The 57,671-nt window shown below is 61.5% G+C and carries 48 protein-coding genes and 2 riboswitches (1 of these 50 only partly in view); of the genes, 33 read left to right on the top strand and 15 right to left on the bottom strand.

The features are described 5' to 3' along the window. Nucleotides 1-21: 21 nt before the first annotated feature. Nucleotides 22-1,344 (bottom strand): DEAD/DEAH box helicase, encoded by a 1,323-nt coding sequence (locus tag V7Z56_RS13805; RefSeq protein ID WP_334130093.1) that lies wholly within the window; start codon nt 1,342-1,344, stop codon nt 22-24. 252 nt (nt 1,345-1,596) lie between these two features. Next, entirely contained in the window at nt 1,597-2,676 is a 1,080-nt protein-coding gene (locus V7Z56_RS13810) for an NAD(P)H-dependent flavin oxidoreductase (protein WP_443023820.1), read from the bottom strand. A 187-nt stretch (nt 2,677-2,863) separates the two neighbouring features. Further along, nucleotides 2,864-3,055, top strand: a riboswitch (yybP-ykoY riboswitch). On the opposite strand from V7Z56_RS13810, the gene V7Z56_RS13815 reads away from it, so the two are divergent. Then, the gene (locus tag V7Z56_RS13815; RefSeq protein ID WP_334130095.1) at nt 3,056-3,622 is read left to right on the top strand and encodes a TMEM165/GDT1 family protein; all 567 of its coding nucleotides are present in this window, start codon (nt 3,056-3,058) and stop codon (nt 3,620-3,622) included. A gap of 20 nt (nt 3,623-3,642) precedes the next feature. Here V7Z56_RS13815 and V7Z56_RS13820 read toward each other — a convergent pair whose 3' ends face one another. Beyond that, nucleotides 3,643-4,590 carry a zinc ABC transporter substrate-binding protein gene (locus V7Z56_RS13820; RefSeq protein ID WP_334130096.1) on the bottom strand — a complete coding sequence of 316 codons (948 nt, stop codon included), beginning with the start codon at nt 4,588-4,590 and terminating at the stop codon, nt 3,643-3,645. A gap of 96 nt (nt 4,591-4,686) precedes the next feature. On the opposite strand from V7Z56_RS13820, the gene V7Z56_RS13825 reads away from it, so the two are divergent. The 7 genes from V7Z56_RS13825 to V7Z56_RS13855 all read left to right on the top strand — a co-directional run bounded on the left by V7Z56_RS13825 (nt 4,687) and on the right by V7Z56_RS13855 (nt 20,163). Continuing rightward, nucleotides 4,687-5,151 (top strand): Fur family transcriptional regulator, encoded by a 465-nt coding sequence (locus tag V7Z56_RS13825; protein WP_334130097.1) that lies wholly within the window; start codon nt 4,687-4,689, stop codon nt 5,149-5,151. 3 nt (nt 5,152-5,154) lie between these two features. After that, nucleotides 5,155-6,030: an ATP-binding cassette domain-containing protein gene (locus V7Z56_RS13830; RefSeq protein WP_334130098.1), complete on the top strand. Its 876-nt coding sequence runs from the start codon at nt 5,155-5,157 to the stop codon at nt 6,028-6,030. Further along, nucleotides 6,023-6,817 carry an iron chelate uptake ABC transporter family permease subunit gene (locus V7Z56_RS13835; protein ID WP_334130099.1) on the top strand — a complete coding sequence of 265 codons (795 nt, stop codon included), beginning with the start codon at nt 6,023-6,025 and terminating at the stop codon, nt 6,815-6,817. The genes V7Z56_RS13830 and V7Z56_RS13835 overlap by 8 nt, the downstream gene beginning before the upstream one ends. Nucleotides 6,818-6,910: 93 nt before the next feature. Continuing rightward, nucleotides 6,911-8,605: a thiamine pyrophosphate-binding protein gene (locus V7Z56_RS13840; protein WP_334130100.1), complete on the top strand. Its 1,695-nt coding sequence runs from the start codon at nt 6,911-6,913 to the stop codon at nt 8,603-8,605. Nucleotides 8,606-8,632: 27 nt separating this feature from the next. Continuing rightward, on the top strand, nt 8,633-9,262 hold the full coding sequence (locus V7Z56_RS13845) for a glutathione S-transferase family protein (RefSeq protein ID WP_334130101.1): 630 nt from the start codon (nt 8,633-8,635) through the stop codon (nt 9,260-9,262). 138 nt (nt 9,263-9,400) lie between these two features. Then, complete coding sequence (locus tag V7Z56_RS13850; protein ID WP_334130102.1) at nt 9,401-13,894, top strand: MupA/Atu3671 family FMN-dependent luciferase-like monooxygenase; 4,494 nt, start codon at nt 9,401-9,403, stop codon at nt 13,892-13,894. An 89-nt stretch (nt 13,895-13,983) separates the two neighbouring features. Further along, on the top strand, nt 13,984-20,163 hold the full coding sequence (locus V7Z56_RS13855; protein WP_334130103.1) for a type I polyketide synthase: 6,180 nt from the start codon (nt 13,984-13,986) through the stop codon (nt 20,161-20,163). Here V7Z56_RS13855 and V7Z56_RS13860 read toward each other — a convergent pair. From V7Z56_RS13860 to V7Z56_RS13870, 3 genes are all read right to left on the bottom strand, one after another. Beyond that, complete coding sequence (locus V7Z56_RS13860; protein ID WP_334130104.1) at nt 20,146-20,994, bottom strand: alpha/beta hydrolase; 849 nt, start codon at nt 20,992-20,994, stop codon at nt 20,146-20,148. The two genes, V7Z56_RS13855 and V7Z56_RS13860, sit on opposite strands and share 18 nt — an antisense overlap. Nucleotides 20,995-21,187: 193 nt before the next feature. Further along, entirely contained in the window at nt 21,188-22,273 is a 1,086-nt protein-coding gene (locus V7Z56_RS13865) for a TRAP transporter substrate-binding protein (RefSeq protein ID WP_334130105.1), read from the bottom strand. Next, on the bottom strand, nt 22,270-23,007 hold the full coding sequence (locus V7Z56_RS13870; RefSeq protein WP_334130106.1) for a hydroxyethylthiazole kinase: 738 nt from the start codon (nt 23,005-23,007) through the stop codon (nt 22,270-22,272). The genes V7Z56_RS13865 and V7Z56_RS13870 overlap by 4 nt, the downstream gene beginning before the upstream one ends. Nucleotides 23,008-23,055: 48 nt before the next feature. Next, nucleotides 23,056-23,156: riboswitch (TPP riboswitch) on the bottom strand. A 146-nt stretch (nt 23,157-23,302) separates the two neighbouring features. Between V7Z56_RS13870 and V7Z56_RS13875 the strand changes: the two genes are divergently transcribed. After that, the gene (locus V7Z56_RS13875) at nt 23,303-24,514 is read left to right on the top strand and encodes an MFS transporter (protein ID WP_334130107.1); all 1,212 of its coding nucleotides are present in this window, start codon (nt 23,303-23,305) and stop codon (nt 24,512-24,514) included. A 73-nt stretch (nt 24,515-24,587) separates the two neighbouring features. Beyond that, nucleotides 24,588-25,538: a hypothetical protein gene (locus V7Z56_RS13880; protein WP_334130108.1), complete on the top strand. Its 951-nt coding sequence runs from the start codon at nt 24,588-24,590 to the stop codon at nt 25,536-25,538. 41 nt (nt 25,539-25,579) lie between these two features. Here V7Z56_RS13880 and V7Z56_RS13885 read toward each other — a convergent pair whose 3' ends face one another. Beyond that, nucleotides 25,580-26,359, bottom strand: coding sequence for a VOC family protein (locus V7Z56_RS13885; RefSeq protein ID WP_334130109.1), 780 nt, complete (start codon nt 26,357-26,359; stop codon nt 25,580-25,582). A gap of 227 nt (nt 26,360-26,586) precedes the next feature. Here V7Z56_RS13885 and V7Z56_RS13890 point away from each other — a divergent pair, with 227 nt between their 5' ends. The 4 genes from V7Z56_RS13890 to V7Z56_RS13905 all read left to right on the top strand — a co-directional run bounded on the left by V7Z56_RS13890 (nt 26,587) and on the right by V7Z56_RS13905 (nt 31,185). Beyond that, a complete protein-coding gene (locus V7Z56_RS13890; protein ID WP_334130110.1) occupies nt 26,587-29,151 on the top strand; it encodes a CHASE2 domain-containing protein in 2,565 nt (854 codons plus the stop codon). A 241-nt stretch (nt 29,152-29,392) separates the two neighbouring features. After that, nucleotides 29,393-29,944: a DedA family protein gene (locus tag V7Z56_RS13895; RefSeq protein ID WP_334130145.1), complete on the top strand. Its 552-nt coding sequence runs from the start codon at nt 29,393-29,395 to the stop codon at nt 29,942-29,944. 124 nt (nt 29,945-30,068) lie between these two features. Then, nucleotides 30,069-30,527, top strand: a complete 459-nt coding sequence (locus V7Z56_RS13900) for a MarR family winged helix-turn-helix transcriptional regulator (protein WP_334130111.1) — start codon at nt 30,069-30,071, stop codon at nt 30,525-30,527. A gap of 10 nt (nt 30,528-30,537) precedes the next feature. Next, nucleotides 30,538-31,185 (top strand): hypothetical protein, encoded by a 648-nt coding sequence (locus V7Z56_RS13905; protein ID WP_334130112.1) that lies wholly within the window; start codon nt 30,538-30,540, stop codon nt 31,183-31,185. A 9-nt stretch (nt 31,186-31,194) separates the two neighbouring features. Here the strand turns inward: V7Z56_RS13905 and V7Z56_RS13910 are convergent, their stop codons facing one another. Genes V7Z56_RS13910 through V7Z56_RS13925 form a run of 4 tightly spaced genes read right to left on the bottom strand, consistent with a single transcriptional unit; the run spans nt 31,195 to nt 37,228 of the window. Further along, nucleotides 31,195-32,721 carry an AMP-binding protein gene (locus V7Z56_RS13910; protein WP_334130113.1) on the bottom strand — a complete coding sequence of 509 codons (1,527 nt, stop codon included), beginning with the start codon at nt 32,719-32,721 and terminating at the stop codon, nt 31,195-31,197. Nucleotides 32,722-32,735: 14 nt separating this feature from the next. Continuing rightward, the gene (locus tag V7Z56_RS13915) at nt 32,736-34,034 is read right to left on the bottom strand and encodes an AmpG family muropeptide MFS transporter (protein WP_334130114.1); all 1,299 of its coding nucleotides are present in this window, start codon (nt 34,032-34,034) and stop codon (nt 32,736-32,738) included. 53 nt (nt 34,035-34,087) lie between these two features. Continuing rightward, complete coding sequence (locus V7Z56_RS13920) at nt 34,088-34,552, bottom strand: cyclic nucleotide-binding domain-containing protein (RefSeq protein WP_334130115.1); 465 nt, start codon at nt 34,550-34,552, stop codon at nt 34,088-34,090. A gap of 21 nt (nt 34,553-34,573) precedes the next feature. Then, nucleotides 34,574-37,228, bottom strand: coding sequence for an ABC transporter transmembrane domain-containing protein (locus V7Z56_RS13925; protein WP_334130116.1), 2,655 nt, complete (start codon nt 37,226-37,228; stop codon nt 34,574-34,576). A gap of 191 nt (nt 37,229-37,419) precedes the next feature. Between V7Z56_RS13925 and V7Z56_RS13930 the strand changes: the two genes are divergently transcribed. The 10 genes from V7Z56_RS13930 (at nt 37,420) to V7Z56_RS13975 (ending at nt 49,039) form a co-directional block, all read left to right on the top strand. Next, nucleotides 37,420-38,703 (top strand): glycosyltransferase, encoded by a 1,284-nt coding sequence (locus tag V7Z56_RS13930; RefSeq protein WP_334130117.1) that lies wholly within the window; start codon nt 37,420-37,422, stop codon nt 38,701-38,703. Beyond that, on the top strand, nt 38,700-39,827 hold the full coding sequence (locus V7Z56_RS13935; protein ID WP_334130118.1) for a glycosyltransferase family 4 protein: 1,128 nt from the start codon (nt 38,700-38,702) through the stop codon (nt 39,825-39,827). Before V7Z56_RS13930 ends, V7Z56_RS13935 begins: the two co-directional genes overlap by 4 nt. Beyond that, complete coding sequence (locus V7Z56_RS13940) at nt 39,827-40,408, top strand: histidine phosphatase family protein (RefSeq protein WP_334130119.1); 582 nt, start codon at nt 39,827-39,829, stop codon at nt 40,406-40,408. Before V7Z56_RS13935 ends, V7Z56_RS13940 begins: the two co-directional genes overlap by 1 nt. Next, the gene (locus tag V7Z56_RS13945; protein ID WP_334130120.1) at nt 40,408-41,571 is read left to right on the top strand and encodes a glycosyltransferase family protein; all 1,164 of its coding nucleotides are present in this window, start codon (nt 40,408-40,410) and stop codon (nt 41,569-41,571) included. The genes V7Z56_RS13940 and V7Z56_RS13945 overlap by 1 nt, the downstream gene beginning before the upstream one ends. After that, a complete protein-coding gene (locus V7Z56_RS13950) occupies nt 41,564-42,373 on the top strand; it encodes a polysaccharide deacetylase family protein (protein WP_334130121.1) in 810 nt (269 codons plus the stop codon). Before V7Z56_RS13945 ends, V7Z56_RS13950 begins: the two co-directional genes overlap by 8 nt. Next, nucleotides 42,370-42,894: a hypothetical protein gene (locus tag V7Z56_RS13955; protein ID WP_334130122.1), complete on the top strand. Its 525-nt coding sequence runs from the start codon at nt 42,370-42,372 to the stop codon at nt 42,892-42,894. The genes V7Z56_RS13950 and V7Z56_RS13955 overlap by 4 nt, the downstream gene beginning before the upstream one ends. Continuing rightward, complete coding sequence (locus V7Z56_RS13960; protein WP_334130123.1) at nt 42,894-44,789, top strand: ABC transporter ATP-binding protein; 1,896 nt, start codon at nt 42,894-42,896, stop codon at nt 44,787-44,789. Before V7Z56_RS13955 ends, V7Z56_RS13960 begins: the two co-directional genes overlap by 1 nt. After that, nucleotides 44,786-46,678, top strand: coding sequence for an ABC transporter substrate-binding protein (locus tag V7Z56_RS13965; protein ID WP_334130124.1), 1,893 nt, complete (start codon nt 44,786-44,788; stop codon nt 46,676-46,678). The genes V7Z56_RS13960 and V7Z56_RS13965 overlap by 4 nt, the downstream gene beginning before the upstream one ends. Nucleotides 46,679-46,826: 148 nt before the next feature. Further along, nucleotides 46,827-47,855 (top strand): ABC transporter permease, encoded by a 1,029-nt coding sequence (locus V7Z56_RS13970; protein WP_443023817.1) that lies wholly within the window; start codon nt 46,827-46,829, stop codon nt 47,853-47,855. Continuing rightward, nucleotides 47,852-49,039, top strand: coding sequence for an ABC transporter permease (locus V7Z56_RS13975; RefSeq protein WP_334130126.1), 1,188 nt, complete (start codon nt 47,852-47,854; stop codon nt 49,037-49,039). Before V7Z56_RS13970 ends, V7Z56_RS13975 begins: the two co-directional genes overlap by 4 nt. Nucleotides 49,040-49,045: 6 nt before the next feature. Here V7Z56_RS13975 and V7Z56_RS13980 read toward each other — a convergent pair whose 3' ends face one another. After that, complete coding sequence (locus tag V7Z56_RS13980) at nt 49,046-49,885, bottom strand: class I SAM-dependent methyltransferase (RefSeq protein WP_334130127.1); 840 nt, start codon at nt 49,883-49,885, stop codon at nt 49,046-49,048. 106 nt (nt 49,886-49,991) lie between these two features. On the opposite strand from V7Z56_RS13980, the gene V7Z56_RS13985 reads away from it, so the two are divergent. Continuing rightward, nucleotides 49,992-50,747: an enoyl-CoA hydratase/isomerase family protein gene (locus tag V7Z56_RS13985; RefSeq protein WP_334130128.1), complete on the top strand. Its 756-nt coding sequence runs from the start codon at nt 49,992-49,994 to the stop codon at nt 50,745-50,747. 12 nt (nt 50,748-50,759) lie between these two features. Here the strand turns inward: V7Z56_RS13985 and hslU are convergent, their stop codons facing one another. Together hslU and hslV are read right to left on the bottom strand one after the other, a co-directional pair. After that, entirely contained in the window at nt 50,760-52,070 is a 1,311-nt protein-coding gene (hslU, locus tag V7Z56_RS13990; RefSeq protein WP_334130129.1) for an ATP-dependent protease ATPase subunit HslU, read from the bottom strand. Beyond that, on the bottom strand, nt 52,063-52,623 hold the full coding sequence (gene hslV / locus V7Z56_RS13995) for an ATP-dependent protease subunit HslV (RefSeq protein WP_334130130.1): 561 nt from the start codon (nt 52,621-52,623) through the stop codon (nt 52,063-52,065). The genes hslU and hslV overlap by 8 nt, the downstream gene beginning before the upstream one ends. Nucleotides 52,624-52,793: 170 nt before the next feature. Between hslV and V7Z56_RS14000 the strand changes: the two genes are divergently transcribed. The 8 genes from V7Z56_RS14000 (at nt 52,794) to V7Z56_RS14035 (ending at nt 57,211) form a co-directional block, all read left to right on the top strand. Continuing rightward, nucleotides 52,794-53,060 (top strand): hypothetical protein, encoded by a 267-nt coding sequence (locus tag V7Z56_RS14000; protein WP_334130131.1) that lies wholly within the window; start codon nt 52,794-52,796, stop codon nt 53,058-53,060. A 107-nt stretch (nt 53,061-53,167) separates the two neighbouring features. Beyond that, nucleotides 53,168-53,767 (top strand): imidazoleglycerol-phosphate dehydratase HisB, encoded by a 600-nt coding sequence (gene hisB / locus V7Z56_RS14005; RefSeq protein WP_334130132.1) that lies wholly within the window; start codon nt 53,168-53,170, stop codon nt 53,765-53,767. A gap of 41 nt (nt 53,768-53,808) precedes the next feature. Continuing rightward, on the top strand, nt 53,809-54,450 hold the full coding sequence (hisH, locus tag V7Z56_RS14010; RefSeq protein WP_334130133.1) for an imidazole glycerol phosphate synthase subunit HisH: 642 nt from the start codon (nt 53,809-53,811) through the stop codon (nt 54,448-54,450). Further along, nucleotides 54,450-54,995: a GNAT family N-acetyltransferase gene (locus V7Z56_RS14015; protein ID WP_334130134.1), complete on the top strand. Its 546-nt coding sequence runs from the start codon at nt 54,450-54,452 to the stop codon at nt 54,993-54,995. The genes hisH and V7Z56_RS14015 overlap by 1 nt, the downstream gene beginning before the upstream one ends. Further along, the gene (hisA, locus tag V7Z56_RS14020) at nt 54,992-55,735 is read left to right on the top strand and encodes a 1-(5-phosphoribosyl)-5-[(5-phosphoribosylamino)methylideneamino]imidazole-4-carboxamide isomerase (protein ID WP_334130135.1); all 744 of its coding nucleotides are present in this window, start codon (nt 54,992-54,994) and stop codon (nt 55,733-55,735) included. The genes V7Z56_RS14015 and hisA overlap by 4 nt, the downstream gene beginning before the upstream one ends. After that, entirely contained in the window at nt 55,728-56,501 is a 774-nt protein-coding gene (hisF, locus tag V7Z56_RS14025) for an imidazole glycerol phosphate synthase subunit HisF (protein ID WP_334130136.1), read from the top strand. Before hisA ends, hisF begins: the two co-directional genes overlap by 8 nt. Beyond that, complete coding sequence (locus tag V7Z56_RS14030) at nt 56,498-56,830, top strand: phosphoribosyl-ATP diphosphatase (protein WP_334130137.1); 333 nt, start codon at nt 56,498-56,500, stop codon at nt 56,828-56,830. Before hisF ends, V7Z56_RS14030 begins: the two co-directional genes overlap by 4 nt. Nucleotides 56,831-56,842: 12 nt before the next feature. Beyond that, the gene (locus V7Z56_RS14035) at nt 56,843-57,211 is read left to right on the top strand and encodes a histidine triad nucleotide-binding protein (protein WP_334130138.1); all 369 of its coding nucleotides are present in this window, start codon (nt 56,843-56,845) and stop codon (nt 57,209-57,211) included. Nucleotides 57,212-57,232: 21 nt separating this feature from the next. On the opposite strand, the gene V7Z56_RS14040 is transcribed toward V7Z56_RS14035, so the two are convergent. Continuing rightward, nucleotides 57,233-57,671 carry the 3' end of an adenylate/guanylate cyclase domain-containing protein gene (locus tag V7Z56_RS14040; protein ID WP_334130139.1) on the bottom strand. Its footprint extends 1,274 nt past the window's final position, so 439 of the gene's 1,713 nt are visible here — the last part of the coding sequence; its start codon lies beyond the right edge, outside the window; it ends in the stop codon at nt 57,233-57,235.

Genomic DNA, 57,671 nt, shown 5'->3' on the forward strand with positions numbered 1-57,671 from the left:
TGGTGACAGCCGCTTGCGGATTTACGCGGCGGCCTGCTGCGTCCGGCGGCCGCGCCCGCTCCGGCGGCGGGGTTTTTGCCGCGCGGCGTCACCATTCCTCGGGGCGCCGGCGTTGGCCTCTGGCCGACGGGGTTTGCCGCCGTTTCGCCCGTTGCCGCGGCCAGCTGCCGGTTTTTCCTGTGTCGAAGCGGCCGGTGCGCTCATGCCCTCGACATGGAAGGGGTGATCCGTAAACACCGGGACGGGCTGGCGGATGCTTTTCTCGATATCGCGAAGATACGCCCGCTCCTCATGATCGCAGAAGGAGAGCGAGGCGCCGCGTGCGCCGGCGCGGGCGGTCCGGCCAATCCGGTGGACGTAGCTTTCCGGCTCGTTCGGCAACTCAAAATTAATCACATGCGTGATGTCGTCAACATCGATGCCGCGCGCCGCGATATCGGTTGCGACCAGCGCGCGGATCTCTCCGGCGCGGAAGTTGCTGAGCGCTTTCTGCCGGGCGTTCTGTGATTTGTTGCCGTGGATGACATCGGAGTGAACGCCGAGATCGTTGAGCTGACGCGCGACCTTGTTGGCGCCATGCTTGGTCCGCGTGAAAATAAGAACGCGGCGCAGGCTTTCATCCTTGAGCACATGCGCGAGCAGGGCGCGCTTCTGCTCCTTGGCCACCATCAGCACATGCTGCGTGACCTTTTCGGCGGTCGTCGCCGCAGGGGTCACTTCGATGCGCACAGGATTGCGCAGGATGCTGTTCGCCAGCTTCTCCACCGATGCGGGCATCGTCGCCGAGAACAGCAGGGTCTGGCGCGAGACGGGCAGGCGCGCAATGATTTTCTGGATATCACGGATAAAGCCCATATCCAGCATGCGATCGGCTTCGTCGAGCACGAGATATTCGGCGGTATCAAGCACGATATGCTTCTGCGTCATCAGGTCCAGCAGGCGGCCGGGCGTGGCGATGAGAATATCAACGCCGCCCGCCATGGACTTGATCTGCTGATTGGCAGACGCGCCGCCATAGACGAGTGTGGTCTTGAGATGCAGATGCTTGATGTAGCTGGAGATATTTTCGCCGATCTGGATGGCGAGCTCGCGCGTCGGGGCGAGGATCAGGGCGCGTGCGCCGCGGGGCGTGCGGCGGCCTTCGCCGGCCAGCAGCCGGTGGATGATGGGCAGCGAAAAGGCGGCCGTTTTGCCGGTTCCGGTCTGCGCGATGGCGATCATGTCTTTGCCGTCGAGAACGGCGGGGATCGCCTGCTTCTGAATGGGCGTCGTGTTTTCATAGCCGGCTTCGCCAATAGCGCGAAGGAGGGAAGCGTTCAGACCGAAGTCTGTGAATTTTGTCATTATATGTCTGTCTTTCGAAAGGTTAGGCCGGATGCAGATTTCTCGCGGTTCGCGGCAGCAGGCAAAGAGGGGGGTCAATCGACACGGTCGATGAAGTTTCCTTTATTGCTGCTCGGGAGAAGTTTCGGCGGGGCAACGTTCAGCAATTCGACGTTGGTGCCACGCAAGGAACCGCATGCGACCCACATCTTCGGGACCGCTTCGGCAATACGGCATATGTACGCTAATTTCGCGCGTTGTCAATCTTTCTCTCTAAACTCCTGCCAGCAGGGCGAGACGCTGGCTCGCCTCCGAAGCAAGGGCGCGGGTCAGCTCGCCCGCATCAAGATCGCGCGCAAGCGCCGCCGCCTGTCCCGACCAGAGCGAGGAGAAATCGCCGCTGCCGGCCTTTTCGGCGGCGGCTTTGAGCGGGGCAAGCGCCGCGCTCGCCGCGGGAAAGGGCGGCGCTTCGGGCGCAATCGGCCCGGCTTCGCGGATAATGCGGTTGATCAGCCCGCGGGCGGGCCGACCGGAAAAAATATTGGTGATAACCGTCTGATCGTCCGCGGCGCTATGCAGGGCGGCGCGGTGGATGTCGCTGATCGTCGCCTCCGGTGTGAAGAGATAGGCGGTTCCCATCTGCACGCCCGATGCGCCGAGCGCGAAGGCAGCGGCAATTCCCCGTCCGTCCGCGATGCCGCCCGCGGCGATCACCGGGACATCGACCGCATCGACAACCTGCGGGGTGAGCGCCATGACGCCCGGCTGCGCGGTGATATCGCGGGTCAGGAACATGCCGCGATGGCCGCCCGCCTCATATCCTTGTGCGATAATCGCATCGGCGCCGTGCTCGACCAGCCAGCGCGCCTCGGCGACCGTGGTGGCGGAGGCGAGAATATGCGCGCCTGTCGCCTTGACGCGATCGAGCAATGCCGCATCGGGCAGGCCGAAATGAAAGCTGACGACTTCGGGGCGGGTTTCCTCGACCACGGCGCAAAGCCCCTCATCGAAGCTGCGCCGGTGCGGTGCGGGCGCGACGGCAGTGCTGTCAAGGCCCGCCTCGGAATAGTAGGGCGCGAGCCGGTCTTTCCAGCGCGCCTCGTCCGCCGCTGTCGCCGGGTCGCCGCGGAGGCAGAAAAAATTCATGTTGAACGGGTTGCCGGTCTGCTGACGGATGAGACTGACGGCGGCGCGGATCTTCTCTTCATCCAGCATTGCGCAAGGGAGCGAGCCGAGGCCGCCGGCGCTGCTCACCGCGATTGTCATGGCCGCGCCCTGCGCCCCCGCCATCGGCGCCTGAACGATCGGCAGTTCAATTCCGAGCAAATCCAGCAGTCTGCGGTTCGGCCACATCGTCTTTTCCTTCATATTTTTCGAGGATATGTCGAGTTTAGACATTTTTTGACGCCTGCCACAAGGCGAATTAGCGAGTGGCTGAAGCAGGCGCTGCGAGAATCGGGCGCCGTTCGACGCACATTATCTATAAGCGTCTGACGGTATGCGTTTTTTGGTGGACAACGGCACGGCCGGTTGCTAGCTTCCGCCCGTCCTTGGGGGAGTAGTCTCTCCACATACAGTGGAAGAATCTGTCAACATACTTGGGTCCGCATGACCCGTGGCAGCTTCGCATCATGCCCCGCATGATGTTGACAAGACCTGAGACGAGTGACGGTCCTTTTCGCGGGAGACCGGCATTTGTCTTTGGTTTGGTCGGTCCCGCTGGAATGTTGTCATGGAAGCCTTTCTCACCTCTGTCGTAACGGTCGCGCTTGCGGAAATCGGCGACAAGACCCAGCTTCTCACCCTTTGCCTGATCACGCGTTTTCAGCGTCCCTGGAGCCTGATAGCCGGAATTCTTGTCGCCACGCTCGTCAATCATGGAGTTTCTGCCGGTATTGGCGTCTGGCTCGGCCAGTTCCTGGCGAGCCGGACCGGGATCTGGGTGATCGGCGGCAGCTTCATCGCGGTCGGGCTCTGGCTGCTTGTTCCGGACAGGGACGACGCACCGACGACGGGCTTTGACGGCTACGGCGCGTTTCTTGTCGCGACGATCCTCTTCTTTTTTGCCGAAATCGGCGACAAAACCCAGATTGCGACAGTTCTGCTCGGCGCAAATTACGGCCAGCCGGTTGCCGTGACCATGGGCACAACGGTCGGGATGCTGGCGGCCAATGTGCCGGTCGTCTTTATGGGGCCGGCGCTGATGCGAATGATCCCGTTCGTCCTCACCCGCATTGCGGCGGCACTGGTTTTTGTCCTGACCGGGGTTTACATGCTTGTCTCGAACCTCGTGGGCTGAGCTGGCGTCATGGCGTCCCGTCAGCTGCGAAGGCAGGCGAGAAAACCGTCCGTGAGTGTCATCATGAGCGAGAAATAAAGCGCCTCATCGGCCGGGATATCGGCGCCGAGCGGATCGAGAACGCCAATCTTCACCGGCAGATCCTCCGCGGCCGTCACCAGCAGCCGGTCATTGAACTGCGGCTCGCGGAACAGGCAGCGCGCCCCGCTGCTGCGCAGCTTTTCGCGAATGTCGGCCAGCTTCCTTGCCGAGGACGGCGCGTCTGGCTCGATGGTGAGAGAGCCGACGGCGGTGAGCCCGTAGCGCGCTTCAAAATACGGATAGGCGTCATGCAGCACGACGAAGGGAATGCCCCGGACGGCGGCAAGACGGGCCGCAATCTCTTCATCCAGTATCTTCAACCTTGCGATCTGGCGGGCCGCATTCTCGGCGTAGATCGCGGCGTTCTCGGGATATATCTCGCCAAGCGTCGCCGCGACGGTTTCCGTTATATGGATTGCGTTCTCCGGATCGAGCCAGAGGTGGGGGTTATACCCGGCATATGCACCCGGCGCGCCGTTCGGGCTGGAATGATTGTGGCTGTGACCGGAGGCATGATCGTGATCGTCCCATGCGCCGCCCGCTCTTCTTTTGAGCAATGAGATTCCGTCCGCCTGGACGAGCGGGATCTTGCGCACGCTGTCCGGCAGGGAGAGAAGCGCGTTTTTCAGAAATTCCTCCAGCGTCTCGTCGATATAAAAGACGGCCCGCGCCTCCTGCAGCGCTTTCACCTGCGAGGGCTTGAGGGAAAAGCCGTGCACGGACGCGGCGCCCGCAACCAGCAGCCGCGCCTCGCCCGTCTCGCCGATAACGCCCTGCACCAGCGAATGCAGCGGCTTGATCGTGACGACGATGTCGCCTGTCTTAGCGGCCCGCGCGCCGGGTGTGGCAATGAGGGCAAAAAACAGGGCGGCACTAAAAATATGCATCAGGCGCATGGGCGGGGCTCAACAAATATCGTGTTGCGGAGGTGCGGATGTTATATTATAACGTTTCCATGTCAATCGCCTTTTCGGAAAAAATTCATGCATAAATGCGCCGCCCATGACGAGTGCGTTGCCGACGCGCTGCGGCAGGCGGAAGCTATCTGCGCGGCGCGGGACGTGCGCTTTACCGAGATCCGCCGCAAGGTGCTGGAACTGGTCTGGGAAAGCCACGGGCCGGTCAAAGCCTATGATCTGCTCGAGAAGCTGGATCATCGGCTGGCCGCCGTAAAGCCGCCGACGGTCTACCGCGCGCTTGATTTTCTGACCGAACACGGCCTTGTCCACAAGATCAGCAGTCTCAACGCCTTTGTCGGCTGCAGCCATCCGCTCCGTCACCCGGAATGCTATTTCCTGATCTGCAGCGGCTGCGGCGAGGCGGAGGAATGCTGCAATCCGGATATCGTCGCGGCGATCGAGCGGACGACGGCGGCGCGGGACTTCCGGGCCGAGCAGATCACCCTTGAAATCTCCGGCCTGTGCCGGCAATGCCGCAAGGTCAACTGACGGATGGCCGACTTACTCGCCGCGCAGCACATCAGCGTGCGCCGGGATGGCCGGACCATCCTTGATGACGTCTCGCTGGGCATCGGGGAGAAGGACTTCATTACCATTATCGGGCCGAACGGCGCGGGAAAATCCATGCTGCTGAAATGCATGATGGGGTTTTATGCGCCGTCCGCGGGGAAGATTATCCGGCGCAGCGGGCTCAAAATCGGCTATGTGCCGCAGCGCCTGGTTGCCGATCAGACGGTTCCGATCCGGGTGCGCCGCTTCCTCACCTTGCGCAAAAGGGCCTCCGCCGCCGAGATTGAACGGGTGGCGGGGGAAACGGCCATCACCGACTATCTCGATCAGCCGCTGCATGTTCTTTCGGGCGGCGAGTTGCAGCGGGTCCTGCTCGCCCGGGCGCTGCTCGACAATCCGGCGCTGCTGGTGCTCGATGAGCCCGCGCAGAACCTCGACGTGACCGGCCAGCTTGGCTTCTACCGCCTGATTGAGCGGATTTATGAGGAGCGGGATATCAGCATCCTGATGGTTTCGCATGATCTGCATCTGGTGATGTCGAGCACGCGCGAGGTGGTCTGCCTCTATCATCACATCTGCTGTTCGGGCGCGCCGCATCTCGTGACGCGCGATCCCGAGTTCGTCGGGCTGTTCGGATCGGATATGGCGCGGCTGATGGCGGTCTATAACCACAGCCATGACCACGGGCATGATCACGATCACGATCACGATCATGACCATGTGCACGCTCACGACCACGACCACGGCCAAGAACGGCACCAAAAAGGGGCAATATCTTTGCCAATCCACCATGATGGTGGCGCATTTGAGGGGCCGAGCGCCCAGGACCCGAAGCCGGAGGCGACGCAGAATGGATGATTTTCTTCTTCGCGCCGTGGCGGCGGGCATCGGCGTTGCGCTGATCGCCGGACCGCTTGGCTGTTTCGTGGTCTGGCGGCGAATGGCCTATTTCGGCGATTCCCTTGCCCACAGCGCGCTGCTCGGCATCGCGCTTGGCCTGCTCTATGGCATTAATCTCAACCTTGCGACGGTGCTTGTCTGCACCGGCTTTGCGCTCCTGCTGGTCTGGTTGCAGCAGCGCCGCGTACTGGCGACAGACACACTTCTCGGCATCCTCGCCCATGCCGCGCTCTCTATCGGCATGGTGGCGATCAGCTTTCTCGGCAATGTCAGCTTCGATCTTTACAGCTATCTTTTTGGCGACATCCTGACGGTCCGGATGGCCGACATCTACTGGATTTATGGCGGCGGCGCCGTTGTGATCGGGCTTCTGATCCTCAACTGGCCGGCGCTCACGCTGATGACGCTGCATGAAGATCTCGCCCGCGCCGAGGGGGTGAATACGGTCTGGGCCAATATCCTCCTGATGCTGCTGATGACCATCGTCGTCGCGGTTTCGATCCGCATCGTCGGGATCCTGCTGATCACGTCGATGCTGATCATCCCGGCGGCAACGGCGCGCCAGCTTGTCTCCTCGCCGGAAAGCATGGCCATCTCCGCCGCCCTCTTCGGTATTATCGCCGTCCTGCTCGGCGTTTCGGGATCGGTGGCGCTGGATACGCCCTCGGGACCCAGTATCGTGACCGCGGCGGCAGTCCTTTTTGCCGTTTTTTCGGTCGCCGCAGCGGCGCGCCGGCGCGCCTGACGCTAAATGGCAGATTTCTAATCTTGGCATTGGTTTGTCGGGACAATCTGCTAGGATCAGAAGGCGCCGGCCGATGCAAAACGAGAGGTAGAAATGTCACAATCCCCAAAACCCAGACTTGGCGGTCATATTCTCGCCGATCAGCTCGCCCTGCAGGGGGTCGATACGGTGTTCTGCGTGCCGGGGGAAAGCTACCTCGCGGTCATCGACGGGCTTTACAATCACACCAACCGCATCCGCATGATCAACACCCGCCACGAGGGCGGCGCGGCCAATATGGCGGAGGCCTATGGCAAGCTGACGGGGCGGCCCGGCATCTGTATGGTGACGCGCGGCCCCGGCGCCACCAACGCCTCGATCGGGCTGCACACCGCCTTTCAGGACAGCACGCCGATGATCCTCTTTGTCGGGCAGGTCGGGCGCGACGCCATCGACCGGGAGGCGTTTCAGGAGATGGATTATCGCCGGGTGTTCGGTGAGATGGCGAAATGGGTCGCCGAGATCGATGACGTGCGGCGCATTCCCGAATATGTGAGCCGCGCGTTTTATACGGCGCTCTCCGGGCGGCCGGGCCCGGTCGTTCTTGCGCTGCCCGAGGACATGCTGACCGAATGTGCCGAGGTTGCCGATATCGCGAAGGCCGCCGTCGCCCCGCATATTGCGCCGGCGGCGGCGGACATGGCGGAGCTTGCGGCCCGGCTCAAGACGGCGGAGCGACCGTTTATGCTTGTCGGCGGCGCGACATGGACTGCCAATGCCGTGAAGGATATAGAGGAATTTGCCGCCGCCCACGAGATTCCGGTCGGCGCCTCGCTCCGCTCGCAGGACTGTTTCGACAATCGCCATCCCAACTATGCGGGCGATGTCGGTATCGCCATCAACCCGAAGCTCGCCGCCCGCATCCGCGAGAGCGATTTGTTGCTCGTCGTCGGCCCGCGGCTTGGTGAGATGACGACGCAGGGCTATACGCTGATCGACGTGCCGAACCCCGCAATGCCGCTCGTGCATGTCCATCCGGGGGCGAGCGAGTTGGGTCGCGTTTATCAGCCGGACCTTGCCATCAATGCCCGGATGCCGGAATTTGCCGCGGCAGCCCGGGCGATTCCGCCGGAGGGCGCGTCCCGCCGCGCCGCGTGGGTTGCGGGTGCGCGGGAGGATTATCTCGCCCGCATCCAGCCAACGAAAGTGCCGGGGCCGGTCAATCTTGGCGAGATCGTCGCCTGGCTCAACAAAACGCTGCCCGAGGACGCCATAGTTACCGCGGGGGCGGGCAATTACGCCGTCTGGGTGCACCGTTTCTTCCAGCACAAGAAATTCCGCACCCAGCTTGCGCCGACCAGCGGGGCGATGGGCTACAGCGTCCCCGCCGCCATCAGCGCCAAGCTGACCGAGCCGTCGCGCACCGTGGTGAGTTTCAGCGGTGACGGTTGCTTCATGATGCTTGGGCAGGAGCTTGCAACCGCGATGCAGTTCAATGCCGCGGTGATCTTTGTTATCGTCAATAACGGTATTCTCGGCACCATCCGGATGCATCAGGAGCGGACATATCCCGAACGGGTGCACGCGACAACGCTCGCCAATCCGGATTTTGCCGCGCTCGCCCGTGCGTATGGGGCGTTCGGGGAAAAGGTTACCAGAACCCGGGATTTCGCCGATGTTTTCAAAGCCGCCGAGGCGGCAGGCAAGGCGGCAGTTATTGAGGTCATCGTGGATACCGAGGCATTGACGCCTGAACAAAGCCTCGCCGCGGCCCGGGCGCAAGGCAGCGCGAAGGCCACGGACCGATAGCGAAGAGGAAAGGTCAAGGGGGGCGGGATGATCGACTTTTATACCTGGACAACCCCGAACGGACGAAAAGTTTCGATCCTGCTTGAGGAGCTCGGCTTGCCCTATCGGACGATACCGGTCGATATCACGAAGGGGGAACAGGCGCGGCCGGAGTTCATCGCGATCTCGCCAAACGGCAAAATTCCGGCCATATTTGACACCGACACCGGAATCCGCATGATGGAGTCGGCGGCGATCATGCTTTATCTTGCGGAGAAGGCGGGCGGAAAGCTCGTCCCGGCGGATCTCGCGGCGCGCTCGCGGATGATGGAGTGGCTGATGTGGCAGATGGCGGGTTTCGGCCCGGTGTGCGGACAGGTGCATCATTTCGTGCATTTCAATCCCGGCAAATCGGCTTATGCGGAAACGCGGTTCCTCAATGAGGTAAAGCGGCTCTATCAGGTGCTCGAGAATGCGCTGGCGGGACAGGATTTTATCGCCGGGGACTACAGCCTCGCCGATATCGCGATTTGGCCGTGGGTCTCACGCTTTGAGTGGCAAACAATTAATCTTGATCACTATCCGAACATAAAAAGATGGTATTGTCGGATTGCCGACCGCGCGGCGGTACAGAAGGGGTACCATGTCCCTGCGTTCGTCAGCGATATTCCGCGCTAGGCGATGGTCATCAGAGCGCCTCATGTCGGCAAGTTAAGGGATAATAAACCTAGTTGATTTATACGTTTGTGAAAGTGGAGATGTACTTCCTGAATATACAAGGCTGAAGGACCGAAAAATACAATGAACGGTTTTTTTGTGGGTGAGGGTACCCTTCTCGTCCAATGCGCCGAGGAGTTTGAACGCGCCGGCGGGAAGATTGCGGGAGTTTTGAGTAAAGAGCCGCGGATACGTGCCTGGGCAGAGGCTGCGGGTCTGCCGCTTTTCGCCGCCCCCGATGACGATGGCCTTGGCGAGATTTCCTTCGATTATCTCTTCAGCGTCGTCAACCTGACAGTCTTTCCGCAGCATCTGCCGGTCCAGCCGCACGAGCTCGCGATCAACTTCTTCGACGGGCCGCTGCCGAAATATACCGGCATCAATGTCACCTCCTGGGCCCTGATGAATGGCGAAACCTCTCATGCCGTGACCTGGCATGAGATGAAGGAGACGCCGGATGCGGGCCGGATCCTGAAGACCGGGCCGGTCGAAATCGCGCCCGATGAAACCTCGATGAGCCTCAATGCGAAATGCTATGAGGCGGGCCTCGCCTCCTTTGCGGAGCTGGTCGAGGAGCTGAAAGACGGCTCTTTCACTCTCGCGGAGCAGGGGGCGGAGAAGAATGTCTATAGCGCCACCATGCGGCCACAGAATTTGGGTGCGCTGGATTTCACGAAGTCCGCTTCCGAGCTTGACCGGCTCGTCCGCGCGCTCGATTTCGGATCCTACGCCAACCCGCTCGGCGCCGCGAAGCTCGCGGCGGGCGATGTCGTCTCGCTGGTTGGGACGCTGAAAATCGAAGCGGGACCTGCGACCGGCGCGCCGGGGCAGGTCGTTGCGCTTGACGATACATCGGTTACCATTTCCGCCACCGATCACGATGTGCAGCTTAGCGATTTCCGCTGCCTTGCGGGCGAGCCGCGCCATCCGAATGCGCTGGGGTTGCAGCCGGGCGGGCAGGTTCCGCCGCTCGCGCCGCTTGCGCGCGAGACGCTGGAAGCTGTGGCCGGCGCGGAGCTTTACTGGCAGGACGCGCTCACCAAAGCCGAGCCGCCGCAATCTCCCTATCCGTCCAACCGCGACCTTGCAACGGGCGCAATGGCGGCGCCTCTCTCGCTTACCGCTTCTTTTGACGCGACGGAAGCGGCTGCGGCGCTCCTCGTCTGGCATTCGCTGTTGATGGGGGCGAAGACCGTCTCCTGCGCCGTGGACGGCGCCGGTGACCGGCATCCGCTGATTGCGCAAAGCCAGCTTGTCACGCTTGACGTGGATGCGAACGCGAGTGTTGCTGAGACAATCGACGCCTGCCGGCGGAAAATTGCCGAAGGGACGGCTGCGGGCCCCCGCAGCGTTGATCTGATCGCCCGGCTCCCTGATCTCGCGGCGCGCGACGTTGCGCTTCGCGCGCTGCGCGTTGCCGTCACGACGCAGGAGGGAAGCGACGCCGAGCTTCTGTCAGACCGACACTTCCTTCTCAATCTTGGTAGCAATCCGCGGCTTATCGTCCGGACCGGGCTTTATGCGCGCGACATGCTCGGCCATATCGCCCGCGATCTCAGCCATTTCCTGAACGCCTTTGCGGGGGCCTCCTTGCAGCCGCTTCGCAAGCTGCCGCTCACCGATCCCGAGGAGGTGAAGATCGGCATGGATCATATGGGCGTCGATTATCCCCGCGATAAGCGCATCCATGACGTGATCCGCGAGCAGGTGGGTAAAACGCCGGACGCCATCGCGCTGAAAGCGGATGAAGATGTGCTGACTTATGCCGAGCTGGACGCGCGGGCGGATGTGCTGGCTGCGAAACTTGCGGCACGCGGCGCAAAACGCGGGGTTATCGTCGGGCTTTGTCTCGAACGATCGACCGACCTGATCGTCTCGCTGCTCGCCATCCTGAAAACCGGTGCCGCCTATTTGCCGCTCGACCCCGCCTATCCGGCGGAGCGTGTTGCCTTTATGATCGAGGACAGCAAGACCCCGATCGTTGTCGCGAGCCCGACGACGGAAATCCGCTTCCGCCTCGATCCGGAAAAGGTCATCTATCCCGAGGTGTCGGGCGCGCAGCCCTTCACCATCCCGGCCGGTGAGCCGGCGGACCTTGCCTATATGATGTATACGTCGGGCTCCACCGGGCTTCCGAAAGGCGTGATGCTGACGCATCGCAATATCGTGAATTTCTTCAAGGGCACCGATATAGCCGTCCCCCATGACGGGGAAGTGCGGCTGCTCGCCATCACCTCGGTTTCCTTCGATATCTCCGTGCTCGAGATTTTCTGGAGCCTTGCGCGCGGTTTCACCATTATCCTCCAGACGGACGGCGCGGCCTCGGCGCCGGTGCCGGGCTTCAGCCTCTTTTATTTCGCCTCGGAAGTCGCGGGCAGCGGGCATGAGGCTTACCGACTGCTCCTGCAGGGCGCAAAATTTGCCGATGAGAACGGTTTTGAGGCGATCTGGACGCCCGAGCGGCATTTCCATGCCTTCGGCGGGCTCTATCCGAACCCGGCCGTAAGCTCGGCGGCCGTCGCCTCGATGACCAAAAATGTCGATATCCGCGCCGGCTCCTGCGTGCTGCCGCTGCATAATCCGGTGCGCGTTGCGGAGGACTGGGCGCTCGTCGATAATATTTCCGCCGGGCGCGCCGGCATTGCAGTCGCGAGCGGCTGGCAGCCCAATGACTTCGTGCTGCAGCCGGAGAATTTCGAAAACCGCAAAGACGTGATGCTGGACGGCATTGATACGCTGCGAAAATTGTGGCGGGGCGAGAGCATCAAGCTGCCGAACCACAAGGGCGAGGAGGTGGAAATCTCTACCCTACCGCGGCCGGTAAAGGGCGATATCCCGCTCTGGCTGACGGCCGCGGGCAATCCCGAAACCTTTGCCGCCGCCGCCGAGAAGGGCTGTTATGTGCTGACCCATCTCCTTGGCCAGAAATTTGAGGATGTGGCGGAGAAAATTCGCGCCTACCGAATGGCCTGGCGCGCGGCCGGCCATCCCGGCGCGGGCAAAGTCTCGCTGATGCTGCATACATTCGTCGGCGAGGATGAGGATGAGGTGCGCGAGATCGTGCGCGCGCCGATGAAGGAATATCTCCGGAGTTCCGTCGACCTGCTGCGCCGAGCGTCCTGGAGCTCGCCGACCTTCAAGCAGAAGGCCGATGCGACCGGCGTCACGCCGCAGGAGGTGTTCGAGAAGCAGGCGCTGACCGACGAGGAAATGGACGCCCTTCTCGATCATGCGTTCGAGCGCTATTACCAGACAAGCGGCCTGTTCGGTACGCCGGAAAGCTGTCAGGAGCTGGTGCGCGAGATCGCCCGCATGGGGGTCGATGAAATCGCCTGCCTGATCGATTTCGGCGTCGATACCGATCTGGTGCTAAAGCATCTCACCTATATCAATGAGCTGAAGAACAATCTGATTGCCGAGGGCGGCGTCGCGCGGCAGGCGTCGGTTGCCGAGCAGATCGCCGAGTATGACATCACGCATTTCCAGTGCACGCCGTCGATGGCGTCCTTCCTTGTCGCCGAACAGGCGGGGCGGACGGCGCTTGGCCGGCTGCAGGTGATGATGGTCGGCGGCGAGGGCTTCCCGCCGGAGCTTGCGCGCAACCTGCGCAGCCACCTCAAGGGCTCACTGCTCAATATGTATGGCACGACCGAGACGGCGGTCTGGTCGTCGGTCGCTGACCTCAAGACGGTCGAGGAGACCATTCCGCTTGGCGAAGCTATGGCCAACACGATTTATTCGGTCCGCAACGAGTTCGGGCAGGCGCTGCCAAGCGGCGTTGCCGGGGAGCTCTGGATCGGCGGTGAAGGCGTCGCGCGCGGCTATTGGAACCGGGAGCAATTGACGGCCGAGCGGTTCCTCGATACGCCCGAGGGGCGCTATTACCGCACCGGCGATCTTGTGCGCCATATGCCGGACGGGCGGCTCGAATTCCATGGCCGGATGGACAATCAGGTGAAGGTCCGCGGTCACCGCATCGAGCTTGGCGAGATCGAGGCAAAACTTGGCGCGCTCGAAGAGGTCAAAGATGCCGCCGTCACCGTCTTCGAGACGGGCGACAGCGACAAGCGGCTGGTCGCGTTCGCCACCGCGACGCCGGGCTATACCATCGATCCGCAGGCCGTCCGTAAGAAGCTCGGCGAGGTTCTGCCTGAATTCATGACGCCCTCGCAGGTGATTGTTCTCGATCGCATGCCCGAAACGCCGAACGGCAAGATTGACCGCAAGGCGCTGCCGAAGCCGCAAGGCCCCGCGCGTGTCGCGGCGGACGTGGCGCAAAGCGATACCGAAGCCGCGATCGCCCGCATCTGGTGCGAGGCGCTCGGCCTTGGCGAGGTTGGCGTGACCGACAACTTCTTCGATCTCGGCGGCCATTCGCTGCTGGTCGTGCAGGTGCAGCGCCGCCTGAAGGAGCTGTTCGATCGGGAGGTTGCCATCACCGACATGTTCCGCTTCTCGACCATTCAGGCGCTTGCCCGGCATATTGACGGCGGCAGCGTGGAGGGGGCGAACACGGCGGCGATGCGGGGCGCGCAGCGCGCGGCGGCTCGCCGGGCACGTATGGCGGCGAGGTCGGGAGCCCAGGTCGGATAACACGCACTATACTTTGCCGAGTATGTTTGGCAGGATGATAAGGTGTCGGTTGAAGGATGAGGCCGTGCCCGGGGCGGCAAGAAAGCGATATGACGGAGCATGGGGTGGAAATAGAGCCATCTGAGAAGATTGCCATTGTCGGCATGGCGGGGCGGTTTCCGTCGGCGCGCACGGTCTCGCAGCTTTGGAATCTGCTCTCTGAAGGCCGTATCGGCACGCGCTGGTTCAGCGATGAGGAGATGCTGGCGAATGGCGTGAGCCCGAAGGAGCTCGCCGATCCGAACTATGTCCGGGCGGCCAACTGCCTTGCCGACATGGAATGCTTCGATGCCGGGTTCTTCGGCTTCTCGCCGCGCGAGGCCGCCATTCTCGATCCGCAGCACCGCCATTTCCTTGAATGCGCCTGGGAGGCGCTGGAGGATGCCGGGCATATGCCCGAGCGTTTCGAGGGCCGTATCGGCGTATTTGCCGGCTCCGGCATGCAGGCCTATCTGCCGTTCAACCTTCTCACCAATCCCGATCTGGTGGCGGAGATCGGCATGTTCCTCTTGCGCCATACCGGCAACGACAAGGATTTTCTTACCACCCGCCTCTCCTATCTCCTGAATTTGCAGGGCCCGTCGGTGGCGATCCAGACGGCCTGCTCGACCTCGCTCGTCGCCGTCCATCAGGCGGCGGCAAGCCTGCTTTCGATGGAATGCGATATGGCAATTGCCGGCGGGGTGACGGTGGAATTGCCGCATCGGCACGGCTATAAATATGTGGAGGGCGAAATCCAGTCGCCGGACGGGCTCTGCCGCCCGTTTGACAATGACAGCCAGGGAACCGTCTTTGGCTCCGGCGCGGCGCTCGTCGTGCTGCGCCGGCTTGAAGATGCGCTGGCGGACGGCGATGATATCAAGGCCGTGCTGATCGGCTCCGCCGTCAATAACGACGGCGCGCAGAAGGCGGGATATCTTGCGCCGAGCGTTGACGGGCAGGCGGAAGCGGCGGCCGAGGCCCTCGCCATCGCCAATGTCCCTGTCGAGACCATCACCTATGTCGAGGCGCATGGCACCGGAACGCCGGTCGGCGATCCCATCGAGCTTGCCGGCCTGTCGGAGGCCTATGGCGCCGGCGGGAAGGGCTTTTGCGGCATCGGCTCGGTCAAGAGCAATGTCGGGCATCTCGACACCGCCGCCGGAGCAACCAGCCTGATCAAGGTGGTGGAGGCGCTCCGCCATGAGATGATCCCGGCCTCGCTGCATTACAAGACGCCCAACGGCCGCTTCGATATTGCCAACAGCCCCTTCTATGTGGTGGCGGAAAGCCGTCCCTGGCCGCGGGGCGCGACGCCGCGCCGGGCCGGGATCAATTCCCTCGGTGTCGGCGGCACCAACGCGCATGCGATTGTGGAAGAGGCGCCGCTCCGCCCAGTGCAGCCTCGGGAAGACTGCTGGCGGCTCTTCCCCTTTTCGGCGCGCAATGCCGCCGCGCTTGACGGGCTCACCGAGAAGTGGCGGGAATTCGTCACCTCGCCCGAAATGCCGGATCTCGCGGATGCCGCCTTCACGCTCCGCCATGGACGGCGCGAATTCACTGCCCGGCGGGCAATCGCCGCGAAATCGACCGATGATCTGAAAGCCGCGCTTTGGGGCGAGGCGCCCTCGCATGTCGCGTCGGGGGTGGCCGAGAAGGGCGCGGTGGAGGTCGTTTTCATGTTTCCGGGTGGCGGCGCGCAGTATCCGGGTGCCGGCGCGGATCTGCTCGCCCAGTCGGAGGCGTTCCGGGCGGCGGTCGATGAATGTTTCCGTCAGATCCCGGCCGATGCGCCGGCCGACCTGCGCAGCGTCATGTTCGAGAAGACGCTCGCCGACAGCGACGCGCGGGCCAGCATGGAGAAGTCGGCTTACGCCATTCCGGCACTTTTTATCCTTGAATATGCCTATGCGCGGCTGTTCGAAAGCTGGGGCATTCGCCCGGCCGCCATCCTTGGCCACAGCGCCGGCGAATATGCGGGGGCCGTGATCGCGGGGGTCATGTCGATCGCGGATGCCCTGAAGGTTGTCGTCTGGCGCGGCAAGGTGATGGATGCGGCCGCGGCGGGGGCGATGAGCATTATCCCCGCCCCGCGTGAGAAGGTGCTGGAGATGATCGGTGATCATCTCGATATCGCGGCGCTGAATGCGCCCGATCTTTGCGTCGTCTCGGGCCGTGTTGCCGATATCGATGCGCTGGAGAGCCGCCTCAGGGGCACCGAATATGAAGCGACGCGGGTGCGCATCAATGTCGCCGCCCACAGCCGCATCCTCGACAATCAACTCGACAATTTCCGCCGCGGCATCGACGGCATCCGACTGATGGAGCCGGACATTCCGCTGGTCTCGTCGCTCCGCGGCGGCTGGCCGGAGGCAGGGGATTTCACGACCATCGACTACTGGGTGCGGCATTTGCGCCATACCGTGCTGTTCGCCGATGCGGTGGAGACGGTGCTGGAAAAGCCCGGGCGCATTCTTCTGGAGGTTGGACCCGGCCAAACCCTCGGCCCGCTCGCCGAGATGATCTGCGGCAAGCATGAGCCGCGCGCGATCGTCTCTTCCGGCCGGCCGCCGAAGGAGGCGGACGATGATATGGCGCGGGCGCTGACTGCCGCCGGACGCGTCTGGACGGCGGGCGGCGAGCTTGACTGGAATGCCCTTCCGGGAGCGGGCGGACGGCGCGTCTCGCTGCCGACCTATGCCTTCGCCAGGGAGCGCCACTGGATCGAGCCGGGCCGCGGACTGCTTGCCGACGCGGCGGGCGCGGAAGAGGACAATGTTATCCGCCTGACGCGGAAAGCCAACATTGATGACTGGTTCAGCACGAAAGGCTGGAAGGTCGCCCCTGTGCCGCCCGCAGAGGCGCGTTACGGCGGACTCTGGCTTATTTTCCATGGCGGCGATCCGGTCTCAACGGCGCTTGTTCACTTGCTGAGCGAACGGCGGGAGAAAATTGCGATCGTGCGCCCCGGTGACCAGTTCCGCAAAAGCGACACCGAATATCGCATCGCGCCCAACGAGATCGCCGATTTCGAAGCGCTATTCGATGCCCTAGGCGAGATGCCGGCGCATATCATAAATGGCTGGCCGATGGCGGCAGCTGTCGATGGCCAGACGGGATTGTTCGAAACTGCATTCTGCCTCGCCCGGACGATCCAGTCGCTTGATCCGCCGGAGGATATCCGCCTCACCTTTATCGGCAGCGGCGGGGTTTCTGTGCGGGGTGAGCATGTCTCCTACCCCGCGCTCGGTACGCTGATCGGGCCGGTGCGCGTGGCGCCGCGGGAAATTCCAGGGCTGCAAAGCCAGTATATTGATCTTGAGGCCGGGGAGGATCCCGCCTGGGCGGCGAAAGCTATCCTCGATGAGAATAATGGTCGGACATCGGAAGATGTGATCGCGTTTCGTGCCCGCACGCGCTATGCGCAAAGCCTTGAGCCGCTCACGGTCATGGCGGCGGACGGATTGCCGAAACGCCTCAAGATGAACGGCCGCTATATCATCACAGGCGGCACAGGCGGGATCGGGCTTCGGCTTGCCGGCTATCTTGGTGAGAAAGCCGCGGCGAAAATAGGTCTGGTCGGTCGTTCGACCGTCCCTGAACGGGCCGAATGGGACTGCCTCGTCGCGAACGCCCCCGCCTCGAAAGACGCCGCGCTTATCCAAACGATCCGGAAAATCGAAGCCGCAGGCGGGGAGGTGCGTCTGCTTACTGCGGATGTGACGGAGAAAACGGCGCTTAAAGCAGCGCTCGAGAAATTCCGCTGCGATTTCGGCGGGATCGACGGGCTGTTCCACGGCGCCGGCATCATGGACGACGGGCTGATGCTCGGCAAGGAGCTTGCCGATACCAAACGCATCCTTGCGCCCAAGGTGATCGGCGGCGCCAACCTCGCCGCACTTCTTCCCGAGGGGACGCTCGATTTCTTCGCCGTCTTCTCGTCCACTTCCGTTGTCACGGCGCCGCCGGGGCAGGTCGACTATGTTGCCGCCAACGGCTATCTCGAGAGCCTCGCCACCTCGCGGCGTGACGGGCTCGCCATTTCCTGGGGCGTCTGGCGCGATGTCGGCATGGCGGCGCGCGCCTATCGCACGGACGGGGAAAGCGCGGCCGGCCCGCATCCGCTGCTCGGACCGCCGGAGCGGGGGGATCGCGGCGCGGTCAGCTTCACCTCCTACTATGATCCGGCGCTGCTCTGGGTGCTGAATGAGCATGTCGTCGGCGGCGATCCGGTATTGCCGGGGACGGCCTATGTCGAGATCGCCCGCGCGGCCATGGAGGCGGCGGCGCCGGGCCGGAAATGGGAGCTCCATTCCCTCTCGCTCCTCAGCCCGATGGTTTTTGCGGACGGCGCGCGGCGGCGCGTTGTGGTGTCCTTGACGCCGGATGACAAGGGCTATGAGTTTCAGGTTATGAGCAGCGCGGCCGCCGAGGCGCCGCTTATCGAGCACTGCCGGGCGCATGTTGCTTTAAAACGCCTGACCGACCGGCGCCTGCCGCGCAGCCTGCAGACGACGGGCAATGTCACCGTCGCCGATTACAGCGGCCAGGATTCCCAGGGCGAGCTGATCGACTTCGGCCCGCGCTGGGATAATATCGGCGAGATCCGCACCGGGGCCGGTGAGATCGAAGCGGATTTCGCCCTGCCCGAAGAATTTGCCGCGGATCTCGCAGACTATGCGGCGCACCCCGGCCTCACCGATACGGCCGCGACAATCGGCCTCTATCTTCTTTCCGATATTGGCGAGAAGGGGTCGTTCTATGCGCCGATGTCGCTTGACCGGTTGCGTATCTTCGCGCCCCTGCCGAAGCGCTTTAAGACCCGCGCGCGGTTGGTTGCGGAGACGCCGGGCCGCTATGCGAGCTTCGATGTCGTCTTTACCGATGACGCCGGAAATGTGCTGATGCTTTGGGAAGGCTTCGCCCTCACCCGGGTGGCGAGCAGCTCCTTCGATCCGGTCTCGGCGCCGGGCCAGCTTGTTGATGTTTTGATCGCGCAAGGCATTGCTGCGGCAGAATCGGACGCCGTCTTTGACCGGCTCTTTAACGCCGAGGCGGCATCGATGGTGGTCTCGCCGACCGCGATGGCGGATGTTGCCCGCGAGATGGCGCGCATCGGCGCAAAACTGCGCCCCCGGAATGACAGCGCGGCGGCCGACATGATGGCAACCACCACCTACGCCAACAAGGTGGAAGAGAAAATTGCGCAGTTCTGGTCGGAACTCCTCGGCGTGCGCCAGCCAGAACCCGATGCGGATTTTTTCGATCTTGGCGGCCATTCGCTGGCCGCGGTGCGCCTGTTTGCGAAAATCCGCAAAGAATATGCGACCGATCTGCCGCTCGCCACGCTCTTTCAGGCGCCGACGCTGCGATTGCTCGCGACGATGGTGATCCAGAAGGGTAATCTTGATGTTGCGGACACCGCGCCCGCGCCCGGCGTTGAGACGGGCGCGGACGGCGACTGGTCGCCGCTTGTCCGCATCAAGGCCGGCGCCGCTGGCGTGAAGCCGCTTTATCTTGTGCATGGCGCGGGCGGGAACGTGCTCAATTTCCGCTCCCTCTCCGGTTATCTCGATACCCGGCTGCCATTTTATGCGCTCCGCGCGCTTGGCTCGGACGGCGGCACGGAAATCCATGAAACGATTGAGGAAATGGCCGCCTGCTACGTCGGCGCGGTACTCAAGAACCAGCCCGAGGGTCCTTATAATCTTGCCGGATATTCAGGCGGTGGGGTGGTCGCGTTCGAGATGGCGCAGCAGCTGCGCGCCGCCGGGCATGAGGTCGGCAACCTGATCTTCTTTGACACGCTCGCGCCGGAAATCGAACCGCAGCAGATGAGCCTTGTTGAGAAAATATGGATGGCCCGCAAATGGAGCCTCGGCTTCGCCCTGCGCTGGCCGCTTCGCAAATGGCAGAGCCGCGCGGCACAGCGTGAGATGGAGCAGATTGCGGAGCTGCTTGGCCGCGGGGAGAAAATCCCCGATGAGCTGGTCGGCCAGCGCATGACGCAGGCTTATCTCGCCGCCGAAAGCCGCTACCGCCCGCAGGACTATCCCGAGGATGTGCTGCTCTTCAAGGGGAGCGAGGCGAGCGTGGAATTTCTCCGCGCGGGCCCCTATCTCGGTTGGGATAAATTCATCTCCGGAAAAATCCACGTGAAAATTTTCGCCTGCGATCATTTCAATATGATGATCGATCCGACGATCGGCGAAATCGGCGGGATTTTAAACGAGTTACTGCTTGATCGCTGATCCGGCCGCAGGGATATGCGCGGCAAAGAAGGCGAGCGCCAGGGGATAAAGACCCTTGTCGCCGAGATTGACGTGCGTGCCGTCCGCAAAGGCATGAAATTCCTTTGGCTCTGCCGCTGCGTCAAACAACCGCCGCGCCGAGGCGATTGAAATCGCGTCATCCTTCTCGCCGTGGAACAGGATCAGCGGAGCGTTGATGCGGGTGATGCGATCGATGGAATCATATCGCTCCCGCGTCATCACGCGGCAGAATGGCAGACCGTGATAGCGGTCGGTGAAATAGTCGCAAAAGCGGGCATAGGCGGCTTCAAGCGCGACGACGGCAACGTCTCGCTCCGCCGCGAGCCGGACAGCGACACCGCTGCCGAGGCTGTAGCCATAGGCGATGCGCCGGTCGGGCGGAACGGGCGCGCCGATGAGGGTATCAAGCTGGTCATAGAGCGCCCGCGCATCGCCCGCAAAAACTTCTTCGCCCGGCGCGCCGTCTTTCCCGCTTGAGCCGCGATAGACAAGTGCGGCAAGTCCGTATCCCGCTTCAAGAAAGGGCGCAAGACGGCCGACGGATGGCCCGATAGAGGTGAAATTGCCCATAAAATAAAGAATTACGGGCAGATTTCCCTGAGGGGGCCGGATCCAGGCGGACACCTCGGCCCCATCCTCCGACGTGAATGTCACCTCGCGAAGGCCGGGAAGGCCGGATGTATCGGGATCGGTTGCGGTCTGATCGAACTTGTAGATGGAGCCATAGAAAAGCTGCATTCCGGCGTAGCCGCCGACGACAATGACAAGCGCGAGCGCGCCGAGAATGATCAGAGCGTTCTGAAGCGTCATGGCGCGCCCCCGTTTGTGACATTACTGGCCGTTGGCGGGAATTGTGGGCAGGGCGAGGGATCGGGTCAAGGCGAATTGGCGGATTATATACCATAATGGTGCCAATTCTGCACGAGGCTTCAGCAAAAAGCACCATTATGGTCTGGCGAAGTCACCTTTTCCTAACCATAATGACCATCATGGTGATCCGAAATTATCCGCTCCGCGCGCTAAAGAAAGCCTGCCTGCCGACCTTCGACCAGCCTTTGGAGAGGGCGAGGGCCTGCTCGTAGGACGCAAGTATTTCCTCGGCGAGGGCATCGCCGCTGCCGGCGCCCCGCACGAGATCCGGCGCGAGCTCGGCCGCTTTTTCCAGCAGATCATCGGGGAAGGGACGGATAAAGATCTTGTCATCCTTCGCAAGCTCGCGAAGGGCGCGGGCATTCTCCCAGTCCGCTTCGGAAAGGCCGAAGGCATCCTCCGCCGCACAGGCATTGACAATGACCGCTTTCAGATCGTCGCTGAGCGCATCGAAAGCGCTCCGGTTGACGAGACATTCCGCGGTGCCGTTCGGCTTGTTGAAGGACGGCCAGTAGTAATAAGGCGCAACTTTGAAAAACCCGAAAGCGCGATCGCTCCATGGCCCGAGATATTCAACCGCATCGACCAGCCCGCTTTGCAGGCCGGGATAAATGTCTCCGGGGGCCAGCAGCACGCTGGTGGCGCCAAGGCGCTCAAAAAGATCGCCGCCGAGCCCGGCGCTCCGGATTTTGACGCCGCGCATGTCGGAAAGCGACTTTATCTCGCGCTTGAACCAGCCGCCCATCTGGCTGCCGGAGTTGCCCGCCATAAAGGGCTTGATGTTGAAAGGCGCATAGAGCCGGTCCCAAAGCTCCTGTCCGCCGCCCTGGTAGATCCATGCGGCATGCTCACTGGGCGCAAGACCGAACGGCATCGTCGTGAAAAAGACACTTGCCTTGACCTTGCCCTGCCAGAAAAAGGAGGCCGTATGCGCAAGCTCCGCCGTTCCGCGCCCGACCGCATCGAAAACCTCGAGCGCGGGCACGATTTCATTGGCGGCGTAAAGCTTGACGGTCAGCCTGCCGTCGCTCATCTTTGTGATCCGGTCGGCAAGCCGCTGCGCCGTGACGCCGACGCCGGGCGCGCCTTTCGGCCATGAGGTGACCATCTTCCATTCAAGCCTGTTGCTGGCGATGGCGGGCCGTGCAAAACCGGTTGCCGCCGCACTGAGCGCGCCCGCGGCAAGAAATTTGCGGCGTGAGACGGAGTTTCGGGTCATATCTCCTTCCTTTCCTGAAGGCTGGTTTGACTGAATTGATAAAGTTTATCGAGAAGGTTGACGGCGAAGCTCGCCGGGCCCTCGCTCCGCGCGGCCGCCTCTTCCCCGGCTTTCCCAAAAAGACGCAGACCGCTCACCACGACATCGTGCGGGCGGTCACCCGGCGAGGCGGCGAGCGCGGCGGCAAGTAGGGCGGTGCCGGCGCATCCGATGCCGGTGACGCGGCCCATCATCGGGTCCCCGCCGCCAAGCGCCCGCGAGAGAGCCCCGTCGGTAATGAAATCGGTCGCGCCGGTCTCGGCGACGACAGCGCCGGTTTTTGCGGCCAGGATCTCAGGATTATCCGAGAGGGCGCGGATTTCGGCGCCGTTGCCGCGAATAAGCGCAGGCTTCAGCGCCAGCAGCCGCATCGCATAGTCACGACGCTTCGGCGCGCGATCGACAAGCACGGGGTCGAGAACCCAGGGGATCTGTCGCCGGTTTGCTTCATCAATCGCAATTTCAATGGCATTTTTGCGTATCGGATCGAGCGTGCCGAGATTGACGAGCAGGGCGCCCGCGCCGGCGGTAAAACTCGCCACCTCTTCCGGATCGGCGGACATGGACGGGATGGCCTCGACCGCCAGGAGCATATTGGCGGTCAGCGCCTGCACAACGGTATTGGTCAGGCAGTGTACGGCGGGCCGTTGGACGGCGATGCGGCGGAGCAGTGCGAAATCAGCGTCTTCGAGCATCCTTTCCTCCTTTGATGGTCGGAAGGAAGGTGCGGAAAACATTTTCTGAAATGACCCGTCCTCAATTCCCTCCGCCGGTTCTAACCGGATCAGGTTCTACGGGTCGGCAATCTCGCCTCTCAGCCCTTCAGGCACCCCGATGAGTAACCGGCATCTTAAGCGCATAGGGCGGATTTGCAACGGGAATCTTGTTGATGAAAAATTAATCACCGCGTCAGCAAATCTATTATCGCTTTAATAATCTTCATGGTAGCCTTGATCAGATAACAATAAGCGGATTGGCGAGGATACTTCCGTGACCCAGGAAAAAGTTCGATTTATCTATCTCAACTTCGGTCATTTTCTGGACCACCTGTTTATGCTGATCTTTGCCAAGGCCGCGTTCAGCGCCGGCCTTGCGTTCGGCCTCGCCGAGGACGGCGCCTATGCGGAGATGATCCCATACGGCATTCCCTCCCTTGTTCTCTTTGGCGCGGGCGCGCCGCTTGCCGCCTTTCTCGCCGATAAATGGGGCCGGACGACGATGATGACGATCTTTTTCGTCGGCATGGGCATCTCGGCAATCCTCACAGGTTTCGCCTCCTCTCCGATTGAAATTGCAATCGGGCTCGCGGCGATCGGTCTTTTCGCCTCCATCTATCATCCCGTCGGCATCGCCATGGTTGCGCAGGGCGGTGGGCGCGTCGGCTGGCGCATCGGCGTCAACGGCGTCTGGGGCAATATGGGTGTGGCGGCCGCGCCGCTGATCACCGGCTTCATCCTGGCAAGCTACAGCTGGGAGCTCGCCTTTATCATTCCGGGCGCTATCGCGGTGCTGACAGGCGTCAGCTTTTACTTCTTTGCAAAGCGCGGCGGGATGAAAGTGCCGGTGTACACGACCGGAAAGAAGGAAACTGTCGGCTTTCGCCCCGGCTGGAAACGGGCGCTTGCCGCCGTGATGCTGGTTACCTCGGCGGGGGGCTTCGTCTTTGGAACCATGACGTTCATTGTCCCGCGGATGTTCGAGGTCAGTCTCCCCGCCCTTAGCACCGATGTTGCAACAACCGGCGTCCTCGCGGCCCTCGTTTATGCCATTGCGGCCTTCGCGCAGCTACTGGTCGGTCGTTTGATTGACACTTTCCGCATCAAGCCGGTCCTGCTCTGCCTTGCCGTCGCGCAGCCGATCCTGATCGGCATCATGGCGGTGCAGACGGATTATGCGCTCTTCTTCGTCAGCCTGCTGGCCATGAGTTTTATCTTCGGCCAGATCCCGATCACCGACACGGTTATCTCACATTACGTGCCGGACGTCTGGCGCGCCAAGGTGATGGCCGCGAAGCTGCTGCTCAATCTGGTTATTGGCGCCATGTCACTTATGGTGGCGCGCACCATCCTTGAGGCGGGCGGCGGGTTCTCCGGCGTGATGACCGTCGTGGCGCTGGCTGCGGTGTTCATCTCACTGGCCGCACTGCTGCTGCCCGGCCGCATCCGGCGGGACCTGCCCGGAGCGCTTGCGCCGGCGGAATAGCGGCGCGTTCCGTTGTCGGCGGCGCGACTTTCTGGCATAGTCTGAAGATCGGGAGAAAAGACAGGGAGGCCCCATGCAACGCGCGTCCGTCGTCCGGCCAAGACATCCGCTTGCCGCGCCGATCCGTCTCGATCCGGCCTTTGACAATTCTGAGGCCGTGGTCGATCTGATCCGCAAGGGCAGCCCCTACAAGACACTCGCCGCCGTGCATCGCAACACGGGTGAGACCTCGGGTGGCTGGTTTCGCAATTTCTGGGCGCTCGGCGGCAAGGTCGTCTTTGACGGGGCCGCCCCCTTTTTCAACAATCCCCGTTTCATAGATGCCGCGAAGCAGTCGTTTAACGCCGAGATCATTCGTCCCGTCGCGATGATGACCAATCTCAACCTGCCGGCGGCGGGCCTGCCGCCGCATCAGGACCTGCCATTTTTTCGCGGCGCCCAGAACCGCGAGGTGCCGAGCTGGATGCTCGCGCCCATGGGCTATTCGGGACTGTTCCATGACTGGGCCGTTCCGGTTGCCTCCGCGATCACGTGGTTTTTCGATGGCGAGGGCGGCGAGTTCGAATACTGGCCCGATGGCTTCGATGCGCCGTCAAAGACGGAGCGGCCGCCGTTCAGCAACTGCTGCCTGCTGGCCGATAATGAATATATGTTCCATCGTGTCGGCGCGCACGGGCCGGAGGAAGAGCATGATCTCTATGAGCATCTCGGCCATCACGCCCGGCTGATCCTTGCCGCCGATCAGCACTGGCAGGTCGAGGACGCGGGCAGGATCGTTGCCGAGCTTGAATTCGCAAAAGTCCGCCTCTCCGTTCTCTGGAAAGCCTATTGCTTTCGCGATGAAGCGGAGGCGCAGGCCTATGATGATCACAGCCGCGATCTGACGCCGGATACGATCATCGATATCTTCTGCGGCGATCTCGCGGCGCGCGGAATCAAAGCGACCCGGCCCGTGGATTTCTGGTCCGACGCCGACTGGAAGGAAACCATCACCGCCGTCTATGGGCCGCCCTCCGGATATTGACCGTCGCTAAAGGGCAGGCGCAAGGCGACACGCTCCGGAAATCAGCCTGCGCGCACCGGGCGGAATTCAACGCCGTAGCAGATAAAGCCCCGCACTGTTCGGGCCGCGCCCGCCGTCTCGGCGCGCGCGCACATAGCCTCGGGATCGCGCGCGGTAATATCGATGGCGGTAAAGAGATCCTGTTGCTCGCTGCGCGCGTCGACAAACCGCACGCGGCCGTAATCGAGCGCGATGGTGCTCCAATCGTCATCCCCGGTGAGGGGGCGGTCGCAGATATGCGCCCACAGCGTCGCGCGCTCGCGCGCGGTTGGCCCTGCGATCTCAATCCCGACGATCTCGCCCGTGACGTCCGTTTTGACATGCCGCTGCCAGTCATCGCCCGCCCAGTGGTAGGCGCCCATCAAATCGTCGCCGCCATGATGGTGGTCAAACTCCAGCATGGTGGCCCCGGTCGCCTTGGGGCTTAACTGCAGCATGTCGGCCCGATCGTCATAGCGCTCATGAACCGGCGGGACGCCCATTTCCGCCGCGCGCGCCTTGTGCCGCGCGACATTTGCGCTGTCAAAAATGGCCATATAGCCGCCGCGCCCGGCACTCCGGTCAAGGAACCGGCCGACCGCCGTATCCGGCCGGGTTGGGACAACCACCTCGAGAAAGCCGCCGTTGATCGCAAAGAGAATATTCTCAAGCCCGAACTCCGGCAGCGCAGAGCGATGACAGACGTCGAGCCCGAGAATAGCGCTGAGCGTCCGCTCGGCCTCACCGATATCATGGGCCGCGAGGCAGATCTGCCGCAAGCGGACATAATTTTCTGATGTCATTGTCTGCCCTCCCGAGCGCGCGAGCGTTGTTGCTTGTTATCCGCCGCCTTTCGCAGTATTCCAAATTTAACCGCGGCGGTAAAGCCTTCGCGCAAACGGCAAGGCGGCCCGCGCGCGGAAAAAACAGTAGTAAAATAAGCAGATGCTGATTAGGCTAGGCGGCAATATCATCCGGACATTTTTCACGCCTTAAGAACCATCTCGCCCAAGGGTTTGTGCAGCACAGAATGACGAAAAGCCTTCCTTCTCCGATCACCAGAATGAGCCAGGCGATGATCGTTCTGGGAATTTGTGCGGCGTTAATCGTGGCGTTCGTGAATTTGCGCGACAAGCCCGGCATCCAGTTCGTCGAAGGCCAGCTTCTCGACGCCCGGTTCGCGCTGCGCGGCCCCATCGCGACCGACCCGGATATTGAACTCGTTCTGATTGAGCAGAGCGACCTTGATACAGAGAGCGGCACGCTTTCCCCGGCGCGGCTTCGCGATGGAATTGCAACGCTTGGAAAACTTGGCGCAGCGGCGGTTGTGCTGGATCCGCGCCTTTTGAAACAAAGCGCGCCCGGAAATGGCGGCAAGCCGGCGGGCGATGCGGAGTTGAAAGCGCTCACCCGCGCCCTCTCGGATGCGAATGTCATCGTCCCTTACGTTTTCTCGCTCGCGCCTGCGACCGCGACGCGGCCCGCGCTGCCACCCTCGGTCCAGCACTCCGCCTATAGCGTTCTCAAAAGCCGGAGTTCGTCAAAGGTCCGCCGCCCGGTTGAGGCCGGCGGCTACCAGGCGCCGGAGACGGCCATCCTCGCTGCCGGCTCGCCCGGGCACATGACCTACGCGCGCCAGCCGACCTTCTCGCGCCAATATGCCTATCCGGTCGTCGGCTATGGCGGCGCATTCTATCCCTCGCTTGCGATGCAGGCGTTTCTGAAGGTGACGGGGCTGACGGTCGGCGATGTCGAGGTGACCCTCGGCGAAGGGTTGCAGCTTGACGGAAAATATCTGCCGACGGACAGCAAGATGCGGCTTGCGGTCAATTATCACGGGCCGGGCGGAAGCTACAAGCAGACACGCTTTGCCGATCTTGGCGCGGGGGGAAGCTTCGCGGACAAGCTGGTGATTGTCGGCTTTGCCCCCTCGGCGCGCAACGGCGCTTTCGCGACGCCCTTTGATCCGGCGCTCTCGGAAGCTGAATTTCTCGCCAACGTCATCGACAATCTGAAGCAGCGCAACCCGCTTATCCGCTCGCAGCAGGTAATCGTGCTCGATATCCTGCTGCTCGCCCTGATCGGACTGTTCTTCGCCCTGCTCGCGGCGGCGAAACGGATCGTCACCGTGGTCATTGTCTCGCTGATCGCGACCGGGCTGCTGCTCATCGCCAATATCCAGGCCTTTGTCGTCTTTGACCTCTGGCTCGGACTGGCGTTTCCGCTGCTCGCCGTACTGATTTCAGCCGCCGTGCTGGTTATAACGAAGCGTCTCTCGGCGAGACGGGAGCAGGCGATCCGGGATGCGGATGAGGCGCTGGATGAGGAATATGGCGCACCCTGGACGTTTGATCGGGTTGCTGCATCGCCCGCCGGCGCGCCGGCCGTGACGCCCGCCGATGAGCCGCGCCCCGAAGACGAACCGCTTGTTTTTACTGAGGCGCATGAAGAGCCGGTTCTCGGACATGTTCCGCCGCGTGCGCCGGCTCTCTCGGTGGATCTGCCGCCTCCATCGGTGCGCGAGAAAGCGGAGCCACATATCGAACCGGTCATTGAGACGGCCGCCGCGCCCGCTATCCCGCCGTTATCCCCCCTTCCCGATGACGAGGAGCGGAGTGAGCCGTTCGTGCCGCTTCATCCGGAGGGGCTTGATGCGGAGACGGCCGATGCGGAAAGCGGGCCGGAAAGAGAGCATGAGCCGGCGGTGCCAACCGAGCGGGATCACGCCCATGGCAGCCATCGGCATGACTATATCACCCCGTTGCCGGCATCGCCCCGGCTTGGCGAAGCGCCGCCGTTGAAGCTGGCGGAGGAACAGGAAGCCGCACCTGATGCGCCGTCCGTTGTTGCTCCCGCCGCGCCCGAGAAAATCCGCCGCGATGACACGGCGGCGGCGCCGAAGAGCCGGAAACCCGCGTCGCTTATCCCTGTCATGGAGTCTTCTCTCCGGCGCGAGAGCGCCCCGCCTCGGACATCGGAAGCCGCGATCGATTTGCTTCTGCCCGAGGAAACATCGGTTGCGGCGCTCTTTATCCGGATGCGCGTCTTCCGTCTCGCCGCGAAGCGTTTCGGGCCGACGCGCTCGGCGCAGCTTCTTTATTCTGTCTACCAGCTCATTGAAAAGACGATCGTGCGCAATTCAGGTTATCTGGAGCAATTTGCCGATGAAGACGTGATGGGCGTTTTCGGTCTTCCCGACGCGAGCCCGCAGGATGCGGAAAACTGCCTTCGCGCGGCGCGGGAGCTTGCCGCGGCGCTCAGCGATTGGGTACGGCGGCAGGGGCTGCCGGCGGATGCGGTCGAGTTCTGCGTCTGCGCCGATTTCGGACCGGCGCACGTCACCGCGGGCGGGACGTTGGAGGCCCCCGATGTCAGCCTCTCCGGCCCTGTTGTCGGGCGCGTCAGCCGAATGGAGCGTGCCCCTGCGGCGGAGGGCGCGAACATCGTCGTTTCAGAAAAACTGATGCGCAAAGCAGCCGAAACGGAAAAAGACGACGATCTCACACGCGGATTTATCGAACAGCCGATGCAGCAGATCCCGGGCGTAGGCGGCCTGACAGGGCTGTGGCGGGCGGTAATCGCGGAAGAGGGATAACGGGGGATTTGCCTGCCCGCCAAAGTTGCGGGATCGGTGTGAATTTGCGCATTTTTCCGCGGCCTATCAGTGCGGTATTCTTTGTAAAGCGGATATGACAAATTTGTTATATCGCCGCGCCGGCGCGCGCGTTGACAGGCCGTTTTCCAGCCTTTACAAGAAATTGCGCGCCACCAGAAAGCGAAAGAACAGACAAATGCCGACATTCGAAACAATTCTGGCTAATTATGGTTTGTTGGCAGTGATTGTTCTGACCTTTTTCGAAGGGGAGACGGTCGTCATCGTCGGCGCTTTCCTCGCGCATCAGGGGTATTTCAACCCGTATCTTCTCTGTCTTTGCGCATTTCTTGGGACCTTTGCCGGGGATCAGCTCTGGTTCTACCTCGGCCGGCACCACAGCGACTTTAAAATTGTTCGGAAAATACGCAGCTATCAGTCGTTTGCGCGCGTCCTCGGGATGGTTGAACGACATCCGATCAAGTTCATTCTGTCGTTTCGGTTTGTCTATGGCGTTCGCAATATTGCGCCGGTTGCGCTTGGCCTTTCCAATGTTCCGGCGTCGAAATACCTGCTGTTCAACTTCATTGCCGCACTTGTCTGGGCGAGCAGCTTCACCCTGATCGGATATCTGTTCGGTGAGGCGGCGGAGCGGTTTCTCGGCCAGATGGCGGGGGTTCAGCATAAGATACTCGGCGCCATTCTGGCGGGGGGCGTCGTCTATGTTGTTTTCAAGCTTGTCACCGGGCAGATCCGCCGGCGGAAGGCGCGACACAATCCCCCCGGAGACGTCTGAGAGGCCGTCCTCACCCTCGCTGCGGTGATCACAACTATGAGAAGGGGCGGATGATGCGGATTGAATTACCTCTCTCATATGGTAACATTTGTAACTATCGTGATGTCACCGGCGGGAATTGCTCATGAATCTGATATTGGAACAATTTCTACCCTATCGGCTGATCCGTCTGACGGAAGCGCTCAGCGAGCGCGCCACCCAGACGTACAAGGCCGAATATGATCTCTCGCGCGCCGAATGGCGGGCGTTTGTGCTGCTCGGGCAGGGGCAGGAAATGACTGCGACGGATATTTCCTACTATTCCACCATGCACAAGACAAAGGTCAGCCGCGCCATACAGATGCTGGAGAAGCGGCGCTGGGTGAAACGGGAAGTGGATGAGCGCGACCGGCGGGTGGAACGGATTTCGCTGCTGCCGCAGGGCCGCAAAGTTTATGAGAAGCTGGTGCCGATGATGCAGGCCGAGGAAGCCAAGCTGATGGCGCGGCTTGGCCCGGAAAAAAGCGCCGCGCTGCAGGAAGGTCTCGCCGCGCTTGAGGAAATCTATCTCGAGCCGAAGGTCCCGATGGAAACGGCGAGTTGAGCCCGTGCGCATGGCACGCCGCTCGCCCGGTGCCGGGATGACGGTAGAGGCGCTGCGCGCAAGCCCCGACTATCTTAAGCGCTGGTTTGACGCCGAGGTGCGCTGGCCGGACGAGGTGCTTCTCTGGACGGGGCGGCCCGGCATTCTCCGCTCAGCCTTCTTTAATTTCTGGTTCTTTCCGATCGGGGCGCTTTTAAGCATTATCCTGCTGCTGATCTGGTGGGAGGCGGAAACGGCGGGTCCGCTTCGCCTGCCGGAAGCGGCGGTCATCTTCGGCGCCGTCTGGCTGGTGTCGAGCCCGCTTCGATATGGCTGGCGGGCGCGCCAGACAGCCTATTTCATTACCGATCAGCGCATCGTCCTGCTCCGAAAGGGGCTGTTTCGTGTCCACCAGACGGATCATACGGCCGAGCGGCTTTCGGACTACCGAATCCGGCGCTATCAAAATGATCGCGGCGATATTCGTCTACGTCTCAGCCGCTCCCTCGCCGCCAATCCCTATCAGGACGACAAGATAAAATGGATGCCCGAGCAGAGCCGATCGCTTATCGCCTGGTCAGGATCGGGGCCGTTTGCTCTCTATACGGACGGGCTTTGGGGGGTCGGCGGGCTTGCCACTGCGGTCGCGGCGATCGACCGGCTGAAAAGCGGACGCTGAGCGCCGGTCTCAGCGTTTCAGGCGCTCGCGAAGTTCGGTTTTCAAAACCTTGCCATAGTTATTCTTCGGCAGCTCGTCGATGAAGATATATTCCTTCGGCCGTTTGAAGCGGGCGATCTGTTCCGTGCAGTGCCGGTCGAGCGTCTCCGGTGTGAGCGCCGCACCCTCGCGCGGGACGACGAAGGCGACGACCTCCTCGCCCCAGTCCGGGTGATAGCGGCCGACAACGGAGATTTCGGCAACGCCCGGATGGGTGAGCAGTGCCTCCTCGATCTCCCGCGGATAGATATTCGTGCCCCCCGAAATAATCATGTCTTTCGAGCGGTCTTTGAGCGTGAGGAAACCCTCTTCATCGAAGCAGCCCATATCGCCGGTGTGCAGCCAGCCGCCACGGAGCGTCTCCTCGGTTGCCTCCGCATTCTGCCAGTAGCCTTTCATGACAACATCGCCGCGCACCACGACCTCGCCGACCTCGCCGACGGGGACAGGATTATCGTTGGCATCAACGACGCGCACCTCGACATCGGTCCGCTCGACACCGACAGAGGCGAGGATTTCGCTCCGCCGCGGATGCTGTTCATCGCGGATCATTGCCATGGTGAGGCCGGTAATGGTCATCGGGCTTTCGCCCTGACCGTAAATCTGCACAAAGCGCGGCCCGAGCGCCGCAATCGCACGGCGGATGTCGGCTTCATACATCGGCCCGCCGCCATAGACGATGACTTTAAGGTTGCGCGTATCCGCACCATCGAAAGCCGGGCTCGAGATAAGGCGATGCACCATCGTGGGGGCAAAGAAAAAGCAGGAATTTGGATAATGGGCGATAAGACCCAGGGTTTCCGCCGGATCAAAGCCGCCGCTTTCGGGCGTTACCTGTATCCCTCCCTTGGCGATGAGGGGAAGGCCGTAAAGGCCCGATCCGTGTGTCTGCGGCGCGGCGTGGATAATGCAATCGCCCGGATCATGCGACGTGACATCGGCAAAATAGCTCAGGGTTGCCGCGAGCAGGTTGCGGTGGCTCAGCATCGCCCCTTTCGGCTTTCCGGTCGTGCCGGAGGTGTAGAAGAGCCACGCGAGATCATCGCCGTCGACATCCTGCAACGGAAGCGCCGGCTCCTGTTTTAGCGCCTGGTAGGCAGCGTCCTCAACGGAAAGGATTGTTTCGAGCGTTGGAAGCTCCTTTGCGAGGGACGCGAGCTCGGCCGCGAGTTCCGCCGTTGCAAAGACGAGGCGGCTGCCGCAATTCTCGAGAATATAGCGAAACTCGTTAAGATGCAGCTTGGCGTTCACCGGCACCGCAACCAGCCCGGCCCGCCAGACGGCGAAGAGCGCGATCCAGTATTCCGGATGGTTCTTCATAATCAGTGCGACGCGATCGCCGGGATTGAGGCCGAGCCTGCCGCGGAGCGCCCCTGCAAGACCCGCCGCCTGATCCGCAAACTCCCGGTAGTTCGCAACGATTTTTTTGCCATACGCGAGGGCGGGGAGCGCCGGGTAGGTCGCCGCCGTTCGCGCAAGCAACCGTGCAATATTCATAACATTCCTCCCCGTTATGAGGTTTCGCTCGTTTGTTCGATCGGTTGTTGTTTCGAGAGATACCAGAGCAGCATGAGGCCCGGCAAGGCGGCAATCGTGGTCAGGATAAAAAACTCCATCCAGCCGAGCCGCTCGACGAGCCATCCCGCAGGCGAGACCAGAACGGTGCGCGCGACCGCCATCAGCGAGGAGAGAAGCGCATATTGCGTCGCCGTGTAGGCGACATTGCAAAGGCTGGAAAGATAGGCGACAAAAACGGCCGTCCCCATCCCGCCCGACACATTCTCGAGCCCGATCGTGAGGGCGAGGAAGGAGATATCGGGACCGATGGCGGCGAGAGCGGCAAACATGAGGTTGGATGCCATCTGCAAAATCCCGCACACCCAGAGCGCGCGATACATGCTCGTCGCGGCGAGCAGCCAGCCGCCCAGAAAAAGCCCGCCAAAGGTCGCGACGGTCCCGAGTGTTTTCACAATCTCCGCAATTTCGGTAAGGGTGAAGCCGGTTTGCAGATAAAACGGGCTCGCCATGGCGCCCGCGAGGCTGTCGCCGAATTTATAGAGAATGGTGAACAGCAGGATGACCAGCCAGTCCGGCCGCTTCATGAAATCGGCGAAGGGGTCGATCACGGCATGTTTAAGCCATCCGAGATAGTCGGTATCCGCCAACGGGTCGCCATCAGCGGAGGCGGCTTTCACGCTTCCCGGCTCCGCCGTCAGCAGAACGGTCACCATTCCCACAAGGATAAAGCCCGCCATGACCATATAGGCGATCGTCCAGCCGAAATGATCGGCGATGACGAAGCTCGAAAAGCCCGTCAGCCACATGGCGATGCGATAGCCGTAAACGAAGGTGGCTGCGCCGGCCGCCATATTCTTCTCGTTGCAAAGCTCAATCCGGAAGGCATCAACGATGATGTCGTAGGAGGCGGAGGTAAAGGCGACCGCGATCGCCATCACAGTGACATAAAGCAGATTTTCGGACGGATTGGCGAAACCGAGCAGCAGCGTGGCCGCCATCAGAATGGCCTGAAGCAGCAGCAGCCAGCTCCGTCGCCGGCCAAACAGGCGTGACAGCACTGGCAGGCGCAGATTGTCAATAACCGGCGCCCAGAGAAATTTGAGCGTATAGGGGAGCCCGACAAGGGTGAAGAGGCCGATGGAGGTGAGGTCGATCTTTTCCTGCGTCAGCCATGCCTGCAGGATGCTGCCGGTCAGCAGCAGCGGCACACCGGATGAAAAGCCGAGCAGCGCAATCCCGAGAATTCGCGGATCGCGATAGACGGCGAGGGCGGATAACCAGTCGCTTTTCATGCCAAAACCTCACTCATACGCAACTGAACACGCTCGCGCCTGTCGGTCATCCGTCAATGTGCGCCGTTCCGGATCCGCTCCTGCGCTTTTTGCAGATCGTCCGTCGTACGCACAAGCCGCTCGGCGAGGACGCGCATCAGCTCCACCGCCATTTCGGGAAACTCCGTCACCATGCGGAAGAACACTTCCTTGGTGATTTTGAGCGTTGTCAGCTCGGTTTTCGCGCGAATGGTCGCCGTCCGCGGAATATCGATCAGGATGGCAATCTCGCCGACGACGTCATTTTTGCCAAGCGTCGCCACGGTCAGCGGTCCGGACGGTGTCTCAACGATGACTTCCGCCTCGCCGGCCATGATGAAATATGCTGCGTCGCCATTGTCGCCCTGCTTGCACACGACATCGTCGGGCTGGAATGTCAGTCGCTCGGAAGTGAATGCCAGCAGCTTGATCCGCGAGGGATCAATTTTAGCAAACAGCGGTATTTGCCGGAGGATTTCAACTTCTTCTTTCAGACTCACGCATTTTCTCCTTCTTCAGCCTCAGGAGGCCGCTAACATCTCTTTATATAGGGCGCTCGTCTCCTTAAGGCTTGCCGGGTCTCCCTGTTCAGCAACGCGTCCGCTTTTGAGGACCATCACGCAGTCGAAATCGAGGGTTTTCTCGGCGTGATCGAGCGACCAGATAACCGCGCGATTTTCGAACTCCGCGAGGATATTCCGCATCAGCCGGGCCTGCGTTCCCAGATCGAGCGAGGCGGTAGCCTGATTGAGGACAAGGACATCGGGATGCTTCATGATCGCGCGGGCAATGCAAAGCTTCTGGCGCTGGCTGGCGCTCAGCCGCCCGCCGGCAGAACCGACCTGGAAGTTCAGCCCGACCTGGATAATGGTTCCGCGCAGCGACATTTCCTCAACGACCTGCGAGAGGACCGCGCCGATCTTTTCCGAGGCCTGTGCATAGCCGAACGAGATCTTTCCGAACAGGATATTGTCCTGAATGGTGGTGGCGGGGTTGTAGGCCTCAGGGTCGAAGAAGGCAATGCTGTCCTTTAGATGCGGCGGCAGCTCCTCGGCAAAGCGATGGCGCGCCGCAATGATCTTCTCCTCGATTTCGTCGGTCAGAACGCCAAGACGATGGCGGGACGGGATAACCTTGAAGGGAAGCGACATCAGGCGGAGCCGGTCCTCTTCACGCAAGCTGTCGAGACGCTCCGCATCGATGCGCCCGACGAGCGCCTGATATTCCGGCAGCTCTTCGGACGAGATAAAGCTGTAAAGCTGGAAAAACTCGTGATCCGGCGGCAGCCCGGCGAACAGTTCGATCATCAGCGTTGCGACCTGATAGCCCATTCTGAGGAAGGTCTCTGTCAGCCCCGCCTCTTCGATTATGCGCCGGACATAGGGGTTCTCCGCCATCCGGTCGAGATCGAAGGCATCGCCGACGGGGGTGCCAAAGAGCAGGTTTTCAGCCACCGTCGCGTTGGCGTTATAGGTATTTTGATCGAACGCCTCGATCATGTTCTTGAGGCTCGGATCGGCCTCCACCTTGCTGAAGAACAGGCGGCGCGCGGCAAGCACGAGCTCGGCCGTCTCCGGCGCCTTGTCCGGATCGATGGTGCTGCGAAGACCGAAACGGTAAACATCCTCGCTGAGATCGACCATTTCAAGAACATGGAGCGCCCGCTCGCGAAGCTCCTCCTGATTGCGGACGCCGGCAAGCTCGTAATCGTGCCAGTCGGCATGGATGTCGTCAGGAGAGTTGCCGCTCAGCTCCGCATCCTTGATATATCTCCGCCGCATGGCCGCGGCCTCATCCTGATAGTCAATTTCATGCAGTGGGCGATGTTTCAGGCCAAAAAACAGGTTTTCGCCAAGCGTCGTGTTAAAAACATAGCCATGCTGGCCAACATAGGCGATGCGCCGGCCGACGATGGCTTCGGGCGCGGTCACGAGATTGAGGTCACCCACCGCAAGACGCCCGCGGTCGGGATCGATCAGGCGGGACAGGACATGCGTCAGGGCCTCGCGCCCGGAACCGGCGGGGCCGATAATTGCGGTCCGCTGATTGAGCTTCACGCGGGCGCTCAGGCCGTCGAGGATCCGGTTGCCGGTATCGTCGGAAAGCTCGATATTGCTGGCGATCAGCTCCCCGGTGAGACGCGGGATCTCGTCGGGCTCGACAAGCTGGTTCTCCTCATCGCGCATTCCGGCGGGCTCGAACTGCTCGACCACCTGTTCATATTTGATGCGCGCGTCCTCGCGGCGCTGATAATAGGCGAGAAGCTCTTTCCACGGGGCGGCCATTTCCTTATGCGCGCCGATCGCCGCGACCAGCGTACCGATCTCAAGCGTTCCGTTGATGACCATCGTGCCGCCGATGGCGTAGAAGAAGAAGGGGCCAAGCTGCTGAATGAAATTATTCAGAAATTTAATAATGAATTTAAGCAGATAGATACGGTAGCGAACGTCATAGATCTTGCCGAGCTGGTTCGAGAATGTCGCCCGCATGTAGTTGGAGCCATCATGCGCTCGCACTTCCTCGACACCGCTCACGGTCTCGCCAAGCTGATCGGAGAGAATGCGCACGAGACGCACACGCTCCTTGCCGAGCAGGTTGACCTTCTTCTGCAGCTTCGGGATGAAATAGGCCTGAAGCGGGTAAAGCGCAATCGCGGCCACCGCCATCATCCAGTTCTGGATGACAAGAAAGGCGATGATGACGAGCAGATAGCCGCCCTGGAAAATCGGCACGGCGAAGGCTTCGCCGATAAACCCGCCGAGCGGCTCCACCTCACCGGTAATCATGGGGATGATTTCGCCGGGGCTTTTCTTGCGGAATGTCGGCAGGGGAAAGCGGAGAATGCGGCAGTAAAGATCGAAGCGCAGGCGGCGCAACATCCGCTCCCCGGTGATGCCCTGATAGACATTGATCACATATTTGAAAACCTGGTTGACGATGACCATAAACAGAAAGATGCCAACCGTCAGATACAGAAATTCCATCTGATCAAATTCGATGCCGGCATAGGAAACGGGGAACGAAATTCCCTCGCCTTCGATCGCCTGGTTGATGATCAGTTTCGGCAGTTCGAGATAGTAGTAAAGCGCCGGGAAGGACAGGACGGACAGCAGGGTGAGTATAACCTGCTGTTTTGCACTGTAGCGCAGAATATACTTGTAAATGCTGTGTTCCATGAACGCGACTGTCCGCCCCCTTCGGCCCCGGAATGACGGGCCCCTCCGCGCCGGTAGTCTTTCATGAATCCCGCCCCGGCTGCAAGGAGGAAATGCGCGCGCCGCTGCTGCTGGCGGCTCCGCATTGCCGGTTGCTATTTCGCGCCTCTGCCCTTAACAATGCGAAACGTCAATGCCGAAACCGGACCGTCATGCCCAACCTGAACCCTGAACTTCCGCTCATCGTCGTCGTGCTGAAAGGATATCCGCGTTTGTCAGAGACGTTCATTGCACAGGAACTTCACGCGTTGGAGGCATCGGGCCTGCGTTTGCATCTCGTCTCGCTGCGCCATCCGACTGACAAGACCACCCATCCGATCCATGACGAGATCGCGGCGCCGGTCACTTATCTTCCGGAATATCTTTATCAGGAGCCGCTTCGCGTCCTCAAATCCTGGTGGCGTGTCCGGCGCGCCGCCGGCTATCGCGAGGCGCGCGCGATCTGGCTGAAGGATCTCTGGCGCGACCTTACGCCGAACCGGGTGCGCCGCTTCGGGCAGGCGCTCGTGCTGGCGGCGGAAATGCCTGCGGCGCCCAATATGATCTATGCGCATTTCCTGCACACGCCCGCCTCGGTTGCGCGCTACGCCGCCCATATCACCGATCACCGCTGGGCCTGCTCCGCCCACGCCAAGGATATATGGACGTCCCCGGAATGGGAGCTTCGCGAGAAACTCAACGATCTCGACTGGCTGGTCACCTGTACCTCGGTGAACGCGGACTATCTGAAAGGCCTCGCGGCGGAGCCCGGCAAAGTCTCGCTCATGTATCACGGGCTTGATCTTGCGCGGTTCCCGGAATTTGGCGCGCGCCGGCATATCCGCGATGGGGGCGATCCCGAAGCGCCCGTGGAAATTCTCTCCGTCGGTCGGGCGGTTGCCAAGAAGGGCTATGACGATCTGCTCGCCGCGCTCGCCGCGCTCCCTGCCGATCTCGCCTGGCAGTTTACCCATATCGGTGGCGGGCCGCTTCTGAAAGAGCTGAAAGCAGAGGCGGCAGCGCTCGGTATCGCTGAAAAAATCATCTGGCGCGGCGCGCTGCCGCAACATGAAGTGCTGGCGGCGCTGCAGGCGGCGGACATCTTCGTTCTCGCGAGCCGGATCGCCGAGGATGGCGACCGCGACGGGCTGCCGAATGTGCTGATGGAGGCGCAGAGCCAGAAGCTCGCGGTGATCGCGACCGATGTTTCGGCAATCCCGGAGCTGATCCGGCAGGGGGAGACGGGTCTTCTTGTCCCGCCGCAAAACCCTCGGGCGCTGGCCGCGGCGATTGAGGCTCTCGCCCGGGATCCGGCGGCGCGGGATCGCTTCGCGGCCGCGGGAGAGGCGCGGCTTCGCGATCTTTTCGATGTCCGGAAATGGGTCGGCAAGCTGGCGGAGCGGCTTGGCGCGGGGGATGAGGCACGGCCGCGGCGCGACGGGACCGGCGGATCATGAAGCTTGCCTTCTATGCGCCGATGAAATCCCCGGATCACCCCGTCCCCTCGGGCGATCGGCGCATGGGCCGCCTGCTTTTTGCGGCGCTTCAGCGCGCCGGATTTGACGTCGCGCTTGCCTCCGAACTTAGAAGCTATGACGGCAGCGGCGACCCGGCGCGGCAGGCGGAAATTCGCGATGAAGGGGCGCGGCAGGCGGCGGCGCTCATAGAGAAATGGCAAAAGGATCGAGCCGCCGCGCCGGACGCGTGGTTCACCTATCATCTCTATCACAAGGCGCCCGACTGGATCGGACCCCGCGTCACGGAGGCCCTCAATATCCCCTATATTGTCGCCGAGGCGAGCCATGCGCCGAAACGCGCAAGCGGCCCGTGGAAAGCGGGTTATGACGCGGCGATGCAGGCCATCCACGCGGCCGGTATCGTTTTTCCCATGACACGGCATGACAGCGCCTGCCTTCGCGCTGTGGTCGCAGAGGAGGAGCGGCTGCAGTATCTGCCGCCCTTCATCGATGTGGAAGGGTTTCTAGGTTCCGCAGAAACTGTTGATATCAATGCGGAAATTCTTCGGGGCGGGGGTAGGGCGGGCGTCCATAACCTGCTTGCCGTCGCGATGATGCGGGGCGGTGACAAGCTTGAAAGCTACCGCGAACTCGGGCAAAGCCTCGCTCGTCTCGGCCGCGACGACTGGCAGCTTCTGGTGATCGGCGACGGGGAGCGGCGCGCCGATGTCGAGGTGGCGCTTAGCCCCTTGGGCACGCGCGCGGTTTATCTTGGCGCCATGGCGCCCGGGGCGCTTCCCGCCTGGTACCGCGCCGCCGATCTCTATGTCTGGCCGGCGCATGGGGAGGCCTATGGTATGGCCTTTCTCGAGGCCGCGGCATGCGGCCTGCCCGTTGTCGCCGGGGATTTGCGCGGCGTTCCCGATGTGGTGCAGAATGGCCGGACGGGCATCCTGACACCGCCCGGCGATTTTGCCGCTTTCGCCGCCGCAATCGACAGCCTGATGGGGGATGCCGCCCGGCGCGCCGAGATGGGGGCAACGGCGCGCGCCTTTGTGCGGGAGGAGCGCAATATCAGCGCGGCTGCGGATCGCTTGAGACTGTGTATTGAGAGGCTTTTTTAATGGTGAAACTGCTGGTCATCCGTCATGGCAAGACGGAATGGAACCTTGCGAGGCGAATTCAGGGACGCATCGACATCCCGCTCAGTGATCTCGGGCGCGCGGAGCTTGCGGCAAAACGTCTGCCCGATGAGTTCGCGACATTTGACTGGATCAGCAGCCCGCTCAAGCGGGCCCGCGAGACGGCGGAACTGCTCGGCGGGCGCAACATCCGGATTGAGCCTGCCGTTGCCGAAATGCACTGGGGGGAGTGGGAAGGCCAGACCTTTGAGGAGCTTCGCGAGAAATATGGCGATGAGTTCAGATATAACGAGGCGCGCGGCATCTATATGACGCCGCCCGGCGGGGAAAGCCCGGCCGATGTGGTCGTACGCCTCACCCCCTTTCTGAAATCGCTCCGCCGCGATACCGTCGCCATCACCCATAAAGGCGTGATCCGGGCGCTCAAATCGCTCGCCTATGACTGGGATATGACGGCGAAGGCGCCGGTCCGCTTCGACTGGGCGACGGGCCATCTCTTCGAGGTGACGGAAGAGGGCGCCCTCCGTCCGCTCCGCATCAATATTGCAATGAAAGACGCGTGATGGAAAAGCAGCAGCCGGTCAAAATCCTCTTCTATGTGCAGCATCTGCTCGGCATCGGGCATCTGAAGCGCACCGCGACGCTTGCCCGCAACATGATGCGCGACGGCTTCGATGTGACGGTGGTCTCGGGCGGGCATGAGATTGATGTCGATCTCGGCGGGGCGCGGCTGATCCAGCTTCCCGCAACGCGGGCGACCGATCTTTACTTCAAAGTCCTCGTCGATGAGGAGGGGCGGCAGATTGACGATGAATGGCGGCAGCGCCGGGCCGAGACGCTGCTCGATATCTACCGCGAGACGATGCCCGATATCCTGATCACCGAGCTTTTTCCGTTCGGCCGCCGCCAGATGCGCTTTGAGCTCCTGCCGCTGCTGGACGCCGCAATCGCCGATACGCCCCGCCCGCTGATTGTCTCCTCCGTGCGCGATATTCTGGTCGCCCAGAGCAAGCCCGGCCGCAATGAGGAAATGCTCGAGCTGGTCGAGCGCTATTTTGATTACGTCATGGTGCATGGCGATCCGGAGCTGATTTCGCTGGGGAAAACTTTTCCGCTTACCGATCGCATCCGGGACAGGATTTTCTATACCGGCTATGTCGTCGATCACACCGGCGTCCGCGGCGGCCCGGATGCGCCCGGCGCAGGCGAGGTGATTGTCTCGAGCGGCGGCGGCGCGGTGGGGACAAATCTTTTGAAGGCCGCTATGGCGGCGCGTGCGTTTTCGGCGGCAAAAGACCTCACATGGCGGATGATGGTCGGCGTCACGGTGGAGGCGGAGATTTTTGACGAGCTGAAATCGCTGGCGCCCGAGGGGGTGATCGTCGAGCGGGCCCGCGCCGATTTCACCAGCCTTCTGATGAACTGCGCGCTCTCCATCAGCCAGGGCGGCTATAATACGGTGATGGAGGTGCTGCATGCGAAATGCCGCGCGGTGATCGTCCCCTATGCCGGCGGGCTCGAGACAGAGCAGACGCTGCGCGCCCGGCTGCTCGCTGAAAAGGGGGTGCTGACCATCGCCGATGAAGACGGCCTCACGCCGGAGATTCTGGCCGCCAAAGTAGATCAGGCATTGAACGGACCGCCGGCCCGCGCCGAGATCAATGTCAACGGCGCGGCCGGAACCGTCGCGCTGTTGCGGCGCTGGGCGGAAGCGCGCAATGGCTGAGTGGACGCTGCTTAACGAAGAACTCGACCGCTGGCAGGAGGCGGGCAGGGTCGCGACCTTCTGGTGGCGGGACGATGACCTCGCCGAGCATACGACGGCGCTTGACCGGCTGCTTGATCTCAGGGCGCATTTCGATATTCCGCTTGCGCTTGCCGCCGTGCCGGCGCGGCTCGATCCGGATGTTGCGACCGCGCTCGATCCCGACTGCACGCTTCTCCAGCACGGTTTCGCGCATCAGAATTACGCGCCCTCGGGCGAGAAGAAATCGGAATTTCCGGCATCGCGCCCGGCGGGTGAGATTGCCGAGGAGCTTCGCGCCGGAAAAGAGCTGCTGCATCGCGCCTTCGGCGGCCAGTTCGCCCCCATTATGGTGCCCCCCTGGAACCGGATGGCCGACGCCCATCTGGAGCTTCTGCCAAAGCTCGGCTTCATCGGTATTTCCCGCTACAAGGCGAGAAATGCATCGCTCGCCGCACTTAATCTCGCCGCGCTCAACACCCACGCCGATCTGATCGACTGGCGCGGGACGCGTTCCGCGGTCGATCAAAATTTGTTGATCAAACAGCTTACCGATCATCTCCGCGCGCGGCGTGAGGGGCGCGCCGATCCGCTTGAGCCAACGGGCATTCTCACGCACCATCTGGTGCATGACGAGACGATCTGGGCGTTGCTCTTCGGGCTTCTCGCCGTCCTCAACCAGCATCCGGCGGTGCGGTTTCTCACGGTACGCGGATCGCTCGCCATGATTGACGAGCTGCCGGACTTTCTCTATGCCGGAAGCGATACGGAGACAGACGAATGACGCATGTTTTTAACTACTCTGCGCTTGGCCTCATCGGGAACTACGCCCGCACCCTTGTCGGCATCGTGATGACCGTCGTTCCGCTCTTGTTGTTAAATCCGATATCTGCCATTGTTTATATACTGGTAGTCATGCTCATACTGTTTGTCGGCTACGGCATTTACACGTATTTGAAGCAGATTACCCGCTTTGAAGTGACGGAGGACGGTATTGACATGATCGGACCGATCAGCCGGCGCATCAACTGGGAGGATCTCGACGGGTTTTCTCTCAAATATTATTCGACGCAGCGACGGAGAAACTCGGGGTGGATGACCCTGAGGCTGAAAGGCGGAGGTGTAAAGATGAGCATCGATTCAGCGATCAATGATTTTGACGTGCTGCTGCGCCTCGCCTTCCGCATGGCCGAGAAGAAGGGGGTCGAGGTCAATTCCGTTACCCTCGCCAACCTCGCCGTTCTTGGCATCATTCCATCGGCGCCGCAAGTCGGCGACGGCCTCGGTGAGGGGAGCCTCGCCTGATGGCCAACGTTCTTCTGGTAAGGGATCTCAAGATTGAGTTCCGGGTCGCGGAAGGAGTTGTGAAAGCAGTAGACGGCGTGAGTTTTCGGGTGCCCGATGGCAAGACGGTGGCGCTGGTGGGCGAATCCGGATCGGGCAAGTCCGTGATCAGCCAGGCGATCATGTCGATCCTGCCGAAAGCCGCGCATATCACGAACGGTGAAATCCTGTTTTTCGAGCCGAACAAATCCGGCGTCTTTTATGATATTGCCAAGCTGAAGCCCGACAGCCGCGAGATGCGGCATATCCGCGGCGGCCGTATCTCGATCATTTTCCAGGAGCCGATGACCTCGCTCTCACCGCTCCACACGATCGGCGACCAGATCTCCGAGGCGTTGCATCTGCATCACAAGAAAACGCGCGAGGAAGGCATCCGGCTCACGGTCGATATGCTGCGGCTGGTCAGCTTTCCCGACCCTGAAGCCGCGTTCCATACCTATCCGTTCGAACTCTCCGGCGGCCTCCGTCAGCGCGCCATGATTGCAATGGCGATGATCTGCAAGCCTGCGCTGCTGATTGCTGACGAGCCGACGACCGCGCTTGATGTGACGATCCAGGCGCAGATCCTCGATCTCATGCAGAATCTGCAAAAGCAGCTCGGGATGGCGATCCTGCTGATCACCCATGACCTTGGCGTTGTCGCCAGCATGGCCGATGAAATTGTCGTCATGTATCACGGCAAGGTGATGGAGCAGGGGACGCTCGACGATATTTTCCGTGACCCGAAGCATCCCTATCTCAAGGCGCTGATGAATGCGATCCCGCGCTTCAACATGGAGCCCGGCGAGCGTCTCACGCCGATCCGCGAGATTCGCCGGGAAGCGGACAGCAAGTTTCTCGAACAGGCCGATCCGCGGCCGATCGGGGGCGGGACGGATGAAAAACCCATTCTGGAGGTGCGCCACCTCACCAAGAAATTCACGACGCGCAAGACGTCGATCTTTGGCGGCAAGCCGGGCGGCGAAGTGCTTGCGGTGGACAATGTCAATTTCTTTATCCGGCCGGGGGAGTGCCTTGGCCTCGTCGGTGAAAGCGGCTGCGGCAAGACAACGCTTTCCAAGATGATCCTGCGCGCGCTGAGCGCGACCAGCGGCGAGGTCATCTATAACGATCGCGGCCGGGACATCGACGTGCTCGCGCTCAAAGGGCCGGCGCTGTTCGATTATCGCAAGAAGGTGCAGTTTATCTTCCAAGACCCCTTCTCGTCGCTCAATCCGCGCATGACCGTTTTCGATATCATCTCCGAGCCGCTGAATATTCATAACGTTGGCACGCCGACGGAGCGGGAGGAAACGGTGCGAGAGCTGATGACGCTGGTCGGCCTCGATATCCGCTTTCTGCGCCGCTATCCGCATTCCTTCTCGGGCGGGCAGCGTCAGCGCATCGGCATTGCCCGGGCTCTTGCGCTGAAGCCGGACTTGCTGATCTGCGATGAGCCGGTCTCCGCGCTCGATGTGTCGATCCAGGCGCAGATCCTCAATCTTTTGAAGGATCTTCAGGCGGAGCTTGGTCTCACCTATCTCTTCATCTCGCACAATCTCGCGGTGGTCGATTATATCGCGGATCGTATTGCCGTGATGTGCAAGGGCCGGCTGGTCGAGACCGCGCCGAAAGCGCTGCTGTTCAACAACCCGATCCATCCCTATACCAAGCGGCTGCTTGCGGCGGTGCCGGAGCCCAATCCCGACAACCGTCTCGATTTTGCCAATCTGGTCGAGGAGAAGGCCTCCAACCCCGAACTCTGGCCCGCTCCCTTCACGGTGGATGCGCACAGCAATCCGGTGATGATGGACGTCGGCGGCGGGCATTACGTCCGGGTTCAGGAAGAGGCGGATATGCGGGAGCTTCAGCCATGAGGGCGCATCGTCTGTTCCGTGCGGCATTTTTCGCGTTGACAGCGGCGGTTGCGGCAGCTGCTCCGGCGCACGCCGAAGTACCCTATCTTGAGGCTCGTGTCGCCGAGGGTGACCTGCCGCCGATGCTCGAGCGCCTACCCCAAACACCGCTGATTACGCCGCTCGGAGACGGGCAGAGCCTCGGGCGGTATGGCGGCGATCTCCGGATGCTGATCGGCAACCCGTCTGATGTGAAGCTGATGTTCGTCAACGGCTATGCCCGGCTCGTTGGGTATAACGCGCAGCTCGAAATCGTTCCGGACATCCTTGAAGCGGTCGAGGTGGAAGAGGGTCGAATTTTCACCATGAAGCTGCGCGAGGGGCATAAATGGTCGGACGGCCATCCATTCACCTCGGAAGACTTCCGCTACTGGTGGGAGGATATTGCGAATAACCACAAACTTTCGCCGACCGGGCCGCCCGCGTCGCTCCTCGTCAATGACGAGATGCCGACGGTGGAATTTCCGGACAAATATACGGTGGTTTATTCCTGGTCCGCACCAAATCCCAATTTCCTTCCCGCTCTTGCGGGCGCCGCGCCGCTCCTGATCTACCGCCCGGCGCATTATCTCAGCGCGCATCATGAAGACTATATGGATACGTCCAAAATGACCGCGCGTGAGAAGATCATGATGCGCTCCTGGGCGACGCAGCATTACCGGCTCGACAATATGTATCGCTTCGACAATCCGGATCTGCCGACGCTGCAGCCCTGGCGAAATGTGACCCTCTCGCCGGCCACGCGCTTCGTTGGCGAGCGAAACCCCTATTTCCACCGCGCCGATCCGGAAGGCAATCAGCTGCCCTATATCGATCGGCTGATCTATACCGTTTCGGAAAGCAAGCTGATCCCGGCCAAGGCAGCATCGGGCGATGTCGATCTGCAGGCGCGCGGCCTTCGCCTGCAGGATGCGACCTTCCTGAAGGAAAATGAGGACCGCTCAGGCTACAACGTCTATCTTTGGGAGACGGCGCGCGGCTCCCATTTCACGCTTTATCCCAACCTCAATGCGGAAAATCCCGAGTGGCGCAAGCTGATGCGCGACGTGCGCTTCCGCCGCGCCCTCTCGCTCGCCATCAACCGGGAGGAGATCAATGATATCCTCTTCTTCGGCCTCGCGGTCGAGGGCAACAACACCGTGCAAAAGCAAAGCCCCTTCTATTCGGAGGAGCTGCGCACAAGATGGGCGACATACGATATCGACGCGGCCAACGCGCTGCTCGATGAAATAGGGCTGACGCGCCGCAACAGCGCGGGCGTACGTCTCATGCCGAGCGGGGCGCCGCTGATGATCGTCGTCGAGACGGCGGGCGAGGAGACGGAACAGTCGGATATTCTCGAGCTGATCCGGGACAGCTGGGCGGAAATCGGCGTCGAGCTTTTCACCAAACCGCTGCAGCGCGAGGTGTTTCGCAACCGCATCTTCTCCGGCGAGGCAGTGATGTCGGTCTGGGGCGGCTTTGAAGACGGAATCCCAACCGCGCAGTCGAGCCCGGCAAGCCGCGCGCCGACCAGCCAGATCGGGTATCAGTGGCCGAAATGGGGACAATATTACGAAACCAAAGGCAAATCCGGCGAACCCATCGACATGCCGGAAGCGCAGCATCTCTTTGATCTCTATCAGCAGTGGCTGAGAACGACGGATGACGATGAAAAAGCCGCGATCTGGCGGGAGATGCTGGAAACGCATGTTGAACAGCAGTTCACCATCGGGGTCGTCGGCGCCATTCTGCAGCCGATTGTCGTCTCCAAGGACCTTCGCAACGTGCCGAAAGAAGGCATCTATAACTGGGATCCGGGCGGCTTTTTCGGGATGTATCGGCCGGATCTTTTCTGGTTCGACCGGTAGGCGCGGGGGTCGAGGCAGGGGCGCAAGTTCCCTTTTGTGCGCGCATGTCGGGTAGACATATTGACGCCGCGCCGCTTTTCGGCGAACAATGAAAAAAGAGGAGGGGACGCGGCCCGAGACGACGCCGTGCTCTGCAGGCAGGGGGTGGATGCTTACATATTTCGTACACAGAGTTCTGGTGATGATACCCACGTTGCTGGTTATCAGCATCCTGACCTTTGTCATCATCCAGCTGCCGCCCGGCGACTATCTCTCCAATCACATGGAAGAGCTGCGCTCGCAGGGCGAATCCGCCTCGGCGCTCGCCAAGATCGAGTTTTATCGCGTCCAATATGCGCTTGATAAATCGCCGCTCGAACAATATGCGCGCTGGATGGGATTCTGGCCGGGGCCCGACGGCTTCTCCGGCCTGCTGCAGGGCGACTGGGGGCAGTCTTTCGCCTATAATCTGCCCGTCAAAGAGGTTGTCGGCGACCGTCTCGGCCTCTCTTTCCTGATCAACTTCTCGACCATTCTCTTTATCTATATCGTTGCCTTCCCGATCGGCGTCTATTCGGCGACGCGACAGTATTCCATCGGCGATTACGGCTTTACGCTGATCGGCTATCTCGGGCTCGCGACGCCGAACTTTCTGCTCGCGATGGTGCTGCTATATTACGCCAACGTCTATTTCGGCATCTCCATCGGCGGGCTGATGGATGACAAATATATTAATCAACCGTGGAGTTTCGAGAAGGCGAAGTCGGTGTTCGATCATATGCTGATCCCGGTCATCGTGATCGGCACGAGCGGCACCGCCGCGATGATCCGGCGCCTGCGCGCCAATCTGCTCGATGAGCTGCAAAAGCAGTATGTGACGACGGCGCGGGCCAAGGGCGTGCCGCAGCTTCGCGCGCTGATCAAATATCCGATCCGGATGTCCCTCAACCCGTTCGTCGCCGATATCGGCAGCCTGCTCCCTGATGTCATTTCCGGCTCGGTCATCGTCAGCATGGTGCTGAGCCTGCCGACAGTCGGCCCGCTGCTGCTCGAGGCGCTCCGCAACCAGGATCAGTATATGGCGGGGTCGCTTTTGATGTTCCTCGCGCTGCTGACAGTGGTCGGCATGTTCCTCTCCGATATCCTGCTGGCGATGCTGGATCCGCGGATCCGGCTTTCGGGAGGGGCGACGAAATGACGGAGAACAGCGGGCCCACCCGCGATCAGTCGACCCTCGAACACTGGTACTCGAAAGAGCCGTTCGATCCCTATTCGGTGGAACAGTTTACCGCCGAGCAAGAACGCTTCTACATGGCGTCGCAATGGCAGATGATGTGGTGGAAGTTCCGCCGCCACCGGGTCGCCATGATCAGCGGTCTCGTGCTGCTGCTGTTTTATCTCTCGATCCTGATCTCGGAGTTTCTCGCGCCCTACAACCTGCATACGCGGCATACGAAATATATCTTCGCACCGCCACAATCGATCCATCTCTTTCATGAGGGGGAGTTTGTTGGCCCCTTCGTCTATGGCTACAAGCAGACGCTGAACCGCGAGACGCTGAAGCGCGAATATGAGATCAATACGAGCAAGCCCTATCCGCTCCGTTTCTTCTGCGAGGGCGATGAATATGAGTTCTGGGGCAAGATCAAGGGCAACTTGCATCTCGTCTGCCCGGACGATAAAAGTCTCGCGACCTTTTTCTGGCTCGGGACGGACCGGCTCGGCCGCGATATCCTCTCGCGCATCATCTACGGCGCGCGCATCTCGCTCTCCATCGGGCTGATCGGCATCGCCATCAGCTTTACCCTCGGGATCGTGCTCGGCGGCATCTCAGGCTATTACGGCGGCTGGATCGATAACGTCATTCAGCGCACCATCGAACTTTTGAAATCATTGCCCCAGCTGCCGCTCTGGCTGGCACTCTCGGCGGCACTACCGGTCACCTGGTCGCCCATCCTCGTTTTCTTCGGCCTCACCATTATTCTCGGGCTGCTCGACTGGCCGGGGCTTGCCCGCGCGGTCAGATCGAAGTTTCTCTCGCTCCGGGAGGAGGATTTCGTGACGGCGGCGCAGCTGATGGGGGCATCGCCGACGCGGATCATAGGGCGGCATCTGCTGCCCTCCTTCGCCAGCCATCTTATCGCGAGCGCGAGCCTTGCCATCCCGAGTATGATTTTGGGCGAAACCGCGCTCTCCTTCCTTGGCCTCGGCCTTCGCCCGCCGATCACCTCCTGGGGCGTGCTGCTCAATGAGACGACCAATATCAATGCGGTCGCGACCACGCCCTGGCTGATCTATCCGGTGGTGCCGGTCATTCTCGTGGTGCTCGCCTTCAACTTTCTCGGCGACGGCCTTCGCGATGCGGCGGATCCTTATAAATAGGGCGTCTCACTTGCCCTTTTGAAGCCAGAGGCTTGTCTCGAACGCGCCGTTCGGAAGCGGAAAGGTGGGGACGATGGAGCGCTCTAAAGCCGCCGTCATCCGGCTGCGTACATAGGCGCTTGAAAAAAGCAGCTCGAACCCGTGCCCGAGAAACATCGGCGCCACCACCTGCTGCTCGTTATAGCCCCGCCAGTCCCAGCTTTCCGGATAATCGTCGGGCAGAAAGATATCGTGAACATGAAGGATTACGCCGTCCGGCAGGGTCGGGATGATATTCAGGAACAGCTCATCAACATCACTTCCCGGCATGGCGATATGGCTCGAATCAATAAAAAGGATGTCGCCGGGTGCGAGCAGGCGGAACACGTCGCGGCCTGCCTCATGCAGCGTTTTACGAAGAAAAGTGATGGGGAGCGCCTCGATGTTCGCGCGGGGCGCGGGGTCGATGGCGGTGAATTCTGTGGCGATGCCGCCGTCGCGGATGGCGCGGGCCATGAAGCGGGTGGAATGCCCCGATCCCACCTCGATGATGCGGGCGGGCTTTTTCATCCGCACCATGGCGTAGGCGACCATTGCATCGAGGCGCGGGAACCAGTCCTGCTCGAAGCGGGGCTCGGGCGGCGGCGCCGTACCGATTGCGGCAAAGTCCGTTGCAAAGGCGGCAAGGCTGCCGAGCATCGCGGCGAAACGCGCTTCATTCGCCGCCATCATCTCCTCGATCGCGGGGTAGGGCCTGCGGCTCACCGCATCCGGCAGGCTCGCCGCGTAGCGATAGGGAATGAAAAATCCTTCTTTTCTAAATCCGAGAACCGTCTTGAGACCCATGCGAAGGCGGCGCATATTCATGACACAAATTTCTCTGTTGCGGTGGTGATCCTGATTTCCATGGCGTCCCCGCCGTTATGGCTTTATGGTCGGTAGAATTCAAGAAAAGCAAGAAAAGGACAGATTGATGGGCGCATCTTTTCACATCGGGATCGAAAATACCACCTTAAGCGTGCGTCTCGACAATCCGGCGCAGCACAACAAGCTGACACCCGCAACGATGGCGTCGCTGCGCGAAAGCCTGCAGGAAAAGGCGAAGGATACGTCGATCCGCGTGATGATCCTGACGGGCACCGGCAAGAGTTTCTGCGCGGGTGCGGATCTCGGCGAGCTTGGCCGCTACAACTTCGATGAAAACCCGCTGGAAATGCTGACCGACGTCGTGGAGCGCCTGCCGTTTCCGACCATCTGCGCGCTGAATGGTGGCGTTTACGGCGGCGGCGTCGATCTCGCGCTCTCCTGTGATTTCCGGGTCGGCATCACCACCATGAGCGCCTTTATCCCGCCGGCGCGGATCGGCATCCATTACCCGCCCGCAGGGCTTGCCCGCGCCGTTGCCCGCCTCGGGCTCGGGACCGCGAAGCGCCTCTTTCTCACGGTCGAGCGGATGCCGGCGGAGGAGTTGAAGGCGGTCGGTTTCCTCGATTATCTTGTGGCGCCGGAGGAGCTGGATGCGCGGGTCGCCGCGCTTGCCGCGGATATCGCCGCGCTCGCGCCGCTCAGCCTCCGTGGCATGAAAGAGACGCTGAATGACATTGCCCGCGGCGAGCTTGATATCGCGAAGGCGCGCGGCTTTCAGAAAGCCTGCCTCGCCTCGGAAGATTTTCAGGAAGGCAAACGGGCGCTCGCGGAAAAGCGCCCGGCCAAATTCAAAGGCGTATGAGGCCGCCCCTGATCAGAGAATGAACTTCGAGAGATCCATGTTCGTTGCGAGCTCGCCGAGATGCTCGTGCACATATTCCGCATCGATATTGATCACCGTCCCGCTCTTATCGGGCGCCTGAAAGCTGATATCCTCCAGCACCCGCTCGAGCACCGTATGCAGCCGCCGGGCGCCGATATTCTCAACCGCCGCATTCACATCGGCGGAGATCGTGGCGATTGCGTCGATCGCGTCTTCGGAGAAATTGAGATGGACGCCCTCGGTCTCGAGAAGCGCGACATACTGTTTGATCAGGCTGGTCTCCGGCTCCATCAGGATGCGCTTGAAATCATCCTTCGAAAGCGCCCTCAGCTCCACCCGGATCGGCAGGCGGCCCTGCAGTTCGGGCAGCAGGTCGGAGGGCTTCGCGATATGGAACGCGCCGGAGGCGATAAACAGCACATGGTCGGTCCGCACCGTGCCATATTTGGTGCTCACGATCGTCCCCTCGATCAGCGGCAGCAGGTCGCGCTGCACGCCCTCGCGGGAGATGTCGGCGCCCTGCCGGTCGCTCCGTGCGCAAATCTTGTCGATCTCATCAAGGAAGACGATACCGTGGTTCTCGACGAGGCTGATCGCGTCGCGCACCACCGATTCCTCGTCAAGCAACTTGTCGCTCTCTTCTTTGATCAGCACGTCATGACTGTCGCGGACGAGCATTTTGCGCGGTTTCGTCCGCTGCCCGCCGAGTTTGCTCAGCATGTCGTTGAGGTTGAGCATTCCCATCTGCGCGCCAGGCATTCCGGGGATATCGAATGTGGGCATGCCCATTCCGCCGCTGTCGACAACGTCAAGCTCGACCTCGCGGTCGTCGAGCTGACCCTCGCGCAGCATCTTGCGGAACTTCTGCCGTGTGTCCTCTGACGCCTTGGCGCCAACCAGGGCGTTGAGAACGCGCTCTTCAGCGGCAAGTTCCGCTTTGGCGATCACCTGCTGGCGCTGCTTCTCGCGGACCATGTTGATCGAGATTTCGAGAAGATCACGGATAATCTGTTCGACGTCGCGGCCGACATAGCCGACTTCGGTGAACTTGGTCGCTTCCACCTTCAGGAAGGGCGCGCTTGCGAGCTTGGCGAGGCGGCGGGAAATCTCCGTCTTGCCAACGCCCGTCGGGCCGATCATCAGGATATTTTTCGGCAGCACCTCCTCGCGCATCGCTTCGGGAAGCTGCTGGCGGCGCCAGCGGTTGCGAAGGGCAATAGCGACGGACTTCTTGGCGTCCGACTGGCCGATGATATAGCGGTCCAGCTCATAAACAATTTCGCGGGGCGACAGGTCAGTCATTTTTACCGATACTTTCGATGATTACGTTTCCGTTGGTATAGACGCAGATCTGGGCGGCGATCTCCATCGCCTTGCGGGCGATATCCGCGGCCTCCAGATCGTCGCGATCGATCAGCGCGCGCGCCGCGGCGAGGGCGTAGTTGCCGCCCGATCCGATGGCGATGATCCCGTCCTCCGGCTCAAGCACATCGCCGGTCCCGGTCAGGATCAGCGAGACATCCTTGTTGGCGACAGCCATCATCGCTTCAAGCTGGCGGAGGTATTTGTCCGTTCGCCAGTCCTTGGCAAGCTCGACGCAGGCGCGGGTGAGGTTGCCGGGATGCTGCTCCAGCTTGCCTTCCAGCCGTTCGAAAAGGGTGAAGGCGTCGGCCGTCGCGCCGGCGAAGCCGACGATCACGTCATTCTGCGGGCCAATGCGGCGGACCTTGCGGGCGTTGGATTTGATCACGGTCTGGCCAAGCGAGACCTGCCCGTCCCCGGCGACGACAACAGTTCCGTTCTTGCGCACGGACAGGATCGTCGTGCCGTGCCAGCGTTCAATTTTGTCGGACATGAAACTCATCTTTCGTTGGATCTTATGACGATGTAACCATTTTCATTCGGGGGTCAAGGCGGAATGGCTCATGTCCGTGGGTACGCCTGTATTTCTTTCCCTGGCGGCATTTCACAAACCAGACCCGAAGGCGTCTTCAGCCTAACGCGGGCGATCAGCAGGAGATGCATATGGCAGCCGATAACCAGGACATTGCGAGCGATACCGAGAAAGCGTCCAACCTTCGGGCGATTTTCGAGATTCTGAGTTACATCCATGTGGATGCGGCAAAGGATGATTTCAAGGAACTTGCCGATCGCATCGAATTTGCCCTCAATCTTGCCGAAAAGCTGATCCGGGAGCGGCGCGATGAGGCGGCATCGGTGGCGCGCGAGGCGGCGGCGGCTCCTGTTGCTGCGGAAAGCAGCGGCGCACACGGGCCGGATGGATATTACTAAGCGGGATTTTCCGCAAAGGAAGGGCTGCTAAGGCTTGGATTTCCGCCCCGTACCTGCTATATCCACGCCAGATACTCAGGCGAGACGAGCAGCCGGAAGGAATTTTCATGCGTGCGGGATCGGTGAAGCGTAAAACTAATGAGACCGAGATTGAGGTTCAGCTCAATCTCGACGGCACGGGCGTGTATGATGTTCATACAGGCATCGGCTTTCTCGATCATATGCTGGAGCAGCTGTCCCGCCACAGCCTGATGGATCTCAAGCTTCACGCCAAAGGCGATTTGCATATCGACTTCCACCATACGACGGAAGACAGCGGCATCGCTATCGGTGAGGCGTTTGCGAAGGCTCTTGGCGATCTCAAGGGGATACGCCGCTATGCCTCCGCGCATATCCCGATGGACGAGACGCTGACCCGCGTCGCGCTCGATATCTCCAACCGTCCGTATTTGATCTGGAAGGTTCATTTTACGCGCGACAAGCTTGGCGACATGGATACGGAGCTGTTCAAGGAATGGTTCCAGGCATTTGCGCAGGCGGCGGGCATCACGTTGCATGTGGAAAATCTCTACGGCACGAACAATCATCATATCATCGAAAGCTGCTTCAAAGCACTGGCGCGCGCCCTGCGTGACGCCATCGAGATTGATCCGCGCCGCGCCGATGCCATCCCTTCTACCAAGGGAACGCTGGGCGGCAGCCTGTAACGAAGAATTCCGCCCTCTCGCGGCGGGGAAATATGTCGGGAATGAAGACAGCGATCATTGACTACGGATCGGGAAACCTTCGCTCCGCCGCCAAGGCATTCGAGCGGGCGAGCCGGGAGAGCGATCGGAATGCTACCATCGTGGTGACACGCCGCCCCGAGGACGTCGTGGCGGCGGACCGGATCGTGCTGCCGGGGGTCGGGGCATTTCGCGCCTGCCGCCAGGGTCTTGCCGCCGTTGATGGTATGATCGATGCCCTGAGGGATGCGGTCATTGCGCAAGGCCGGCCGTTTCTCGGCATCTGCGTCGGCATGCAGCTGATGGCGGGAAAGGGCCTTGAGCATGGCGAGACCGAGGGACTGGGCTGGATCGAGGGCGACGTCGTCCCGTTGCAGCCTGCCGATCCCGCCCTCAAAATACCGCATATGGGATGGAACGAACTGGAGCTTGACCGGCCGCATCCGCTTTTTGACGGGATTGCAAGCGGCCAGCATGCTTACTTTGTGCACAGCTATCATCTCGCCGCCGCCAGTCCGGCGCACGTCCTTGCCACCGTCGATTATGGCGGGCCTGTTACCGCCGTGGTTGGCCGCGACAATATGATCGGCACGCAGTTCCATCCGGAGAAAAGCCAGGAAACCGGTCTACAGCTCATCAAAAACTTTTTAAGGTGGAAACCCTGATGACAGACACGTTGCGAAATATTCACCAGCCAGTGATTGAAGCCGTCAAGGAGTTTACCCAGGCCGATCTCGACGACCTCTGCGAAGCGGCGGAAGAGGCGATCATCGACGGAAACGGCTTTGGCTGGCTGACGCCGCCGCGGCGCACGGTGCAGGAGAATTTCTGGAAGGGTATCCTGATGGTGCCGGTCCGCGAGCTGTACTGCGCCCGTTTTGAGGGCCGCATCGTTGGCTCGGCGCAACTCGTCAAACCCTTTTCTAATAACGAGGCGGGCCGCCATATCGCGCAGGTCGCGACCTTCTTCATCGCGCCTTACGCCCGCGGCTATGGCCTTGCCATCGGCCTGCTTGCGGTGCTTGAGAACAGCGCGCGGGAGCAGGGGTTCAAATTTCTCGAAGTGGACGTGCGTGAGACCCAGACGGCGGCCATCTCCATTCTCGAATCCAACGGCTATGAGAAATGGGCCGTGAAACCCTATTATGCCTGGAACGGCGAACGCTACGTCGACGGCTATTACTACAAGAAGCAGCTGGCGGAGCTATGACAGCACTCAATCTTTACCCGGCGATCGATCTCAAGGACGGCAACTGCGTCCGTTTGCTGCGCGGTGAAATGACCGCGGCGACGGTCTTCAACAACGATCCGGCGGCGCAGGCGCGGGCGTTCAAGGACGCGGGCTTCACGCGGCTGCATCTTGTCGATCTGAACGGCGCCTTCGAAGGGCGCCCTGTCAATGCGCCGGCGGTGGAAAGCATCCTTGCCGCGACCGATGTGCCGGTCCAGCTCGGCGGCGGCATCCGCGATCTCGCGACCATCGGGATGTGGCTTGAAAAGGGCGTTGGCCGGGTCATTCTCGGCACCATTGCGCTCCGCAATCCGGAGCTTGTGAAGGAGGCCTGTCGCAACTTTCCCGGTCGGATCGCCGTCGGCATCGATGCGCGCGGCGGCATGGTCGCCGTCGAAGGCTGGGCGGAGACGAGCGAAACCTCGGCGCTCGACCTTGCTCGCAAGTTCGAGGATGTGGGCGTCGAGGCGATCATCTACACCGATATCGACCGCGATGGCGCGCTGCAGGGCGTGAATGTCGAGGCGACACGCGCCCTTGCCGCGGCAATCCGCATTCCGGTCATAGCCTCGGGCGGCGTTGCCTCGATCCGGGATATCGAAAATCTGCTTGCCGTGCGCGACAGCGGCATCGAAGGCGTGATTATCGGCCGGGCGCTTTATGACGGGCGCATCGACCCCGCTGCCGCGCTCGAACTCGTGCGGGGCAATCATGCTTAAGGCGCGGATCATCCCCTGTCTCGACGTGAAAGGCGGCCGCGTCGTCAAGGGCGTCAATTTCGTCGATCTCCGCGATGCCGGCGATCCGGTGGAGCAGGCGCGGATCTATGATGAGCAGGGCGCGGATGAGCTTTGCTTCCTCGATATCACCGCGACCTCGGACAACCGCGAGACCATTTATGACGTGGTACGGCGCACGGCCGAGCAATGCTTCATGCCGCTCACCGTTGGCGGCGGCGTTCGGCAGGTGGAGGATGTGCGAAAGCTGCTGCTGGCAGGGGCCGACAAGGTCTCGATCAACAGCGCCGCTGTGGCGCGCCCCGAATTCGTCCGCGAAGCGGCGGAGCAGTTCGGCGGCCAGTGCGTTGTCGTCGCCATCGATGCGAAGGAGACGGCGCCCGGCAAGTTCGAGATTTTTACCCACGGGGGCCGAAAACCCACCGGCATTGACGCGGTGGAATGGGCAAAGCGCATGGCTGAATATGGCGCCGGCGAGATTCTGCTGACCTCGATGGATCGCGACGGCACGCGGTCGGGCTTCAACATTCCGCTGACGCGCGCGGTCGCGGATGCGGTGAAAATTCCGGTGATCGCCTCGGGTGGCGTCGGCACACTCGAACATTTGGCAGAAGGCATCCGCGACGGCCACGCGACAGCGGTGCTCGCGGCATCGATCTTCCATTTCGGGGAATTCACCATCCGCGAGGCGAAAGAAGCGATGCGCGATGCCGGCATAGCCGTCCGGCTGGAGGAGAGGGCGCGATGACAGAGCGGGACCTGACCGGTATCGACCGGCTTTATGCCACCGTGGCGGCGCGAAAAGGGGCGGATCCGGGCAGCTCCTACACCGCATCTCTCTATGCGAAGGGGCGCGCCAAAATCGCCCAGAAAGTGGGAGAGGAAGCGGTGGAGCTTGCGATCGCCGCTGCAACGGACCAGCGCGAGGGGGTGATTTCCGAGAGCGCGGACCTGCTCTATCACCTCGCGGTACTCTGGGCCGATGCGGGCGTTGATCCCGCGGAAATTTATGCCATGATGGAGGCGCGGGAGGGACAGTCGGGCCTTGCGGAAAAGGCGTCGCGTAAACAGGATTAAGGGGATTTAAGAATGGCTTATGATAACGACAATATCTTCGCAAAGATCTTGCGCGGGGAGATTCCCAACACCACCGTTTATGAAGATGACGATGTGCTCGCCTTCAACGACATTGCGCCGCAAATGCCGGTGCATGTGCTGGTGATCCCAAAGCGCCCTTACGTCGATATCGATGACTTTTCCGCCAATGGAACGGCGGAGGAGATCGGCAATTTCTTTGTCAAGGTCGGCGAGATTGCTCGCTCTCTCGGGCTGCACAGGGATGGCTATCGGGTCGTCACCAACAACGGCCAGAATGCGGGACAGAATGTGCCGCATTTTCACGTCCATATCCTTGGCGGCCGCAAAATAGAAGAAGGCGGCATGGCGCGCGGCATGTAAGCCGGCGCGCCGCGCTTCGTCTCAGGCCGTGAACCGCGGCAGGGCGCGGGCATCCTCGACAATATAGATACCGAGCGCTTCTTCCCGGCCACGGATTTCAACGCTTTCATGGCGAAATGCTGAAAACTCCGCCGCGGCGCGATACGCGACGCGGTCCGAGAAGATAAGCTGGCTGGCATATTCCTTGGTCAGGGCTTCAAGGCGGCTTGCCGTATTCACAGGATCGCCGATGGCCGTGATGGAGGTGGCGGTGCCGTAGCCCATCTGCCCCACGATGACCTGCCCGATGTGAATGCCAATGCCGATTTTAAGCGGATAGGGCAGGTCGGACGCCAGATTGCGGTTCATGATGTCCAGCTCCATCGCCATGGCGCGCGCGGCATTGAGGGCGCGGCGGCTAGCCTCCGCGGCGTTCTGGTTGAGACCGAAGAGCGCCATGACGCCATCGCCGATGAATTTG

The organism is Sneathiella sp. (assembly GCF_036844445.1).
Classification (GTDB): domain Bacteria; phylum Pseudomonadota; class Alphaproteobacteria; order Sneathiellales; family Sneathiellaceae; genus Sneathiella.

Coding starts and splice junctions, on each gene's coding strand:
- V7Z56_RS13935 (WP_334130118.1), top strand. CDS start 38,700: ATGAAGCTTGCCTTCTATGCGCCGATGAAATCCCCGGATCACCCCGTC.
- V7Z56_RS13905 (WP_334130112.1), top strand. CDS start 30,538: ATGGCACGCCGCTCGCCCGGTGCCGGGATGACGGTAGAGGCGCTGCGC.
- V7Z56_RS13855 (WP_334130103.1), top strand. CDS start 13,984: ATGACGGAGCATGGGGTGGAAATAGAGCCATCTGAGAAGATTGCCATT.
- V7Z56_RS13885 (WP_334130109.1), bottom strand. CDS start 26,359: ATGACATCAGAAAATTATGTCCGCTTGCGGCAGATCTGCCTCGCGGCC.
- hisB (WP_334130132.1), top strand. CDS start 53,168: ATGCGTGCGGGATCGGTGAAGCGTAAAACTAATGAGACCGAGATTGAG.
- V7Z56_RS13805 (WP_334130093.1), bottom strand. CDS start 1,344: ATGACAAAATTCACAGACTTCGGTCTGAACGCTTCCCTCCTTCGCGCT.
- V7Z56_RS13830 (WP_334130098.1), top strand. CDS start 5,155: ATGGCCGACTTACTCGCCGCGCAGCACATCAGCGTGCGCCGGGATGGC.
- hslU (WP_334130129.1), bottom strand. CDS start 52,070: ATGACTGACCTGTCGCCCCGCGAAATTGTTTATGAGCTGGACCGCTAT.
- V7Z56_RS13860 (WP_334130104.1), bottom strand. CDS start 20,994: ATGACGCTTCAGAACGCTCTGATCATTCTCGGCGCGCTCGCGCTTGTC.
- V7Z56_RS13900 (WP_334130111.1), top strand. CDS start 30,069: ATGAATCTGATATTGGAACAATTTCTACCCTATCGGCTGATCCGTCTG.
- V7Z56_RS13925 (WP_334130116.1), bottom strand. CDS start 37,228: ATGGAACACAGCATTTACAAGTATATTCTGCGCTACAGTGCAAAACAG.
- V7Z56_RS13965 (WP_334130124.1), top strand. CDS start 44,786: ATGAGGGCGCATCGTCTGTTCCGTGCGGCATTTTTCGCGTTGACAGCG.
- V7Z56_RS13955 (WP_334130122.1), top strand. CDS start 42,370: ATGACGCATGTTTTTAACTACTCTGCGCTTGGCCTCATCGGGAACTAC.
- V7Z56_RS13815 (WP_334130095.1), top strand. CDS start 3,056: ATGGAAGCCTTTCTCACCTCTGTCGTAACGGTCGCGCTTGCGGAAATC.
- V7Z56_RS13970 (WP_443023817.1), top strand. CDS start 46,827: ATGCTTACATATTTCGTACACAGAGTTCTGGTGATGATACCCACGTTG.
- V7Z56_RS14035 (WP_334130138.1), top strand. CDS start 56,843: ATGGCTTATGATAACGACAATATCTTCGCAAAGATCTTGCGCGGGGAG.
- V7Z56_RS13825 (WP_334130097.1), top strand. CDS start 4,687: ATGCATAAATGCGCCGCCCATGACGAGTGCGTTGCCGACGCGCTGCGG.
- V7Z56_RS13865 (WP_334130105.1), bottom strand. CDS start 22,273: ATGACCCGAAACTCCGTCTCACGCCGCAAATTTCTTGCCGCGGGCGCG.
- V7Z56_RS13810 (WP_443023820.1), bottom strand. CDS start 2,676: ATGTGGCCGAACCGCAGACTGCTGGATTTGCTCGGAATTGAACTGCCG.
- hslV (WP_334130130.1), bottom strand. CDS start 52,623: ATGTCCGACAAAATTGAACGCTGGCACGGCACGACGATCCTGTCCGTG.
- V7Z56_RS13835 (WP_334130099.1), top strand. CDS start 6,023: ATGGATGATTTTCTTCTTCGCGCCGTGGCGGCGGGCATCGGCGTTGCG.
- hisF (WP_334130136.1), top strand. CDS start 55,728: ATGCTTAAGGCGCGGATCATCCCCTGTCTCGACGTGAAAGGCGGCCGC.
- V7Z56_RS13930 (WP_334130117.1), top strand. CDS start 37,420: ATGCCCAACCTGAACCCTGAACTTCCGCTCATCGTCGTCGTGCTGAAA.
- hisH (WP_334130133.1), top strand. CDS start 53,809: ATGAAGACAGCGATCATTGACTACGGATCGGGAAACCTTCGCTCCGCC.
- V7Z56_RS13880 (WP_334130108.1), top strand. CDS start 24,588: ATGCAACGCGCGTCCGTCGTCCGGCCAAGACATCCGCTTGCCGCGCCG.
- V7Z56_RS13985 (WP_334130128.1), top strand. CDS start 49,992: ATGGGCGCATCTTTTCACATCGGGATCGAAAATACCACCTTAAGCGTG.
- V7Z56_RS13840 (WP_334130100.1), top strand. CDS start 6,911: ATGTCACAATCCCCAAAACCCAGACTTGGCGGTCATATTCTCGCCGAT.
- V7Z56_RS13980 (WP_334130127.1), bottom strand. CDS start 49,885: ATGAATATGCGCCGCCTTCGCATGGGTCTCAAGACGGTTCTCGGATTT.
- V7Z56_RS13975 (WP_334130126.1), top strand. CDS start 47,852: ATGACGGAGAACAGCGGGCCCACCCGCGATCAGTCGACCCTCGAACAC.
- V7Z56_RS13940 (WP_334130119.1), top strand. CDS start 39,827: ATGGTGAAACTGCTGGTCATCCGTCATGGCAAGACGGAATGGAACCTT.
- V7Z56_RS14030 (WP_334130137.1), top strand. CDS start 56,498: ATGACAGAGCGGGACCTGACCGGTATCGACCGGCTTTATGCCACCGTG.
- hisA (WP_334130135.1), top strand. CDS start 54,992: ATGACAGCACTCAATCTTTACCCGGCGATCGATCTCAAGGACGGCAAC.
- V7Z56_RS13910 (WP_334130113.1), bottom strand. CDS start 32,721: ATGAATATTGCACGGTTGCTTGCGCGAACGGCGGCGACCTACCCGGCG.
- V7Z56_RS13820 (WP_334130096.1), bottom strand. CDS start 4,590: ATGCATATTTTTAGTGCCGCCCTGTTTTTTGCCCTCATTGCCACACCC.
- V7Z56_RS13960 (WP_334130123.1), top strand. CDS start 42,894: ATGGCCAACGTTCTTCTGGTAAGGGATCTCAAGATTGAGTTCCGGGTC.
- V7Z56_RS13950 (WP_334130121.1), top strand. CDS start 41,564: ATGGCTGAGTGGACGCTGCTTAACGAAGAACTCGACCGCTGGCAGGAG.
- V7Z56_RS13945 (WP_334130120.1), top strand. CDS start 40,408: ATGGAAAAGCAGCAGCCGGTCAAAATCCTCTTCTATGTGCAGCATCTG.
- V7Z56_RS13890 (WP_334130110.1), top strand. CDS start 26,587: ATGACGAAAAGCCTTCCTTCTCCGATCACCAGAATGAGCCAGGCGATG.
- V7Z56_RS13915 (WP_334130114.1), bottom strand. CDS start 34,034: ATGAAAAGCGACTGGTTATCCGCCCTCGCCGTCTATCGCGATCCGCGA.
- V7Z56_RS14000 (WP_334130131.1), top strand. CDS start 52,794: ATGGCAGCCGATAACCAGGACATTGCGAGCGATACCGAGAAAGCGTCC.
- V7Z56_RS13870 (WP_334130106.1), bottom strand. CDS start 23,007: ATGCTCGAAGACGCTGATTTCGCACTGCTCCGCCGCATCGCCGTCCAA.
- V7Z56_RS14015 (WP_334130134.1), top strand. CDS start 54,450: ATGACAGACACGTTGCGAAATATTCACCAGCCAGTGATTGAAGCCGTC.
- V7Z56_RS13845 (WP_334130101.1), top strand. CDS start 8,633: ATGATCGACTTTTATACCTGGACAACCCCGAACGGACGAAAAGTTTCG.